This window comes from Mesorhizobium sp. WSM4813 (assembly GCF_055811555.1).
In genome coordinates this window covers 1-55,656 of the sequence record NZ_JBVVQU010000014.1, presented here as the reverse complement: position 1 = coordinate 55,656, position 55,656 = coordinate 1, and the positions used below count along the sequence as shown (strand labels likewise).

At 62.8% G+C, this 55,656-nt stretch carries 56 protein-coding genes and 1 other RNA gene (1 of these 57 only partly in view); 10 read left to right on the top strand and 47 right to left on the bottom strand.

Features of this window, described 5'->3' with window-relative positions:
• Positions 1-461: the start of a 2-hydroxyacid dehydrogenase gene (locus tag AC0L25_RS10460; protein WP_123146526.1), read on the bottom strand. 541 nt of this gene lie to the left of the window's left edge; the window shows 461 of its 1,002 coding nt (coding positions 1-461); its start codon is at positions 459-461; the stop codon falls past the left edge of the window.
• A gap of 157 nt (positions 462-618) precedes the next feature.
• On the opposite strand from AC0L25_RS10460, the gene AC0L25_RS10455 reads away from it, so the two are divergent.
• Positions 619-1,176: an SH3 domain-containing protein gene (locus AC0L25_RS10455; protein WP_352951387.1), complete on the top strand. Its 558-nt coding sequence runs from the start codon at positions 619-621 to the stop codon at positions 1,174-1,176.
• A 79-nt stretch (positions 1,177-1,255) separates the two neighbouring features.
• Here the strand turns inward: AC0L25_RS10455 and irrA are convergent, their stop codons facing one another.
• Positions 1,256-1,687, bottom strand: a complete 432-nt coding sequence (gene irrA / locus AC0L25_RS10450) for an iron response transcriptional regulator IrrA (RefSeq protein WP_006337949.1) — start codon at positions 1,685-1,687, stop codon at positions 1,256-1,258.
• Positions 1,688-1,929: 242 nt separating this feature from the next.
• Here irrA and fabA point away from each other — a divergent pair, with 242 nt between their 5' ends.
• The 3 genes from fabA to fabI all read left to right on the top strand — a co-directional run bounded on the left by fabA (position 1,930) and on the right by fabI (position 4,610).
• Positions 1,930-2,448 carry a 3-hydroxyacyl-[acyl-carrier-protein] dehydratase FabA gene (fabA, locus tag AC0L25_RS10445; protein WP_023802127.1) on the top strand — a complete coding sequence of 173 codons (519 nt, stop codon included), beginning with the start codon at positions 1,930-1,932 and terminating at the stop codon, positions 2,446-2,448.
• Between the two features lie 116 nt (positions 2,449-2,564).
• Entirely contained in the window at positions 2,565-3,785 is a 1,221-nt protein-coding gene (fabB, locus tag AC0L25_RS10440; RefSeq protein ID WP_473595405.1) for a beta-ketoacyl-ACP synthase I, read from the top strand.
• 12 nt (positions 3,786-3,797) lie between these two features.
• Positions 3,798-4,610, top strand: a complete 813-nt coding sequence (gene fabI / locus AC0L25_RS10435; RefSeq protein ID WP_473595404.1) for an enoyl-ACP reductase FabI — start codon at positions 3,798-3,800, stop codon at positions 4,608-4,610.
• A 28-nt stretch (positions 4,611-4,638) separates the two neighbouring features.
• Here the strand turns inward: fabI and AC0L25_RS10430 are convergent, their stop codons facing one another.
• The 11 genes from AC0L25_RS10430 to rimP all read right to left on the bottom strand — a co-directional run bounded on the left by AC0L25_RS10430 (position 4,639) and on the right by rimP (position 17,492).
• Positions 4,639-5,652, bottom strand: coding sequence for a class I SAM-dependent methyltransferase (locus tag AC0L25_RS10430; RefSeq protein ID WP_473595403.1), 1,014 nt, complete (start codon positions 5,650-5,652; stop codon positions 4,639-4,641).
• A 91-nt stretch (positions 5,653-5,743) separates the two neighbouring features.
• A complete protein-coding gene (gene pnp, locus AC0L25_RS10425; RefSeq protein WP_095517017.1) occupies positions 5,744-7,891 on the bottom strand; it encodes a polyribonucleotide nucleotidyltransferase in 2,148 nt (715 codons plus the stop codon).
• Positions 7,892-8,299: 408 nt separating this feature from the next.
• Positions 8,300-8,584 (bottom strand): 30S ribosomal protein S15, encoded by a 285-nt coding sequence (gene rpsO / locus AC0L25_RS10420; protein ID WP_407660271.1) that lies wholly within the window; start codon positions 8,582-8,584, stop codon positions 8,300-8,302.
• A gap of 166 nt (positions 8,585-8,750) precedes the next feature.
• Positions 8,751-9,845, bottom strand: a complete 1,095-nt coding sequence (gene corA, locus AC0L25_RS10415) for a magnesium/cobalt transporter CorA (RefSeq protein ID WP_473595402.1) — start codon at positions 9,843-9,845, stop codon at positions 8,751-8,753.
• A gap of 45 nt (positions 9,846-9,890) precedes the next feature.
• Positions 9,891-10,853: a tRNA pseudouridine(55) synthase TruB gene (gene truB / locus AC0L25_RS10410; protein WP_473595401.1), complete on the bottom strand. Its 963-nt coding sequence runs from the start codon at positions 10,851-10,853 to the stop codon at positions 9,891-9,893.
• Positions 10,853-11,290, bottom strand: a complete 438-nt coding sequence (gene rbfA / locus AC0L25_RS10405; RefSeq protein ID WP_473595400.1) for a 30S ribosome-binding factor RbfA — start codon at positions 11,288-11,290, stop codon at positions 10,853-10,855. Before rbfA ends, truB begins: the two co-directional genes overlap by 1 nt.
• A 96-nt stretch (positions 11,291-11,386) precedes the next feature.
• Positions 11,387-11,737, bottom strand: coding sequence for a hypothetical protein (locus tag AC0L25_RS10400; RefSeq protein WP_473595399.1), 351 nt, complete (start codon positions 11,735-11,737; stop codon positions 11,387-11,389).
• Positions 11,738-11,950: 213 nt separating this feature from the next.
• A complete protein-coding gene (infB, locus tag AC0L25_RS10395; protein ID WP_473595398.1) occupies positions 11,951-14,518 on the bottom strand; it encodes a translation initiation factor IF-2 in 2,568 nt (855 codons plus the stop codon).
• Positions 14,515-15,165, bottom strand: coding sequence for an RNA-binding protein (locus tag AC0L25_RS10390; protein WP_473595397.1), 651 nt, complete (start codon positions 15,163-15,165; stop codon positions 14,515-14,517). The genes infB and AC0L25_RS10390 overlap by 4 nt, the downstream gene beginning before the upstream one ends.
• A 38-nt stretch (positions 15,166-15,203) precedes the next feature.
• The gene (nusA, locus tag AC0L25_RS10385; RefSeq protein ID WP_352951398.1) at positions 15,204-16,799 is read right to left on the bottom strand and encodes a transcription termination factor NusA; all 1,596 of its coding nucleotides are present in this window, start codon (positions 16,797-16,799) and stop codon (positions 15,204-15,206) included.
• A 48-nt stretch (positions 16,800-16,847) separates the two neighbouring features.
• Entirely contained in the window at positions 16,848-17,492 is a 645-nt protein-coding gene (gene rimP / locus AC0L25_RS10380; protein ID WP_473595396.1) for a ribosome maturation factor RimP, read from the bottom strand.
• A gap of 299 nt (positions 17,493-17,791) precedes the next feature.
• Here rimP and AC0L25_RS10375 point away from each other — a divergent pair, with 299 nt between their 5' ends.
• On the top strand, positions 17,792-17,956 hold the full coding sequence (locus AC0L25_RS10375) for a hypothetical protein (protein ID WP_287318156.1): 165 nt from the start codon (positions 17,792-17,794) through the stop codon (positions 17,954-17,956).
• A 69-nt stretch (positions 17,957-18,025) separates the two neighbouring features.
• Here AC0L25_RS10375 and trmB read toward each other — a convergent pair whose 3' ends face one another.
• The 20 genes from trmB to AC0L25_RS10275 all read right to left on the bottom strand — a co-directional run bounded on the left by trmB (position 18,026) and on the right by AC0L25_RS10275 (position 36,911).
• Positions 18,026-18,727 (bottom strand): tRNA (guanine(46)-N(7))-methyltransferase TrmB, encoded by a 702-nt coding sequence (gene trmB / locus AC0L25_RS10370; protein WP_473595395.1) that lies wholly within the window; start codon positions 18,725-18,727, stop codon positions 18,026-18,028.
• 26 nt (positions 18,728-18,753) lie between these two features.
• Positions 18,754-20,043, bottom strand: coding sequence for a methionine adenosyltransferase (metK, locus tag AC0L25_RS10365; protein ID WP_473595394.1), 1,290 nt, complete (start codon positions 20,041-20,043; stop codon positions 18,754-18,756).
• Positions 20,044-20,119: 76 nt separating this feature from the next.
• The gene (locus AC0L25_RS10360) at positions 20,120-20,296 is read right to left on the bottom strand and encodes a hypothetical protein (protein WP_473595393.1); all 177 of its coding nucleotides are present in this window, start codon (positions 20,294-20,296) and stop codon (positions 20,120-20,122) included.
• A gap of 100 nt (positions 20,297-20,396) precedes the next feature.
• On the bottom strand, positions 20,397-20,816 hold the full coding sequence (locus AC0L25_RS10355) for a helix-turn-helix domain-containing protein (RefSeq protein ID WP_095493605.1): 420 nt from the start codon (positions 20,814-20,816) through the stop codon (positions 20,397-20,399).
• Between the two features lie 134 nt (positions 20,817-20,950).
• Complete coding sequence (gene lnt / locus AC0L25_RS10350) at positions 20,951-22,567, bottom strand: apolipoprotein N-acyltransferase (protein WP_473595392.1); 1,617 nt, start codon at positions 22,565-22,567, stop codon at positions 20,951-20,953.
• Positions 22,568-22,829: 262 nt separating this feature from the next.
• A complete protein-coding gene (locus AC0L25_RS10345) occupies positions 22,830-23,315 on the bottom strand; it encodes an alpha/beta fold hydrolase (RefSeq protein ID WP_473595458.1) in 486 nt (161 codons plus the stop codon).
• 74 nt (positions 23,316-23,389) lie between these two features.
• Positions 23,390-23,653, bottom strand: a complete 264-nt coding sequence (locus AC0L25_RS10340) for an alpha/beta fold hydrolase (protein ID WP_473595391.1) — start codon at positions 23,651-23,653, stop codon at positions 23,390-23,392.
• Positions 23,654-23,955: 302 nt separating this feature from the next.
• On the bottom strand, positions 23,956-25,029 hold the full coding sequence (locus AC0L25_RS10335; RefSeq protein ID WP_473595390.1) for a hemolysin family protein: 1,074 nt from the start codon (positions 25,027-25,029) through the stop codon (positions 23,956-23,958).
• Between the two features lie 27 nt (positions 25,030-25,056).
• Positions 25,057-25,563, bottom strand: a complete 507-nt coding sequence (gene ybeY, locus AC0L25_RS10330) for an rRNA maturation RNase YbeY (RefSeq protein WP_473595389.1) — start codon at positions 25,561-25,563, stop codon at positions 25,057-25,059.
• A 75-nt stretch (positions 25,564-25,638) separates the two neighbouring features.
• Positions 25,639-26,631, bottom strand: coding sequence for a PhoH family protein (locus AC0L25_RS10325; protein WP_473595457.1), 993 nt, complete (start codon positions 26,629-26,631; stop codon positions 25,639-25,641).
• 83 nt (positions 26,632-26,714) lie between these two features.
• Positions 26,715-28,124 carry a tRNA (N6-isopentenyl adenosine(37)-C2)-methylthiotransferase MiaB gene (miaB, locus tag AC0L25_RS10320; RefSeq protein WP_473595388.1) on the bottom strand — a complete coding sequence of 470 codons (1,410 nt, stop codon included), beginning with the start codon at positions 28,122-28,124 and terminating at the stop codon, positions 26,715-26,717.
• A gap of 62 nt (positions 28,125-28,186) precedes the next feature.
• Positions 28,187-28,987 (bottom strand): lyso-ornithine lipid O-acyltransferase, encoded by an 801-nt coding sequence (gene olsA / locus AC0L25_RS10315; RefSeq protein ID WP_473595387.1) that lies wholly within the window; start codon positions 28,985-28,987, stop codon positions 28,187-28,189.
• Positions 28,988-29,117: 130 nt separating this feature from the next.
• On the bottom strand, positions 29,118-29,612 hold the full coding sequence (rimI, locus tag AC0L25_RS10310) for a ribosomal protein S18-alanine N-acetyltransferase (RefSeq protein ID WP_473595386.1): 495 nt from the start codon (positions 29,610-29,612) through the stop codon (positions 29,118-29,120).
• Entirely contained in the window at positions 29,612-30,292 is a 681-nt protein-coding gene (tsaB, locus tag AC0L25_RS10305) for a tRNA (adenosine(37)-N6)-threonylcarbamoyltransferase complex dimerization subunit type 1 TsaB (protein ID WP_473595385.1), read from the bottom strand. The genes rimI and tsaB overlap by 1 nt, the downstream gene beginning before the upstream one ends.
• 184 nt (positions 30,293-30,476) lie before the next feature.
• The gene (locus AC0L25_RS10300) at positions 30,477-31,583 is read right to left on the bottom strand and encodes a DUF1513 domain-containing protein (RefSeq protein ID WP_473595384.1); all 1,107 of its coding nucleotides are present in this window, start codon (positions 31,581-31,583) and stop codon (positions 30,477-30,479) included.
• Positions 31,584-32,028: 445 nt separating this feature from the next.
• The gene (locus AC0L25_RS10295) at positions 32,029-33,108 is read right to left on the bottom strand and encodes an imelysin family protein (RefSeq protein WP_473595383.1); all 1,080 of its coding nucleotides are present in this window, start codon (positions 33,106-33,108) and stop codon (positions 32,029-32,031) included.
• The gene (locus tag AC0L25_RS10290) at positions 33,108-34,715 is read right to left on the bottom strand and encodes a di-heme oxidoreductase family protein (RefSeq protein ID WP_473595382.1); all 1,608 of its coding nucleotides are present in this window, start codon (positions 34,713-34,715) and stop codon (positions 33,108-33,110) included. Before AC0L25_RS10290 ends, AC0L25_RS10295 begins: the two co-directional genes overlap by 1 nt.
• A 12-nt stretch (positions 34,716-34,727) precedes the next feature.
• The gene (gene bfr, locus AC0L25_RS10285; RefSeq protein ID WP_023802097.1) at positions 34,728-35,213 is read right to left on the bottom strand and encodes a bacterioferritin; all 486 of its coding nucleotides are present in this window, start codon (positions 35,211-35,213) and stop codon (positions 34,728-34,730) included.
• The gene (locus AC0L25_RS10280) at positions 35,179-35,490 is read right to left on the bottom strand and encodes a (2Fe-2S)-binding protein (protein ID WP_065005901.1); all 312 of its coding nucleotides are present in this window, start codon (positions 35,488-35,490) and stop codon (positions 35,179-35,181) included. Before AC0L25_RS10280 ends, bfr begins: the two co-directional genes overlap by 35 nt.
• A gap of 131 nt (positions 35,491-35,621) precedes the next feature.
• Positions 35,622-36,911, bottom strand: a complete 1,290-nt coding sequence (locus AC0L25_RS10275; protein WP_473595456.1) for an imelysin family protein — start codon at positions 36,909-36,911, stop codon at positions 35,622-35,624.
• Between the two features lie 453 nt (positions 36,912-37,364).
• Here AC0L25_RS10275 and AC0L25_RS10270 point away from each other — a divergent pair, with 453 nt between their 5' ends.
• Positions 37,365-38,618: an NAD(P)/FAD-dependent oxidoreductase gene (locus AC0L25_RS10270; protein WP_473595381.1), complete on the top strand. Its 1,254-nt coding sequence runs from the start codon at positions 37,365-37,367 to the stop codon at positions 38,616-38,618.
• 172 nt (positions 38,619-38,790) lie between these two features.
• Here AC0L25_RS10270 and AC0L25_RS10265 read toward each other — a convergent pair whose 3' ends face one another.
• The 6 genes from AC0L25_RS10265 to AC0L25_RS10240 form a co-directional block, all read right to left on the bottom strand.
• On the bottom strand, positions 38,791-40,068 hold the full coding sequence (locus tag AC0L25_RS10265) for a 4-aminobutyrate--2-oxoglutarate transaminase (RefSeq protein ID WP_473595380.1): 1,278 nt from the start codon (positions 40,066-40,068) through the stop codon (positions 38,791-38,793).
• Positions 40,069-40,401: 333 nt separating this feature from the next.
• Positions 40,402-41,151 carry an ABC transporter ATP-binding protein gene (locus tag AC0L25_RS10260; protein WP_473595379.1) on the bottom strand — a complete coding sequence of 250 codons (750 nt, stop codon included), beginning with the start codon at positions 41,149-41,151 and terminating at the stop codon, positions 40,402-40,404.
• Entirely contained in the window at positions 41,148-41,996 is an 849-nt protein-coding gene (locus tag AC0L25_RS10255; RefSeq protein ID WP_473595378.1) for an ABC transporter ATP-binding protein, read from the bottom strand. The genes AC0L25_RS10260 and AC0L25_RS10255 overlap by 4 nt, the downstream gene beginning before the upstream one ends.
• Positions 41,997-42,006: 10 nt before the next feature.
• Positions 42,007-42,927: a nickel transporter permease gene (gene nikC / locus AC0L25_RS10250; protein WP_473595377.1), complete on the bottom strand. Its 921-nt coding sequence runs from the start codon at positions 42,925-42,927 to the stop codon at positions 42,007-42,009.
• Positions 42,924-43,991 (bottom strand): ABC transporter permease, encoded by a 1,068-nt coding sequence (locus AC0L25_RS10245; RefSeq protein WP_473595376.1) that lies wholly within the window; start codon positions 43,989-43,991, stop codon positions 42,924-42,926. The genes nikC and AC0L25_RS10245 overlap by 4 nt, the downstream gene beginning before the upstream one ends.
• A gap of 18 nt (positions 43,992-44,009) precedes the next feature.
• Positions 44,010-45,653, bottom strand: a complete 1,644-nt coding sequence (locus tag AC0L25_RS10240; protein ID WP_473595375.1) for an ABC transporter substrate-binding protein — start codon at positions 45,651-45,653, stop codon at positions 44,010-44,012.
• Positions 45,654-45,747: 94 nt separating this feature from the next.
• Between AC0L25_RS10240 and AC0L25_RS10235 the strand changes: the two genes are divergently transcribed.
• Positions 45,748-45,894, top strand: coding sequence for a hypothetical protein (locus AC0L25_RS10235; protein WP_473595374.1), 147 nt, complete (start codon positions 45,748-45,750; stop codon positions 45,892-45,894).
• Here AC0L25_RS10235 and AC0L25_RS10230 read toward each other — a convergent pair.
• The 6 genes from AC0L25_RS10230 to ffs all read right to left on the bottom strand — a co-directional run bounded on the left by AC0L25_RS10230 (position 45,878) and on the right by ffs (position 51,811).
• Positions 45,878-47,152, bottom strand: a complete 1,275-nt coding sequence (locus AC0L25_RS10230) for a lytic murein transglycosylase (RefSeq protein WP_473595373.1) — start codon at positions 47,150-47,152, stop codon at positions 45,878-45,880. The genes AC0L25_RS10235 and AC0L25_RS10230 overlap by 17 nt on opposite strands.
• Before the next feature lie 176 nt (positions 47,153-47,328).
• Positions 47,329-47,934, bottom strand: a complete 606-nt coding sequence (gene recR / locus AC0L25_RS10225) for a recombination mediator RecR (RefSeq protein WP_473595372.1) — start codon at positions 47,932-47,934, stop codon at positions 47,329-47,331.
• 273 nt (positions 47,935-48,207) lie between these two features.
• Complete coding sequence (locus AC0L25_RS10220; RefSeq protein ID WP_473595371.1) at positions 48,208-49,116, bottom strand: cell wall hydrolase; 909 nt, start codon at positions 49,114-49,116, stop codon at positions 48,208-48,210.
• Positions 49,117-49,378: 262 nt separating this feature from the next.
• On the bottom strand, positions 49,379-49,702 hold the full coding sequence (locus AC0L25_RS10215) for a YbaB/EbfC family nucleoid-associated protein (RefSeq protein WP_473595455.1): 324 nt from the start codon (positions 49,700-49,702) through the stop codon (positions 49,379-49,381).
• 83 nt (positions 49,703-49,785) lie between these two features.
• Positions 49,786-51,609 carry a DNA polymerase III subunit gamma/tau gene (locus AC0L25_RS10210; RefSeq protein ID WP_473595370.1) on the bottom strand — a complete coding sequence of 608 codons (1,824 nt, stop codon included), beginning with the start codon at positions 51,607-51,609 and terminating at the stop codon, positions 49,786-49,788.
• Between the two features lie 105 nt (positions 51,610-51,714).
• Positions 51,715-51,811: signal recognition particle sRNA small type (gene ffs / locus AC0L25_RS10205), an RNA gene on the bottom strand.
• A gap of 249 nt (positions 51,812-52,060) precedes the next feature.
• Between ffs and AC0L25_RS10200 the strand changes: the two genes are divergently transcribed.
• The 3 genes from AC0L25_RS10200 to AC0L25_RS10190 are packed head-to-tail and all read left to right on the top strand — an operon-like array spanning position 52,061 to position 53,769.
• Positions 52,061-52,480, top strand: a complete 420-nt coding sequence (locus AC0L25_RS10200; RefSeq protein WP_473595369.1) for an HIT domain-containing protein — start codon at positions 52,061-52,063, stop codon at positions 52,478-52,480.
• A 34-nt stretch (positions 52,481-52,514) separates the two neighbouring features.
• Positions 52,515-53,456, top strand: a complete 942-nt coding sequence (gene nudC, locus AC0L25_RS10195) for an NAD(+) diphosphatase (protein ID WP_473595368.1) — start codon at positions 52,515-52,517, stop codon at positions 53,454-53,456.
• Positions 53,457-53,475: 19 nt separating this feature from the next.
• Positions 53,476-53,769 (top strand): Dabb family protein, encoded by a 294-nt coding sequence (locus AC0L25_RS10190; protein ID WP_473595367.1) that lies wholly within the window; start codon positions 53,476-53,478, stop codon positions 53,767-53,769.
• Positions 53,770-53,824: 55 nt separating this feature from the next.
• Here the strand turns inward: AC0L25_RS10190 and AC0L25_RS10185 are convergent, their stop codons facing one another.
• Positions 53,825-54,466: a glutathione S-transferase family protein gene (locus AC0L25_RS10185; RefSeq protein WP_473595454.1), complete on the bottom strand. Its 642-nt coding sequence runs from the start codon at positions 54,464-54,466 to the stop codon at positions 53,825-53,827.
• Positions 54,467-54,613: 147 nt separating this feature from the next.
• Complete coding sequence (locus AC0L25_RS10180; RefSeq protein ID WP_473595366.1) at positions 54,614-55,414, bottom strand: alpha/beta hydrolase; 801 nt, start codon at positions 55,412-55,414, stop codon at positions 54,614-54,616.
• Between the last annotated feature and the right edge of the window lie 242 nt (positions 55,415-55,656).

Here is a 55,656-nt window from a genome sequence, read left to right as displayed (position 1 = left end):
CGTTTGCCCCAGATACGCCGGCCGAGCATCCAGGTCGGCGACCAGCCGGCCCATTTCTTGTCGCCGGTCAGCACATTGGCGCCTTCCGCCAGCCGCCGCGGCACCGCCAGCATCAGCGCCATGGTCATGTCGGCCGTATCTTCGGTCAGCACGTTCGGCGTGTTGGTGACGGTAATGCCCTTCTTCGCAGCTGCTGACACGTCGATCTTGTCGACGCCGTTGCCGAAATTGGCGATCAGCTTGAGGTTGTCGCCAGCCTGAGCGATCAGCGCCGCGTCGATTTGATCGGTTATGGTCGGCACCAGCACGTCGGCTTCCTTGACCGCGGCGACCAGTTCTGGCTGCGTCATCGGCCTGTCTTCGACATTCAGCCGGGCGTCGAACAGCTCACGCATGCGGGTCTCGACCGGGTCGGGCAGCTTGCGCGTGATGACGACGAGGGGCCTTTTTCTGCCTACCATTGTTTCCTCGAACCCGACCTCGTTGAGACCTCTTTAACCAAGACAGGCGAAACTGCAGGCCGGTCGCGGTGCCAGTTCATCATGTAACAAGAGGTTCCGCCGAAGACAAAGAAAAAGGGGCGCCAAGGCCGATGAGCCGGCGCCGAAAGGAATGAAAGTGTCTGGTTTCGCGTCGCTCCGCCTGGCCCTCAGCGCAGCATTTCTCGGCGCTCTCCTTCATTCCCCGCATGTGGCGGCACAGAATGCGGCAGCACCCGCCCAGAGCGCAACGCTCGGCCCGAGCGGCCTGCCGCTGCCGCGTTTCGTCAGCCTGAAAGCGGGCCGCGTCAACTCCCGCGTCGGACCAGGCGTCAACTATTCCGTCGACTGGATGTATATGAAGCCCGGCCTGCCGATGGAGATCATCCAGGAATTCGACACCTGGCGTCGTGTGCGCGATGCCGACGGGTCGGAAGGCTGGATCAACCAGTCGCTGCTTTCAGGCCGCCGCACGGCGATCGTAGCTCCCTGGCAGCGGGGCAAAGATGCCCGAGTCAACCTTCTCGACGACCCGGAAAAGGATGCCAGCATCGTCGCGATCATCGAGCCGGGCGCCATGGGCACGATCAAGTCCTGTGACGGCCAGTGGTGCGAAATGACCTTCAACGGCCACACCGGCTGGCTCGCCCAGTCGCTCGTCTGGGGCGCCTATCCGGGCGAACGGGTCAAGAACTGACCTCTTTTTGTCGGTTGGGGATCATGGTCTAGAGGCCGATACTGGCGAGACGGTATCTCGCGGCCTCATAAAGCGCCGATCAATCGCAGCGTTTGGGGCGCAGCCTCACCACGATATCGACATTGGCGATCTCCATGCCTTCCGGCGGCTCCGGCAGGTTGGAAACCGTGACAGGACCGCTGGCGATATCGAAGATCCTGTTTTCGCCTTCAATGTAGAAATGATGGTGATCGGAGGTGTTGGTGTCGAAGTAGGTCTTCGACCCCTCGACGGCCAGGATGCGCAGAAGGCCCGCCTGAGTAAATTGATGAAGGGCGTTGTAGACGGTGGCAAGCGAAACCGGCACGCCGGCGGCGATCGCCTCCTCGTGCAACTCCTCGGCCGACAGATGGCGGTCGCCTTTGGCGAAAAGCAGATCGGCCAACGCAATGCGCTGACGCGTCGGCCTCAGGCCAGCTTCGCGAACCCGCTTGTCCACAGCGACATTTTCCTTCCGGCAGCCCAGATCCATCTATCCGTCCAAGCTCAAAGTTTTGCCTCAAGACATGCCCAGAATGCCAAAAACCGAACATTGAGCGAAACTGGACACCCCCCGACATATATTCTGTCGGCCGAATACGATCAATAGCGCGCATTGACCCAGGCAGACGGGCAGGTTAAGCGCAAACGCCGGTTTCCGGCCGGAAATAGATTGTGTTAGGAAACCAACGACAAGGGCGCGCTACCGCCCGGACGATTACGGGGACGAGATTGATGGCGGTTTCGAAATCCAGCTACGATTACGAGGAACTGCTTGCCTGCGCCCGCGGCGAGCTGTTCGGACCTGGAAACGCCCAGCTCCCCTATCCGCCGATGCTGATGTTCGACCGCATCACCGAAATCAGCGAGACGGGGGGTGCCTTCGACAAGGGCTTCATCCGCGCGGAATTCGACATCAAGCCGGACCTGTGGTTTTTCGCCTGCCACTTCATCGGCAACCCGATCATGCCGGGGTGCCTGGGCCTCGACGCCATGTGGCAATTGACGGGATTCTACCTCGGCTGGCTCGGCGAGCCGGGCAAGGGCATGGCGCTGTCGACCGGCGAAGTGAAATTCAAAGGCATGGTGACGCCGTCGGTCAAGAAGGTGGAATATGGCGTGGACTTCAAGCGCGTGATGCGCGGCCGGCTGGTGCTCGGTATCGCCGATGGCTGGCTGAAGGCGGATGGCGAACCCATATACGCAGCAACGGATCTCAAGGTGGGTCTGTCCAAGCAATCGGCAGCCGCCTGATCGGCGCCTCCACAGCGCCGCGAGTCCACGGCACGCGCAAAGGAAGCTGTAGAACTTAATTTGCGCATGATCCTTGTCCGACAGGTTTCGGACTCATGCGCCGGAAGGAGTTGCGAATGAGACGGGTCGTAGTGACAGGCCTCGGCATCGTGTCGTCGATCGGCAACAATGCCAATGAGGTGCAGGCCTCGCTCCACGATGCCAGGTCCGGCATCAGCTTTTCCGATTCCTTCGCCGAACACGGCTTTCGCTGCCAGGTCTGGGGAGCGCCGACACTCGATCCCTCCGCGCTGATCGATCGTCGCGCCATGCGCTTCCTGTCGCAAGGTGCGGCCTGGAACCATGTCGCCATGGACCAGGCTATCGTGGACGCCGGGCTTGGCGAGAACGACATCACCAATGAGCGCACCGGTATCGTCATGGGATCGGGCGGACCATCGACCCGAACCATCGTCGAAGCCGCCGAAACCACGCTCAAGAACGGCAGCCCCAAGCGCATCGGCCCGTTCGCCGTGCCGAAGGCGATGTCGTCGACCGCTTCGGCGACACTCGCCACCTGGTTCAAGATCCACGGCGTCAACTATTCGATCTCTTCGGCCTGCTCGACCTCGGCGCATTGCATCGGCAATGGCTACGAACTGATCCAGTGGGGCAAGCAGGACATGGTCTTCGCCGGCGGCCATGAGGATCTCGACTGGACGATGTCGGATCTGTTCGACGCGATGGGCGCCATGTCCTCCAAGTTCAACGACCGGGCATCGGCCGCCTCGCGCGCCTATGACGTCGATCGCGACGGCTTCGTCATTGCCGGCGGCGCCGGCGTGCTGGTCCTGGAAGAGCTCGAGCACGCCAAGGCGCGCGGCGCAAAGATCTACGCCGAGGTCGTCGGCTATGGCGCGACCTCCGACGGCTACGACATGGTGGCGCCCTCGGGCGAAGGCGCGGTGCGCTGCATGCGGCAGGCTTTGGCGACGGTCTCTTCGCCGGTCGATTACATCAACACGCATGGCACCTCGACGCCGGTCGGCGACTCGAGGGAAATGGGCGCAATCCGCGAGGTGTTCGGCGACAAGATGCCTTTCATCACCTCGACGAAATCACTGACCGGCCATTCGCTGGGTGCGGCCGGGGTGCAGGAATCGATCTACTCGATCCTGATGATGCAAGGCGGCTTCATCGGCGAAAGCGCCCACATCGAGCAGCTCGATCCGGAATTCGAGGGCATGCCGATCGTGCGAGAGCGCATCGACAACGCCAGGATCGACACCGTTTTGTCCAATTCGTTCGGTTTCGGCGGCACCAACGCAACGCTGATTTTCCAGCGCTATTCCGCATAAGGATTGCCGACCATGGACGGATTGATGAAGGGCAAGCGCGGGCTTGTCATGGGTGTCGCCAACGACCATTCGATCGCTTGGGGCATCGCCCGGAAACTGTCCGAGCATGGGGCAGAACTCGCCTTCACCTATCAGGGCGAAGCCTTCGGGCGCCGGGTCAAGCCGCTCGCCGACAAGCTCGGTTCCTCGCTGGTTGTGCCTTGCGATGTCGAGGACAGCGCATCGGTTGCCGCTACCTTTGAGACCTTAGGCGAGGCCTGGGGCGGGCTGGACTTCGTCGTCCATGCCATAGGCTTTTCCGACAAGAACGAGCTGAAGGGCCTTTACGCCGACACCAGCCGTGACAATTTCGTCCGCACCATGGTCATCTCCTGCTACTCCTTCACCGAGGTCGCCCGTCATGCCGCCGCGCTGATGAAGGGCAGCGGCTCGATGATCACGCTGACCTATGCCGGTTCCGTCCGCGTCATGCCGAACTACAACGTCATGGGCGTCGCCAAGGCCGGGCTGGAAGCCAGCGTCCGCTATCTCGCCAACGACTACGGCCCGCGCGGCATCAGGGTGAACGGAATATCGGCCGGACCGGTGCGGACATTGGCGGGCGCCGGGATTTCCGACGCACGCCACATGTTTTCCTACCAGCAGCGCAACTCGCCGCTGCGCCGTACAGTGACCATCGACGAAGTCGGTGGCTCCGCGCTCTACCTCCTGTCCGACCTTTCGTCGGGCGTCACCGGCGAAATCCACTATGTCGATTCTGGCTACCATATCGTCTCCATGCCGACGCTGGATGAGTTGAAGCGGACCGACAACGGGCGAGATTAATTCGGCCCTTGGTCTGGTGAACTCCGCGTCAGCGGCGCGCTGCGAGAATCTTGAACATCCCGTCGCGGGCGATCTCGGCGTGGCTGGAGAAGGCGGCCGCCAGCACCGGCTCGTAGGGAAGCTGACGGTTCGCCACCATGAACAGCCGCCCACCCGGCTTCAGCGCCTTTGCCGCCGCGCGGATCATGCCGGCACCGATCTCCGGCTCGGCCGCTCGACTGCGATGGAAGGGCGGGTTCATGACGATGGCGTCATAGCGGCGCTCGACCGGCTCACTCAACAGATCGATCCAGAAGAAATTGGGCTCCGCCGCTGTATTGCCGATATTGCCTTTCGCCGCCTCCAGCGCATCGAACTCGGCCTCGTAGAGATCGAGCGCCGATATGCCAGGTGAGCGGGCGGCGACCTCGGCCGCCACATAGCCCCAGCCGGCGCAGAAATCGGCAACGCTGCCACGCAGGTCGGGAGGCAGGTTGTCCACCAGCAATTTCGAACCTCTATCGATCTTGTCGAAAGAGAACATGCCTGGCGCGGTGCGGAACAGGGTCTCGAGCAGAAGGGTTGGATTGGCGGCGCGAAGCGCTGCCGCGACCGCAGCGTCGGCCGGTCGACGGAACCAGAAGGCGATGCCGTGATGTTTCGGCAATTGGCCGTCGAGCGGCACAAGCTCGCCGATGCGCTTGCGCAGGCTGGCAATGCCATCGTCCTTGGCGCCGGCAACGATAATCGATCCGCCCGGCCTCACACACTCAATCGCCTCAGCGACGCGCAATTCGTTTCGCCCGCGATGACGGCCGGCAAGCACCAGTGCCACATCGAAACCTTCGCCCTCCAGGCGCGGCGTGACCGTGAAGCCCGACCCCTGCAGCGCACGAAAATGCGGGCGGAAGCCTTGCACCAGATGCAGTGCTGCATCGAAACCTTCGGGCAGGTGGAATCCCGGTTCAGCGCCGAGAAAGAGGACACGCTCGCCCTTATGCGGCAAGAAGACAGCTTCGGCCTCGAACGGGTGGAACAGTGTCTTCAGCGGCTCGGCGGACATTTTTCGATCTCGAAGTGCAGCTGGATTGCTTTGAAAATGAAAACGGGCGCCACCTGCCGGCGCGCCCGCTTCGATTGCATCGTCAGATCGCTCAGGCGGCGTCTTCTTCGCCTTCGGCTTTCTTGTCGCGGGCGATTTCCTTGCCCGTGGCCTGGTCGACGACCTTCATCGACAGGCGGACCTTGCCGCGCTCGTCGAAGCCCATCAGCTTGACCCAGACCTTGTCGCCTTCCTTGACGACGTCAGAGGTCTTAGCGACGCGATCATTGGCGAGTTGCGAGATGTGGACGAGGCCGTCACGCGGACCGAAGAAGTTGACGAAAGCGCCGAAGTCGGCGGTCTTGACGACCGTGCCCTCGTAGATCTCGCCGACTTCCGGCTCGGCGACGATGGTGTGGATCCACTTTTTCGCCGCCTCGATCTCCTTGGCGTTGGACGAAGCGATCTTGACCGTGCCGTCGTCCTCGATGTTGATCTTGGCGCCGGTCTTTTCGACGATCTCGCGGATGACCTTGCCGCCCGAGCCGATCACGTCGCGGATCTTGTCAGTCGGGATGTGCATGACCTCGATGCGCGGCGCGAATTCGCCGAGTTCGGAACGCGCGCCGGACAGCGCATGGCCCATTTCGCCGAGGATATGCTGGCGGCCATCCTTGGCCTGGTCCAGCGCGATCTTCATGATCTCCTCGGTGATGCCCTCGATCTTGATGTCCATCTGCAGCGAGGTGATGCCGTTGGCGGTGCCGGCGACCTTGAAGTCCATGTCGCCAAGATGGTCCTCGTCGCCAAGGATATCGGAGAGCACCGCGAAGCGCTCGCCTTCCTTGATCAGACCCATGGCAATGCCGGCGACCGGCTTGGCCAGCGGCACGCCGGCATCCATCAGCGCCAGCGAGGTGCCACACACGGTGGCCATCGACGACGAACCGTTGGACTCGGTGATCTCCGAGACGACGCGCAACGTGTAGGGGAACTGGTCTGATGTCGGCAGCATCGGGCGGATCGCGCGCCAGGCCAGCTTGCCGTGGCCGATCTCGCGGCGGCCGGGCGAACCCATGCGACCGGTTTCACCAACCGAATAGGGAGGGAAGTTGTAGTGAAGGAGGAACTTCTCCTTGTACATGCCGGTCAGCGAATCGACGTACTGCTCGTCCTCGCCGGTGCCGAGCGTGGCGACGACCAGCGCCTGGGTCTCGCCGCGGGTGAACAGCGCCGAGCCATGGGTACGCGGCAGGACGCCGACTTCGGAGACGATCTTGCGGACCGTCTTCAGATCGCGGCCGTCGATGCGCGAACCGGTGTCGAGGATGTTCCAGCGCACGACCTTGGCCTGGAGCTCCTTGAACACGGTGCCGATCTGCTCGGACGTGTATTTTGCTTCTTCGCCTTCTGCGGGCGCGAACGCAGCCTTGACCTTCGCCTTTACGGCGTCGACGGCGGCATAGCGCTTCTGTTTGTCGGTGATCTTGTAGGCGTCGCGAAGCTCGCCTTCGACGATCTTCAGCATCTCGGCTTCAAGCGCCGAATAGTCTGGCGCGGTGAAATCGCGCGGGTCCTTGGCGGCGACCTCGGCCAGCTTGATGATCGCGTCGATCACCGGCTGGAAGCCGCGATGGCCGAACATGACGGCGCCGAGCATCAGATCCTCGCCGAGCTCCTTGGCTTCGGACTCGACCATCAGCACGGCGTCGGAGGTGCCGGCGACGATCAGGTCAAGCTTGGATTCCTGCATCTCGTCGACATGCGGATTGAGCACATATTCGCCGTTGATGTAGCCGACGCGGGCGCCGCCGATCGGGCCCATGAAGGGGACGCCGGACAGCGTCAAGGCCGCCGAGGTGGCGACAATCGACAGGATGTCCGGATCGTTTTCGAGATCATGCTGGACGACGGTGACAACGATCTGCGTGTCATTCTTGTAACCGTCAGCGAAGAGCGGGCGGATCGGACGGTCGATGAGACGGGAGACCAGTGTTTCCTTTTCGCTCGGACGGCCTTCGCGCTTGAAATAGCCGCCCGGGATCTTGCCAGCGGCATAGGTCTTTTCCTGGTAGTTGACGGTCAGCGGGAAGAAATCGAGGCCGGGCTTCGGTTCCTTCATCGAAACAACGGTGGCGAGAACCTTGGTTTCGCCGTAGGTGGCGAGCACCGCGCCGTCAGCCTGGCGCGCGATCTTGCCGGTTTCGAGGATGAGCGGGCGGCCGCCCCATTCGATTTCCACTTTGTGGTGATTGAACATGTCTTGTCCTTCATATGCGGAAAGGGCCGCGCCGTTTCACCGTGCGCGAGTTCCCCTTTCCCTTGGCTTCGTTTCTCGGGCAGCCACGGGCAAGACAACGGGAAGCTCGGGTAAATCCGGCGCGGTGGCCGCGCGAGCGTCCTGCAATCCTGCCCCATGACCGTCCATGGGCGGTTTCGAATGGCCCTGTGCTATCTCGAAACCGGGTCTGGCCAATCGATCCGACTGGCCTTGCGCATGATCCCGAAAACCGCGGCCTTCGGAAAATGCCTTGCGCAAATTCAAAGTTTCAGAGCGTCCTATGTGCGCGTCCAAATCGATGCGCGGCGCTCTACTTCCTTCATTAGAGCAATGGACTGCTCCAATGCGCGACCGGCGGGCTCTCGAAAGAACCCGCCGGTCAATTCGTCAACGGCGCAGACCGAGCTTCTCGATCAGCGTCTGATAACGCGCGTCATCCTTGCGCTTGAGATAATCAAGCAGGCTGCGGCGCTGGGAGACGAGAGCAAGCAGACCACGGCGGGAATGGTTATCCTTCTTGTGGTCCTTGAAATGGTCGGTCAGGTTCTTGATGCGCTCGGAAAGGATGGCCACCTGGACTTCCGGAGACCCGGTATCGCCCTTGGCGGTTGCGAATTCACCCATCAATTCTTTTTTGCGCTCGGCAGTAATCGACATCGTGTTTTTCCTTATCTGTTTGAGGAAACGGGACGCCCTCGGCCGGGATGTCGTCCAGCAGGGGCCGGTACAAGCAACATGTCATTGCACGATGCTGCGGCGCATATAGTGCAATTCCCCAGAAAACACCAGCCCAATTCACAAGCCGGCTTTTTGCTGCACAAACGAAGATTCCCTTCGGCTAAAGCCACTTCTTCCATCTGAAGAAGGCGACAAGCCCGAGCGCGACAAGGGCCATGAACACGAGCGCTGCCGGATAGCCGTATTGGGCCTTCAGCTCCGGCATGTTCCATGGCGAGGTTTCGGGATCGAAGTTCATGCCCCACACGCCAGCGAGAAAGGTTAGCGGGATGAAGATCACCGAGACGATCGTCAGATAACTGATGACGTCGCTGGTGCGCGCCTGGCTCAGCGACAGATGCATCTCGATCAGACCGGTCAGCATGTCGCGCTGGGTCTCGACCAGTTCGATGAGCCGAAGCGAGTGATCGAGCGTGTCGTTCAGGAAAATCTTGGTCTCGGGCTTCACGTAGGACACGTCGTTGCGGATCAGCGTCGCCAGCGCATCGCGCATCGGCCAAAGTACCCCCTTCAGCACATTGGCGTCGCGCCGCAACTGGTGAAGCCGCCGCATCTGGTGTTTGTCCGCCGCGCGCAGCATCTGGTCCTCGATGCTGTCGACCAATTCGCCGGCAGTCTCGATCGGCGGGAAATAGCTGTCGACAATAGCGTCGATCAGCGCATAGGCGAGATAGTCGGCGCCGCGTGTGCGCAACCGGTTTGGCGCCGAGCTTTCGATGCGCTTGCGCACGGGATCGAACGGATCGCCTTCGCGCTCCTGGAAGGTGACGACGAAGTTCCTGCCGAAGAAGACCGCGATCTGCTCGTAACGATGCGCGGTGACGTCGTCGATCATCCTGACGACGACGAAGGCATGGTCCTCAAAGAAATCCACCTTCGGCCTCTGGCCGGTGTTGACGACGTCTTCCAGCGCCAACGGATGCAGGCTGAAAATCCGGCCGATCTCCTCGATCACCGGGATGTTGGCGAGACCGGTGCAATCGAGCCAAATGACCGGCCATGTGTGGCAATGAGCGTTGACGTCGTCGATGCTGGCATTTTCGATTGTCTCGAATTTGTCGGGCGACATCAGTGTCAGTCGCAGTTCGCTGCGCCGCGCCGCCGGGTCGGCGATCAGTGTGCCCGGTGATGCGCCGACCGGCGGCCGCCGTGCTGTCACCGGCGCCCGCTTCTTGATCGTCTCGGCCTTTGCCATGTGCCCCTCGGATGTTTAAGTCTCATCGAGATTAGACGACGGGACTCACCCGGCAAAGACCCGCTTCGGCTTGAACATGCCTTGCTCGATGGCGCCGATGGCGACCAGCTTGCCGCGCGCCGTAGCGCAGGCTTCCTCGGCTTCCACTGGCGCGTCGCGGCCACGGATGATGACCGGATTGCCGAGGCGGATTTTTGTTGCAGCGTCGTCGCTGATCGCGATCTGCGGCAGGCAGTCGAGCGCGGCTGAGGTGTCGACCAGAAGCGCGTCGATGGCGTCGAAATCGACCGGCACCATGTCCGCTGAATCCGAATCTTCATCGCCCTGTTCGCCGAAGCGGGCGGCTTCCAGCTCGGCGAGGGTGACAAAATCTTCCTGCGTGAACGGCTCGACCTCGATCCGGCGCAGTTCGGCGATGTGGCCGAAACAGCCGAGGTCGCGGCCCATGTCGCGGGCCAGCGAGCGCACATAGGTGCCCTTGCCGCATTCGACCTCGAAAATGGTGCGATCAGCACTGTGCTCGATCAGATCGAGACGGCCGATCTCGACTTCCCGCGCCGGGATGTCGACCGTCGCGCCGTCGCGGGCAAGGTCATAGGCGCGCTCGCCGGCAATCTTGATGGCCGAAAATTGCGGCGGCGTCTGCATGATGACGCCGGTGTATTTCGGCATCAGCAAAAGCACATCGGCTTCAGCCGGACGCTGGTCGGAGCTTTTCGTCACCGGCCCTTCGAGGTCATCGGTCGAACGCTCCTCACCCCAGGCAACAGTGAAGCGGTAGACCTTGGCGCCATCCTGGACATAGGGCACGGTCTTGGTCGCTTCGCCGAGCGCAATCGGCAACATGCCGGAAGCGAGCGGGTCGAGCGTGCCGGCGTGGCCGGCCTTTTCAGCCTGGAACAGCCATTTGATCTTGGAGACGGCTTCGGTCGAGCCCATACCGACGGGCTTGTCCAGCACCAGCCAGCCGGAGATCGGCCGGCCCTTCTTCTTGCCGCGACGCGCCACTATTTTTCGTCCTTGTCGTTGTCTTTATTCTGGTCGTCAGTCTGGGCATCTGTGCCGAGATCGCGCGCCACTTCGGGCGAGTGCAGCAATTCGTTGATCTTCTGGAAATTGTCGTAGCTGGTGTCGAGCCGGAAGCGGAATTCCGGCATGTACTTCATCTGCCGAAGCGCGCCGGAAACGCGGCCTCGCACGAATTTCGCATGCTTGTTGAGCGCCCCGACCACGGCATCGGCATCGCCAGCGCCGAGCGGCGAGACGAAGGCGGTGGCGATCTTCAGATCGGGCGACATGCGCACTTCCGAGACCGAGACCACCGTGTTCTCGATCAACGGATCGAGGATCTCGCCGCGCTGCAATATCTCGGACAGCGCATGGCGCACCTGTTCGCCGACGCGCAGCATGCGCTGGGATGGGCCAGCCGTTGATGGTCTAGGCATGGAAATCTCTTCTCTCAGTGCGGGTTCGAACCGCCTCAAACCGTTGACTTAGCGCCGTTGACCCGGCTTGGCTACCCCGAAGGAGCCTGGACCTCGCTAATGCAAGGTGCGTGGCACTGAATGCTCTGTCTCCTGGTCGGCCTGCAATGAGGCCATGAACGAAACGATCCTGTCGTACTCGGCTTTCAAATCGCTCTCGGACCCAAAGGCACTCATCGGAATAAACCAGCCACCCTCTTGCGTCACGAAACCGATGCCGAATTCGGTCAGTGTGACTTGGCTTACGGATTTCCACCCGATGTGGATCTCTGTGTCTGCGGCACGCTTTGAGATGCCGGTGGCGTCCACTCGGATCATGGTGGGTTCAGGCTCGAAATGAGCAACCTCGATTCGTCTCACCAGAATCGGACCGAGATTGGTCATGATGCCTGTGACAATTGTCATCATGCCCACAACTCCCACGACTCCAGCCAAAGCACCGAAACCGTCGAGGTAGTTTGTGGCAAGCATAAGCGGAACGCCAATGAGAAGGCAGTATGACAACCGTCTCAGGGCGCTGAGACGACTTTCGCTCCGCGCCCTTGAGTAGACCCCTGAAAAATCGGCAGGAGACAGAACAAAGCGGTACTCAAGGCTTCGTTCTTGCTCCATATGCCGACACTACAGCGTCCTGGTCACCATCTCGACGCGGAAGCACTCGATGACGTCGCCGACGCGCATGTCCTCGTAGTTCTGGAAGGCCATGCCGCACTCCTGGCCGCCCGGGACTTCCGCAACTTCGTCCTTGAAGCGCTTCAGTGTCTTCAGCGTACCTTCGTGGATGACGACGTTGTCGCGAATCAGGCGGACGCCGGCGCCGCGCTCGACCTTGCCTTCGGTGACACGGCAGCCGGCGATCTTGCCGACCTTGGTGATGTCGAAGATCTCGAGGATCTCGGCATTGCCGATGAAGGTCTCGCGACGCTCCGGCGAGAGCAGGCCGGAGAGCGCCGCCTTCACGTCATCCACGAGATTGTAGATGATGGAGTAATAGCGGATCTCGATGCCGGCCGCGGCCGCTGCCGCACGCGCCTGCACATTGGCGCGGACGTTGAAGCCGATGATCGCAGCCCCCGAGGTCTCCGCCAGCGACACGTCGCTTTCGGTGATACCGCCAGCCCCGGCGTGGACGATGCGCGCACGCACCTCGTCGGTGCCGAGCTTGTCAAGCGCCGCGTTGATCGCCTCGATCGAGCCCTGCACGTCACCCTTGATGACCAGCGGGAATTCCTTCAGCCCGCTCGTCTGCAGCTGCGACATCATCTGTTCGAGCGAGCCACGCTGGCCGGCATGCTTGGCCACCGCCTTCTCGCGCGCCAGACGCTGGCGGTATTCGGTGATCTCGCGGGCGCGGGCTTCATTGTTGACCACGGCGAAGCGGTCGCCGGCCTGCGGTGTTCCCTGCAGACCGAGCACCTCCACCGGCATCGCCGGCGGCGCTTCCTTGATCTGCCCACCGCGGTCGTTGACCAGCGCGCGCACCCGGCCCCATTCGTTGCCGGCAACGAGGATATCGCCGGGCATCAGCGTGCCGGTCTGGACCAGCACGGTAGCGACGGGACCGCGGCCCTTGTCGAGCTGGGCTTCGATGACGACGCCCTCGGCGGTGCGGTCCGGGTTGGCCTTCAGGTCGAGGATTTCGGCCTGCAGCAGGATCGCTTCGAGCAGCTTGTCGAGATTGGTGCCCTTGGTCGCCGACACTTCGACGTCCAGCACCTCACCGCCCATCGATTCGACGAAGACTTCGTGGCGCAGCAGCTCCGAGCGCACTTTCTGCGGGTCGGCGTCATGCTTGTCGATCTTGTTGATCGCGACGATGATCGGAACGCCAGCCGCCTTGGCATGGCTGATCGATTCGATCGTCTGCGGCATCACGCTGTCGTCGGCCGCCACCACGAGGATGGCGATGTCCGTCGCCTGCGCGCCACGGGCGCGCATCGCCGTGAAGGCGGCGTGGCCGGGCGTATCGATGAAGGTGATCTTGTGACCGTTCTTCTCGACCTGATAGGCGCCGATATGCTGGGTGATGCCGCCAGCCTCGCCTGACACGACATTGGCATTGCGGATGGCATCGAGCAGGGACGTCTTGCCGTGATCGACATGGCCCATGATCGTCACCACCGGCGGCCGCGATTCCAGATCTTCTGGGCGATCGGCGATGTTGAACAGGCCTTCCTCGATGTCGGACTCGGCGACGCGGCGAACCGTATGGCCGAATTCGGTGGCGACCAGCTCGGCCGTGTCGGCGTCGATGACGTCGCCCGGCTTCAGGATCTGACCCTGTTTCATGAAGAACTTGACCACATCGACGGCGCGCTCGGACATACGCTGCGCCAGTTCCTGGATGGTGATGGTTTCGGGCAGTATCACTTCGCGCATGACTTTCTCGCGCGGTTCATTATGCAGCGCGCGCTTGAATTTCTCCTGACGCCGACGCATCGACGACAGCGAACGCGCTCGCGCATCCTCATCGGAAAGTGCGGCATTCAGCGTCAGCTTGCCGCGGCGGCGATCTTCCTCGCCCTTGGTCGGCTTGGCCGGACGCGCCACTTCGGGCGTGACCGGACGGCGCACCGGGGCACCGGCGCCGGTCCGCTTCGGCTTGATGTCCTCGTCGTCGACTGTCGCCAGTTCGGCGGCCAGCGGCGCGCGGCGGCGCGCCTCTTCCTCGGCACGCCGGCGGGACTCGGCCTCGGCCTGCAGCCGGGCTTCTTCCTCGGCCTGGCGGCGCGCGGACTCCTCGCGCTCGCGACGGCGGCGCTCTTCATCCTCGGCGCGGCGCTTGGCCTCGTCGATGGCGCGCTGGCGATCCTCGACGTCGCGCACCTTCGAACCCTCAAGGGCCCGGCGGCGCGCCTCCATCTCATTGCGCGACAATTCGTTCAGCACCATGCCGCCGCGTTCGACAGGCGGCGGAGGCGGCGGCGCCTTGGGCGCTTCCTGCACAACAGGCGCCGCCGCGACCGGCGGCTTCGGCGTGAAGACGGACACAGGGGCAGCAGCCGGCTCCGGCTTGTCGCCGGGCAGCGAGAACTTGCGCTTCTTGGTCTCGACCACGACCGCCTTGGTGCGGCCATGCGAGAAGCTCTGGCGCACGGTGCCCTGTTCCATACCGGGGCGCTTCAGCGTCAAGGTCTTCTTCGGCGTAACACTCAACGTCTTGTCGTCGCCCGATTTCGTATCGCTCATTCCATATCCTCTGCGGCATCATCTTCGTCAGCAACGGCCGCAAGCATTGCCAGATCGTCCGGGGAACCGCCCCGATACCGGTCGAGCGCAACCATGCGCTTCTGGACCGCCCTACCCGCGTCTCCCGCGAGAACGGCAGCATGTATCACATTTGTACCCCCCAATGCCAAGCTCAACTCGGCCTCGGAGAAAAGTTTGTAGGCGTGGATGGCGGGGCCGCCGAGGTGGACGGTTGCCCGTCGCGCCTGGCTGATCTTGCGGACGCCGTCATCTGACGCTTCGGTCGCGTGCAACACGAAAAGCGCCAGCCCACCACGCACCGCGCTCTCGACCTTGGTGGCGCCGAGCGCGATCGCGCCTGCCTTGCGGGCAAGACCGAGCATGCCCAGAGCGTATCTGGAAAGCAGCCCGTCGACCATGCCGCCGAGATCGGTCGGCACGGTCACCTGCGCCTTGAAGGCGCGAGCGAACAGGTTTTTCGCTGCCGCCTTTTCGATATGTAAGCGGTCGGCGGTCACCCAGCAACCGCGGCCGGGCAGGCTTTTCTTGATATCCGGAACGACGGCCGAATCCGGACCGACGACGAAACGGATCAATTCATCCGGTTCGGCCTGTCTGCGCGTGACGATGCAAGTGCGATCGTTCATCTCGTCCAAGGGCGGGTTGTGTGCGATGCGGTTTCACCTCACGCACCGACGGCTTCGTCAGCCGTCACGTCTTCGGCTGCAAGCTCGTCTTCGGTGATCCAGCCGGCCTTGAGGCGGGCAGCCAGAACCATCTGCTCGGCATCGGCGCGCGACACGCCGTGACTGGCGAGCACGCCCGGGAACACCTTCGTCTCGCCGTCCTTGCGTTCCTTCCAGCCAGTCAGGTCATCGGCCGCATAGCCGGCGAAATCCTCGATCGTCTTCACGCCGTCTTCGCCGAGCGTCACCATCATGGCGGTGGTTACGCCAGGAATCTCACGCAGCTCGTCCTTGACGCCCAGCGCTTTGCGCTTCTCGTCATGCTCGGCTTCGATCTTCTCCAGATACTCGCGGGCGCGGGCCTGGATTTCCGAGGCGGTGTCCTCGTCGAAGCCGTCGATCGATGCGATCTCGTCGGCATCGACATAGGCGACTTCCTCGACGCTGGTGAAGCCTTCGGAGGCAAGCACCTGGCCGACCATCTCGTCGACGTTGAGCGCATCCATGAACAGAGCCGAGCGTTCGACGAACTCCTTCTGGCGGCGCTCGCTCTCTTCCTGCTCGGTCAAGATATCGATATCCCAGCCAGTGAGCTGCGAGGCGAGCCGGACGTTCTGGCCGCGGCGGCCGATGGCCAGCGACAGCTGGTCGTCCGGCACCACGACTTCGATGCGTTCGGCGTCCTCGTCGAGCACGACCTTGGCGACTTCCGCCGGCTGCAGCGCGTTGACGATGAAGGAAGCGGCCGAAGGCGACCACGGAATGATGTCGATCTTCTCGCCCTGCAATTCGCCGACCACCGCCTGAACGCGGCTGCCGCGCATGCCGACGCAGGCGCCGACCGGATCGATGGAACTGTCACGCGAGATGACGGCGATCTTGGCTCGCGAACCCGGATCGCGGGCGACCGACTTGATCTCGATGATGCCGTCGTAGATTTCCGGCACTTCCATAGTGAACAGCTTAGCCATGAACTGCGGATGGGTGCGCGACAGGAATATCTGCGGACCGCGCTGCTCGCGACGCACGTCATAGACATAGGCACGGACGCGATCGCCATATTTGTAGTTCTCGCGCGGGATCAGCTCGTCGCGGCGGATGATCGCCTCGCCGCGGCCGAGATCGACGATGACGTTGCCGTATTCGACGCGCTTGACGGTGCCGTTGACGATCTCGCCGATGCGGTCCTTGTACTCGTCATACTGGCGGTCACGCTCGGCCTCGCGCACCTTCTGCACGATAACCTGCTTGGCCGACTGGGCGGCGATGCGGCCGAAATCCATCGGCGGCAGCTGTTCGGCAATGAAGTCGCCGAGCTGGGCGTCGGGATTGCGCTCGCGCGCCGAGGAAATGGCGATCTGCGTCGCATAGTCGTCGACTTTCTCGACCACTTCCATCAGCCGCTGCAGCTTCATCTCGCCGGTATTCGGATTGATGTCGGCACGGATGTTGGTTTCCTGGCCATAGCGCGATCGCGCCGCCTTCTGGATCGCATCGGCCATGGCGGCGATGACGATCGACTTGTCGATCGACTTTTCACGCGCGACCGCGTCGGCGATCTGCAGCAGTTCAAGCCTGTTTGCGCTTACAACCATCTTTTTTCTCCTGAGCTTGTTGCCGAGACTTTGCGCCCGGCAGCCCAATCACATTTCCTGTTCGGTTTCATCTTCCGCGCCCGCCTCTGCGCCGTCTGGCGCGTCTTCGGGTTCGCCGCGGCGCTTCTTGGCTTCCTTGCGCGCCCTGTTGTCCTTCGACAGTGCGTCGCGGATAAGGTCGTCGGTCAGGATCAGCCGTGCTTCGGCAATCGCATCGTAAGGCACACGCACCGTCGGCTGTTCGCCATAAGCCGCCTTGTCGCGCTCGATCAGCACGCCGTCCGCGTCGCTCTCGGCGATCTTGCCCTTGAAGCGCTTGCGGTCGGCAACAAGGACCGAGGTTTCCATCTTCACCAGATGACCCGTCCAGGTCGCGAAATCCGACTTGCGGACCAGCGGCCGGTCGATTCCCGGCGACGACACTTCGAGATGATACGCCTTTTCGATCGGATCATCGACATCGAGCGCCGGCGACACTGCCCGGCTGACCTCTTCGCAATCCTCGACTGTCATGGTGCCGTCCTCGCGTTCGGCCATGATCTGCAGCGTCAGCCCGTTCTGGCCTGTCAGATGCACCCTGACTAGGCGAAAGCCGATGGCACGCAGCACCGGCTGCACGATCAGCGCGATGCGCGCATCGATGCCGCTTTCGCGGATGATGCGGTCGTCGCTGTCGGGTACCGTTGCAGTCATTCGATTCCTGTCGCTTCATTGGCGGTCGGAAGGTAATAAAAAAGAGCGGGACCGGGTGGACCCACTCTTCGCCATACCGACCAAGAATTTGAGGCTGATATAGACGATCGCGGCCGTTGTTTCAAGTCCGCATGCAGGGCTCATGCAGGGCTGGGGCGAAAAGGGCCCGAAGCGGCAGCGTTGCACAGGGCGCATGGCGGCCATGCGCCAACATCCCTGTGATATCAGACAACACGCGTCTATCTATGTTGCGCTGCACAAATTCAATCACCCATCGCAGCAGGCGAAAGGGCATAATCATGACCAACCGCAAGGTTTTCTCGGCCATCGGCGATTTCCTCACCGTGTTCGGCAGCGCCGTCGCTGCTTCGCACGCCGTCGAAGCCGGCCGCAAGCCGCGCGCGCACGATCTGCGCAATCTCGGCATGGATCCGGCCGCCTTCAACAAGATCGGTCGCTTCTAAGACCGGCGACGCAGGGCGAGGACATCTTTGGTCCTCGTCGACGGCAAAGCGCGCGTATGCGCAGCTTAACTATCTTCGAACGAAGGTGAGGTAGGCCGGTCGACGGCCTTCGCGAATGGCCTTCGCCTCGTAGCGCGTACCCGGCCAACCCTCATAAGGCCGCTGCCAGTCGGCTGCCTCTTCAGCCTGCCACGCAAACGCATCATGTGGCCGGCAATGCAGCAGCGTCCAGTTCACATAGCTATCGATATCGGAAGCAAAACGGAATTTTCCGCCTGACTTCAGGACGCGCGCGAAACGGTCGAGATTGACCGGACTGACGAAGCGTCGTTTCCAGTGTTTCTTCTTCGGCCAGGGATCGGGATAGAGCAGATCGATGCCGTCGAGAGAGGCTTGCGGGAGCCAGTCGAGCAGGCGCGTGGCGTCGTCGTCATAGACCCGAAGATTGGCAAGCGGCCGTTCCCTGACCGCCATCATCATCTTGGCCATGCCGTTGACGAAAGGCTCGACTCCGACAAAACCGGTCTCAGGAGCCGCCGTCGCCCGATGCAGCAGGTGCTCGCCGCCGCCGAAACCAATTTCGAGATGAACGGCGCGGACATCGGCTTCGAACAGGCTGCGCAATTCGGCCGGCGGTCCGGCCGTCAGATCGAGCCGGTAGATGCTGAAGCCGCTTTCCAGTGCCGCCGCGTGCTGCGGACGGATGGTCTTGCCGCGCCGGCGACCGAAAAATGCCTCGGTCGCACGGCTTGGCCGGACTTTCGGATCCATGTCTTTCGGATCAATGGACGCCGCGGCTAGGCCGCGACTGCTTCGGCGGGCGCTTCGGCGAGTGCATCCTTGAGCGCCTTGGCGAGGTCGGTCTTTTCCCAGGAGAAGGACCCGTCGCGGCCGGCCTTGCGGCCGAAATGGCCATAAGACGACGTCTTGGCGTAAATCGGCCTGTTCAGATCGAGGTGACGGCGGATGCCGGACGGCGACAGGTCCATCACGGTGCGCAGCGCCTGCTCGAGCTTTGCCTCATCGACCTTGCCGGTGCCGTGCAGGTCGACATAGACCGACAGCGGCTGGGCGACGCCAATGGCATAGGAAAGCTGAATGGTGCAGCGGTCGGCGAGCTTGGCCGCCACCACGTTCTTGGCGAGATAGCGTGCCGCATAGGCTGCGGAACGGTCGACCTTGGTGGTGTCCTTGCCGGAAAAAGCACCGCCGCCATGGGGCGCAGCACCGCCGTAAGTGTCGACGATGATCTTGCGCCCGGTCAGGCCGGCGTCGCCGTCGGGCCCGCCGATGACGAACTTGCCCGTTGGGTTGATGTACCAGTTGCAGCTGTCGGCGATCTTCAGCTCGCCCAGCGCCTCGCGGATATAGGGTTCGACGACGTTGCGGACCTTCTTCGAATCCCAACTGGCGTCGAGATGCTGGGTGGACAGCACGATTTGCGTCACTTCCGCGGCCTTGCCGTCGACATAGCGGACGGTGACCTGGCTCTTGGCGTCCGGCCCGAGCCGGCCGGCATCGCCGTTGCCCTCATGGCGCGCGGCGGCCAGTAATTCGAGGATCTTGTGGCTGTAGTAGATCGGCGCCGGCATTAGGTCCGGCGTCTCGCGGCAGGCATAGCCGAACATGATGCCCTGGTCGCCGGCCCCTTCCTCGCCTTGCCGGTCGGAGGCATTGTCGACGCCCTGGCCGATATCAGGCGACTGGCCGTGCAGCAGAACCTCGATCTTTGCCGTCTTCCAGTGGAAACCGGCCTGTTCATAGCCGATTTCGCGGATCGCCTTGCGGGCGGCCGACTTGAACTTCGCCGGATTGACGAGCGGATGACCGGCTGCATCCATCAGGATGTTGCCGGCCTTGTCCTTCTTGAGCAGGGTCTCGGGGACGCGCACCTCGCCGGCGATGACGACGCGATTCGTGGTGGCCAGCGTTTCGCAGGCGACGCGGACCTTCCAGGGGTCCATGCCGGTCTTTCTGGCCTCGCGATAGACCAGATCGACGATCTCGTCGGAGATACGGTCGCAGACCTTGTCGGGATGACCCTCGGCAACGGATTCCGAGGTGAATAGATAGTTTTGCCGCGTCACGGGTGTCCCCTCTTGAAAAAATATCGGCACGCTGCCGATTGGCGCGCCACGTGTTAGCTGTGCCGGGCGGCGCTCGTCAAGCGGTGCGGCCATTCTGGCATGAAAATCGCGCGTTATCTTGTATCACTGTGACCGGCGGCAGGATGCCGCAAGCGCGCTCAGCTCCAACACGTTGCTTAGCTTCAGCATGTTGATGAAAAAGACTTTGAGCATGGGTGTCGAGCAAAATCGATCCGCTCTCCGGCATGCCCATGGGATGTAAATTCCACGATGCGCGAGATCGCGAGAATTTGCCTGCCCCGCTATCACGGCGTCGCCATTTCCGGCTTACAGCGGCCAAATCAATCGGCCAATCAATCGACTTCGTCGGTGGAAAGGGCCTTCACAAGCTCGATGATCTTGCGGCGTATCTTCACGTCGGCGATCTTGACGAAGGCCCGGTTGAGTTGAAGACCTTCAGGACTGCCGCAGAATTCGACGGCAAAAGCCATTGATGCATCCTCGGCAAATCCGCGGTTGCCCACGGTCTCCTGGCCCGGCGCGTCCTCGAAAAAGAAAGCGACAGGAACGCCGAGTATCGAGGCGATTGCCTGCAAACGGCTGGCGCCAACGCGATTGGTCCCCTTTTCGTATTTCTGTATCTGCTGAAAGGTTATGCCGAGATTCTCGCCCAGCTTCTCCTGACTCATTCCCAACATATTGCGACGAAGCCTGATGCGACTTCCGACATGGATGTCGATAGGATTCGGCTTCTTCTTGTTTTCTTCTGCCATTTTTTCCTCGCCGAATTTTTCCGGCTTTTTGTGTTTTTCTGCCCAAACGAAGCCGGCCGCCAGTGCCCCAACACAACGTACCGACTTCGAGAAATTTCAGGCCGTTACAGTATGAGTTTCTAATGTGTCGACTGTCAATTCGCCCGTAGCCTTTGCCTTACATTGAATGTGAAAGCGGCCAGGGCAAACAGCAACAAGATCAGCAGCCCGTTAATGCGTCTTTGGCTGGAAGAAACGATGGCTTGATTGGAAATCGGCACATGGACATCAATAGCTCCGCGTGCGTCGATCGCCAGCGCGTCGAGGATGCGCCCGCGCGGATCGACGACAGCGGAGATGCCGTTATTGGCTGCGCGCAACAAGGGCACCCCGTTCTCCACGGCACGAATCTGCGCTTGCCTGAAATGCTGGTATGGACCCGGCGTATCACCGAACCACGCGTCGTTCGTGACATTCACAATAAGCTCGGCTGACGATGCGTCAACCGCCACCAGATCGGGAAAGATGACTTCATAGCAAATGAACGGAAGCACGCGGATACCGTCGGGCAGCGCGATCGGATGCCGCTCATTGCCCGCCGCGTAGGTTGTCGGCCCGGCGACGAGCTGTTTGAGCCCGAAGCGGCCAAGCAAGTCGGCAAAAGGCAGATATTCGCCAAAGGGCACCAGATGAACCTTGTCGACGGCATCGGCGATTTCACCCTTGTCATCGATCGCCACCACCGAATTGTAGTACCGCCTGTCGGCATCTGCCGCCGAGCCGCCCTCCTCCCGGACGACGCCGGCGATCAGCATCTGGCCCTCGCCAAGCATCTCCCCCAGCGCGGTCAGCGCATCGGGACGTTCGGCGAAAAAAAACGGCACGGAGGTTTCTGGCCACAGGATCAATTGCGGCTTGTCATGACCAGTCTCTGGGCCAGTCCCTGGGCCGGCCTCCGGCGCCTTGGCCGAAAGCCCCATCAGCGTAGCGAAGATCCGGTCGGGCACCGAAGCGTCCCATTTCTCGCTGAGGTCGACGGACGGCTGCACGATGCGGACGTGGAGGTGGCGCTCCGCCGGCTGCTCGGGAACAGCAAGCCTGATATAGCCGAAGCCGACATGGGCCACGACGAGAACGGCAAGCAGTGCAGCCCCCAGGCGGACATGCCGGCGCGCCGCAAGCAGGGCCGGCAATGCAAAGACGAAGACCGCCAGCGCGTTCATGCCGACCATGCCGGTCACCGACGCGCTCTGCATAAGCAAGGGCACCGGCATCGCCGCGTAGCCGACGGCATTCCAGGGAAAGCCGGTGAACAGAAAGTCGCGCAGCCATTCCGCCAGGCCAAAGCCGAAGGCAAGGGCAGCGACGCGGCCGATGTCGTTGCTCCACAGCAGCCGGGCAACCGCTGTCGCGAAGCCGTAGAAAAAGGCGAGCGCCAGCGGAATTCCGACCACTGCGAAGGGAAGCGCCCAGGCGAAACTGTCGGCCTCGACCAGAAGTGCCGAGCCGATCCACCACAGGCCGGCGAGAAAATAGCCGAAGCCGAACCACCAGCCGATGGCGAAGGCCGGCCGCAAACGCCGGAACCAGCCATCGGAAACTTCGCCGGTCGCGCCGTCAAGGAGCCAGACCAGCAGCGGAAACGAAATAAAACAGACGGCGAAGAAATCATAAGGCGCTTGGGCAAGAACCGCCAGCGCGCCGGCAAGAAACGCCACAAGCGCGCGACGCCAACCCCATAGCAGAATTATCCGACCGGCCAGGCGCTTCATCAATGCTTCCGAGTCGTGCGAATCACGGCAGAAGATTTATCAGGCCGCAGTCTGCGCTCCAAACGCTACCGCTTCAGCCAGCCTGCGGATTGAATTTCGGCGATCGACTCCTTGCGGACGTCCGACAATGGTCGTTTTTGGCTCACAGTCTGGATAGGTGAACGACGACTCAAGCTTCAACTCTCTAAGGTCTGCTGGATAGGTGGGGCGACTGACGCCGGCAAGAACAATTGTCGCACAGGCATCGCGTGCCGGTATATCACTAGGATGCGCGTGATAGAAATGCGTTCAGCCGCTCCAGGACGAGATCCGGGGCTTCGAGCTGCGGTAGGTGACCGACGCCAGGCAGCGTTTCGAACGATGCCTGCGGGATCAGCGCATGAAGCGCTTCGCCTCGCTCCAGCGGGATCCATGGATCGTCCTTGCCCCAGATTATCTTTACCGGACACCGAATTTCCCCGAACGCCGGCTCGGCTTCGGCGGTATATTTTTCGTCGGCTTGCGCGAATTGCCGATAGAAGCTTCCTCGTCCTTCCTCGGCAAGCCACGGCTCGACAAGTTTTTCGAAATCTCCGGAATCGATGTCATTTGCGATCGCTCCTTTGATATATGCCTCCACGACCGCCCTGTGGATATGCGGCGGCAGGCCCAGAAAGGCATCCACATGGCGACCGACATGATCGAAGAACTCCGATCCCAAGGGCGCATGGCGACGACATTCATCAGGACATACCGCTCGAAGTCGCAGCCATGCAGCAAATGCGCCCGTAGCGTCGTCGCTCCGCCAAAATCATGGGCAACGACCATAGGCTGCTCAAGGTCTCAATGCGCAAGCATCTCAGCGAATACTTCTCCTTGCACATCGAGTGAGGTGCGCTGCTCCGCGGCTTTGGCGGATCGCCCGTATCCGGGCATATCGTACCAATGAACACGATACCGCCTTGCAAGGTCTGGAATAATCCGATGCCATGAGAATGAAGACCACGGCCAGCCGTGAGCCAGCACGAGCGCAGGCCCCCTGCCAAATCGACCCGCTGCCACAGCACCCGCAGACGTTTCCACGGTCTCATCGACTTTCCACGACATCAGATATTCTCCCAGAGCACCGGCCCCCCCACCCATTACTGAAACTCAGACGAGATGTTATCAGTGCCAGCCTTCGATCTGCAGATCGCCCAGCCGCACAGCCTCGTCGCGTGGAGCGGAGCGTCACCGAACCGCATCTCGGAATGGACCAGCCTGCCGTGAGCGTCGCTGACCACCATGCTCGGCTCGAAGCCGAAAGCCTTTTCAAGCCAGATCAATGCGGCGCGCGGATCCTTTAGAATATACCTTGAGTCCAAGGTGCTTGAACGGATCCTCGACCGTCATCGGGCGAGCGGCGTCTATCAAGCCTGCTCGGCGCGGACGGCGCGCCGGCGGCGCTCGCCCTTCTGGGTCTCCATGATGCGCACGCGCTTGACGCGGCGCGGATCGGCGTCGAGCACATGGAATTCGAAGCCAGGAATGGCCTGCACCACTTCGCCGCGGGCCGGAACCCGGCCAAGCGTGTTGAAGATCATGCCGCCGATCGTGTCGACATATTCGCCATGCTCGCCGGCGGCGAAATCCTCGCCGATCATCTTGGCGACATCGTCGATCTCGGCCTTGCCGTCGACGACGAACACGCCCTCGCCGGTCTGGGTGATCATCGGCTCGTCCTCGTCATGCTCGTCCTCGATGTCGCCGACCACCATCTCGACGATATCCTCGAGCGAGACCAGACCGTCGGTGCCGCCATATTCGTCGATGACCAGCGCCATCTGGGTACGCATCGCCTGCATCCGCCCCATGAGATCGGAGGCGAGCATCGACGGCGGCACGAAAAGCACCGGGCGGATCAGGGTCAGGTCGCCTATGGTGCGCGTGAGATCGACCTTGGCGAGATCGAGAAGCGTGGCGGCGGCGGTTTTCCTGGTCGTCCTGCCCTTTCTGACGCGGGCGATCTTGGTGATGTGCGCAAGCACGTCGCGGATGTGGACCATGCCGCGCGGGTCGTCGAGCGTCTCCGAATAGACCGGCATGCGGGAATGGCCGGACTGCTCGAACAGCCCCAGAAGATCGCCCAGGTTCGTCGTGATCTCGACCGCCTCGATGTCGGCGCGCGGCACCATGACGTCCTCGACGCGCACCTCGCGCAAGCGCAGGATGTTGTTGAGCATGGCCCGTTCGCCGGGCGAAAAGGCGCCGGCATCGCTCGCCGTTTCGGCAAGCGCGTCGGCGATCTCCTCGCGCAGGCTGGTGCCGTTGCGTTGCCTGAACAGGCCGAGCACGCGATCGAACAGGGAAGGACCGGCAGGCGATGGCTCGCTGGCGAAGCTACCGGTCGTGGTACTCGGACTAGAGCCCTCTTCCGTCTGTTCGGATGGCTTGGTTGCACTGCCGGCGTCTGGGCGGGCGGCAGTCTCAGGTTTGTCGTTCATCGTCGTCCGGTCATTTGATCTTTTTAGTTACGCGTAGGGATCGGGAATGGCAAGCCTCGCAAGTGCTGCGCGTTCAACGGCTTCCATTTCCTCGGCCTCGGCGTCGGTCTCGTGATCGTAGCCCAGCAAATGCAGCAGGCCGTGGATGACGAGATGGATGATATGGTTCTCGACAGGTTTGTCTTCCAGTGCGGCTTCCCGCGCGACCGTCTCGGCGGCTAGCACGATGTCGCCCATCATGGGCGGCAGCGGATCCCCCTTGGCAAGCGGAAAAGCCGGGAAAGACAGGACGTTGGTCGGTTTGTCCTTGCCGCGCCAACCCGCATTGAGACTGCGGATATGGGCATCGTCAGAAAAAACGATGCTGAGTTCGGAACGGCCGGCTACGCCGATTTCGGCAAACGCAGCGGCAACGGCGCGATCGACTAGCCGCGTCAGCGCAGCCTCTTCCGGCCAGTCGCCCGCTTCGACCGCTATATCGATGTCGACGGGAACCGAAAGATCCCCGCCTACAGACTTTTTGTCCTCAGCCATGCGGCCGCATCATCGTGTTTCTTGTTTAAGCATCGGATTGTCCCAAAACCGGTTCCCACTTTTGGGTCCGATGCTCTAGCTTTCGGCGCCCAGGCCTCTCGCCAGCTTGCCGTCGCGGTCGTAAGCCTTGACGATCTCGGCGACCAGCGGATGCCTGACGACGTCGCCTTCGTTGAAGCGCACCGTCACCATGCCGGTGACGCCGTCGAGGATCCTAAGCGCCTCGACCAGACCGGATTTGGTGTTTTGCGGCAGATCGATCTGGGTCGGATCGCCGGTGACGATCATGCGAGAATTCTCGCCGAGACGGGTCAGGAACATCTTCATCTGCATCGGCGTGGTGTTCTGCGCCTCATCGAGGATGACGGCGGCGTGCGCCAGCGTGCGGCCGCGCATGAAAGCCAGCGGCGCGATCTCGATCACCTCGGCGGCAATCGCCCGCTCGACCTTGTCGGCCGGCATCATCTCGTAAAGCGCGTCGTAGAGCGGCCGCAGATAGGGATCGACCTTCTCCTTCATATCGCCGGGCAGGAAGCCAAGCCGCTCGCCGGCCTCGACGGCCGGCCGCGACAGCACGATGCGCTCGACCATGCCACGTTCGAGCAGCATCGCCGCATGCGCCACCGCCAGGAAGGTTTTTCCCGTGCCAGCCGGGCCGATGCCGAAGACGAGTTCGGACCGCTCCAGCGCGCGCATATAGGCGTCTTGGTTGAGCGAACGGGCATAGATCGTCTTCTTGCGCGTCGATATCTGGGCGGCGGACACCTTGCCCTTGCGCTCCAGCGTCGGCAGCGTCAGCTGGTCGTCGGCGGCGATCGCCATGCGAACGGCGCCGTCGACGTCCGACTGGCCGATGTCAGCGCCTTTCTGGAGAATGCCGTAGAGGTTATCCAGGGCGCGGCGCGCCTGCTCGGCGGCCGAGGCAGAGCCCTTGATGGTCAGTTGGTTGCCTCGCGAGCGGATATCGACGCCAAGCTTCTGCTCAAGCCTGGCCAGATTCTCGTCGAACTGGCCATAAAGGGCGCTGGCAAGCTTGTTGTTGTCGAAAGTCAGAACGATGTGCGCCATATCCGAAGCCCCCGAAGGTAGGTTCTGGGGCAGGTTCTTCACTTCCGCAGCGCTCAACCGTCTCTCCTCATCTGCCGAGACCTTCAGGCCAATTCGGCGAACAGGCTGTTGTAACCCGTCTTCGTGATTCGTACCTGGATAATCTCACCGATTTCGCCGGACTTTTCATCAACAATAACCGGCTGCAGCCACGGCGAGCGGCCGACCTTCTGGCCGGCTTGGCGGCCCGGCTTCTCGATCAGCGTGTCGATGATGCTGCCGACCAGGCTCGCGCCGAAATCCTGCTGCTGCTTCAGCAGCAGCGCCTGCAGTCGCTGCAGGCGCTCGTCCTTGAGGGCTTCCGGCACATGATCGGCCATCTCGGCGCCCGGCGTGCCGGGGCGCGGCGAATATTTGAACGAGAACGCCGAGGCATAGTTCACCCGGCGGACAAGGTCCATCGTCGCCTCGAAATCCGCATCCGTCTCGCCGGGAAAGCCGACAATGAAGTCGCCCGAAAGCGCGATATCGCTCCGTGCGGCGCGGATACGGTCGAGCAGCGTCAGATAGTCCCTTGCCGTATGCCTGCGGTTCATTGCCTTGAGTATGCGGTCGGAGCCGGATTGCACAGGCAAATGCAGATAGGGCATCAGCGCCGGCAAGTCACGATGAGCGGCGATCAATTCGTCGTCCATGTCGCGCGGATGGCTGGTGGTGTAGCGCAACCGCGCCAGCCCGGGAATCTCGGCCAGCCGGAACAGCAGGCGGCCAAGACCCCATTCCTCGCCGTTTTCACCTTCGCCATGCCAGGCATTGACGTTCTGGCCAAGCAGCGTCACCTCGCGCACGCCGGCTTGCGCCAGCCGCTCGGCCTCGGCGACGATCTGCGCCACCGACCGCGACACTTCCGAGCCTCGGGTATAGGGCACGACGCAGAAGGTGCAGAACTTGTCGCAGCCCTCCTGAACGGTCAGGAACGCGGTGACGCCGCGCCTGATGATCTCGGCGCTTTTCGGCTGCGGCAGATGCTCGAACTTGTCCTCGATGGCGTAGTCGGTCTCGACGATCTTTTCGCCGCCGCGCACCCGTGCCAGCACGTCGGGCAGCCGGTGATAGGTCTGCGGGCCGATGACGAGATCGACCGCCGGCGAGCGGCGGATGATCTCGGAGCCCTCGGCCTGCGCCACGCAGCCGGCGACACCGACCAGCATCTCGCGGCCGGCCCGAGCCCGTTCGGCCTTTATCTCACGAATGCGGCCGAGTTCGGAATAGACCTTCTCGGCCGCCTTCTCGCGGATATGGCAGGTGTTGAGCAGCACCAGATCGGCTTCGCCGATGGTATCCGTCGCCACATAGCCGTCAGCGGCCAGCGCGTCGGTCATGCGCTGCGAATCGTAGACATTCATCTGGCAGCCATAGGTCTTGACGAAGACCTTCCTGCTCGCGGCAGGCGACGCGACCGCAGTTTCGGCCGCAGTATCGATGTCGTCCCGTTCTATCGTATTCAATTCCATCCGGCGGCTTCTAACGCCTTTTGGTGACAAAAAACAGACGATTCTGGCCGGAGCTTTCCGGCTTACCGGCTCGGGCGCGGATCGGCGAGCGCCGCTTGCGCCATATCGCGCACCTGACTTTCCATCAGCCTTGCCGTTTCCTTGCGGTTGGAGCCCTTGGAAAACGCGACCGGCTCGCCGAAATGCACTTCGACATCGAGCCCGCCCTCTGCCATCAGAACCTTGAGATGCGGCATCAAATCCTCGTCACCGATCCAGGCGGCAATCGGCCGGTGCCTGCGGCCGAGCGGCACGCCATGCAGGCGCGTATAGACGATCGCCACCGGCTGGATGAAGACCTTTTCGGCCGCCCCTTCCGAAATCGCCATCGAGGCGGCGCCGAACAGTGTGCTCTTGAACGGCAGGATCATGTTGCCATCGCTGGTCGAACCTTCGGCAAACAGCACCATGGCGTCGCCCTTGGCCATGCGGCTGGCGATCTCGCTCGCCTGGTCGCCCGACGAGCGCTTGCGCTCGCGCTCGATGAAGACGGTGCGCTGCAGCTTCGACAACATGCCGATCAATGGCCAGCCGGCCATATCGGCCCGGGCGATGAACTTCACATCGACCATCGACCCCAGCACCATGATGTCGGTCCAGGAGATGTGGTTCGATGCGATCAATAGAGGACGCTGGCTGGACAGGGACCCCTTGACATGGATACGCATGCCCAGCGCCCGGATGATGAGCCGGTGCCAGATCTTCAGGATGAAAGTCTCGCGCCAGAGCCCGGACTTCATCGACAGGATCTGCAACGGCACGAGGATCAACGATCCTACGACAACCAGGCCCAGTGCCAGGAAAATCCTGATTTTTCCGATCATCCGCTCTTTGGCCCTGTCCTACTTGTGGCTAGAGCGACGCGTCCAATTGGACGCACAAAGTGCGCTCTAGCATCTTGAATCTGCGCATCGTGCTTTCCGAAAATCGGTTCCGATTTTCGGGGCCGAAGCGCTAGCGAAGATCGCGGCGCATGACAAGCGCTCCGGTCGGGCCGTGCTCCGGCGATCTGTAATAGTTGGCGCGTTTGCCGACCTCGCGGAATCCCAGCCGCCGGTAGAGCGCGATCGCGGCGACGTTGGTCTCGTCGACCTCGAGGAAAAGCGCCTCGGCGCGTTGTGCATGCAGTTCGCGCAGCACCGCGTCCATCAATTGCCAGCCAAGGCCCTGGCGCCGATGGGAGCGCGCCACCGCGACGGTCAGGATCTCGCCTTCGCCGGCAGCAAGCCGCGCCAGCACGAAGCCGACCGGCGGCTTGGCACCCTGTCCGGTCTCACGCGCGGCATAGCCGAACACCGTGTCCTGCTCGAGCAATGCGGCGAATTCGTCGTCGGTCCACGGCCGCATGAAATCCTCGCGATGCAGCACCGACATGGCCGCGCTGTCGGCGATCGTCAGCGGCTCGAGCGCAAAGTCCCTGCGGCGCGGCTGGAGGAAAGGAATGCGCATCAGTTTTTTTGCCTTGATAGAATAAACCCGGCCTGGGGCTTGGCGTCCGCCCCGCGCAGATAGAGCGGTTTCGGCTTTTCGCCTTCACCCGTTTTACCGGCACCTTGGGCGGCATAAACGGCGATGTCGGCCGTGGCACTTGTCGGGCCGATGTCGAAGGCGCGCCCAGCCGACACGGCGATTTGCGTGGCGGCTGTGCCGGCCAGAACCGGAGAACTGTCCGCCGCGATAGTGGCGGCTTGCGAAAGCGTGGTCACGGCCGGACCATAGCGCAGAACCGACACTTCGTCGTAAAGCGCGGCGTGGATCTCCTCGCGGCCGGCGTCAAGCGCGGCCAGCACGGCGCGGCGGGGAAACGTCGCTCTCGCTTGCGCCGCCAGCGCTTCCAGCGTCGTCACCCCGATTGCCGGGATTTTCAGCGCCAGCGCCAGGCCTCGCGCCGCCGAGACGCCGACGCGCAGTCCGGTGAAGGAGCCCGGGCCGGTGGAGACGGCGATGGCGCCGAGGCCGGCATAGTCGGTCCCGCCGGCCTTCAACGCCCCCTCGATAACGGCCATCAAATGCTCGGCATGGCCTTTGCCTAGATCGAGCACCGAGCGGCCGAGCTCCTTCCCGGCCGCCGTATCGTAGACACAGGCGGCGCAGAGATTGGCGGCACAGTCGATGGCAAGCAACTTCATGAGACGGCCGGTTGGAGCACCCGCTTGGGCACAGGGATTCGAAAAACAATTTCCCTGTGCCTGCCATGGCTCATCCCCGCAAGGGGATAATGCACAAATCGTTTGGCGGCTTCGCTTCGCCCTCTCGCCTGAAGGCGGCAACTTCTAACGGACGTAGCCGGTAGGGAACCGGTGCCGGAAGCACTTATCCGACCTGCTCGATGCGCAGCATGTGATTGTCCCAGACATAGTCCGGTTCGGACCGTGTCGCGCCGCCCGCTTCGAGGATTTCGCCAGTGCCGGTCGTTGCCAGGAAGCTCGTCCCGTCGGGCGCCACGCCGCAGACCTCGGCCAATGCATTGGTGGCGACGATCCGGCCGCTGGCCGCATCGATCACCGCAAGCGAGTTGCCTTCCGGCGAGGACACCGCGACGGTGCCTGCGGCGGGGTTGGCGGCGACCGAGCCGATATAGTTCCTGAAGCCGGAGAGCACGTCTTGCGGCATGTCAAGCAGGTGCAATTCCTTGCCGCGCGCGGCGCGGCCGACCAGCAGCGGACGATCGCTGCAAGGCCCCCTGTACTGGCAGCCGAACCAGACCGTGCCGGATTTATCGGTATCCATATGACGGATCGAAAGCTGGTGCAGCGCCGCCGGCAATTCGTGCTTTTCGACGAGGTCGCCGGTGATGCGGTCGACCAGAACATAGGATGGCTTCATCGTCGCGATGTTGAGCTCGGCACGGCCGTAATCCGGATGCGTCTCGATGCCGCCATTGGCGACGGCAATCGTCCTGCCGTCGCCGAGCAGCAGAAGCTCGTGCGGGCCCATGCCATAGGTCGGGAACTCGCCGATGCGCTTGAATTTCGCACGCGCGTCATAGACGCCGACCACGCCTGCGGCATTGTCGAAATCGTTCTCGGTGGCGTAGAGCAGCGCACCGGCGGCCGAAAACACACCGTGGCCGAAGAAATGCCGTCCACTGACGCTGGCAATGGTCAGCGGCATGTCGCGGCCTGTGTGGTCGAAGACCACCGCGAAGGTGCCGGGCTGCCTGGCAAAGACCACGGAGCGCTTCGACACCGGATCGAAGGTGACGTCGTGACCGCGGCCGGGCAGGTCGATAGCATGCAGGACCATGCCGGCCTCGGACAGGATCGCCGCGCCATAGCTGCCGTCGCGCTTGACGAAAGCGGTGGCGAAGACGGCGTCGGCGGCGAGCGTCTTCGCCCATGCGGACGGCGCCATCGCCGCAGCAAAGCCAACGCCTGCGGCCCTGAGGAAATCACGACGATCGATAAAAGGAGTTTTCAACAGACGGTCCTCTCGGACACGGTCTCATTCCTCGACACGGTGATTTTGACAGATCGGACGGCTTCTTGGCGCCCAGCATCCATCGATCGTTTGAATGGATCATCCCAGGCGTTCGGGATTGGCCGAAGCCTCCCCAACTTCGTCATCCTTGGGCGGAGCAGGAGCGAAGCTCCGTCGCGGAGACCCAAGGATCCATGCCGTAATCTCAGCCGAAGAGTACGGCGGAGCAGAATTCTGCACCTAAGCAACGTTCTGAGGTCACGGCTTGGATCCTGGGGTCTGCGCCGCGTCGCTGCGCTCCTTGCTCCGCCCCAGGATGACGAAGCGATGGGCGTTTCGGCCAATCTCCAAAGTGTGCGATCCGTCAACGCAAGCGCGTCCGGCCTGTCAAAACTTCCTCGCCGAGTAACTCGCCCCAAAAGTCGACGCCGTTTCGAGATCATGCTCAATCCCCATCGAGCGACGAGAAACCGGCGGTCAGGCCGAATTCGGCGGTCAGCCTGGTGCCGAACAGGGTCGACAGGCTGGATGTCACCAGCAAGAAGTGGTCGAGCTTCTGGCGCAGCGCCGGATCGGCGAGTGCCTTATCGATCGGACCTCTGATGGCCGTGGCGTCGGCAGCGCCGTTGACGAGCTGAATGTGGATCGATTCCGCCATCCAGCGCGCGTCGGGCGACAGCGCGTCGCCAAGCTGCGAGGCCTGGAACAGCGCGTCCATGCCTGCAAGATTTCCGGTCAGCGAACGCGCGGTGTTTTGTGAGCGCCAGTAGATCGCCTGTTTCGGCTTGTCGGCCTGCGGACTACTGCCCAGAAAGCCTTTCAGGCGCACGTCACGGACCATTTCCAGTTCGTTGATGAAGACGCCGACCAGTTCGGTGACCGCTTCGGTGCCGTCGCGGTAGAGCGCGTTTTGCGGCCCCGGATTGGCCCAAAGCGCGGCAAAACCGTCAGGCTTGTTCCAGGCCTCTCTGACCTCGGCAGCAATCGTTTTGATGTTGCCGGCGACGGCCGCGCCGTAAGCGCAACGATAGGGATCGTCCTTGCCGGCGAGCCGCTCGGCGCCATCGCCGTAGAGCACGAATTCGAGCGCGCCGAGCCCTTGCATGGCGACGCTCTTTGTCGCCAGCTGGGCCGGATCGGCGGCGGTCTGATCTTTACTGGCCAGCACCGCCTGCACCTGCCTCAGGCCGATGCTCTTGCGGTCCGGCCAGAACAGCATGCGCTCCAGCCGGTTGTTCTCGGTTATCGGTCCGGTGCGGATGATTTCGACGACCGACCAGGCATCCACGATGCCGGAGAATTCGGCGCGCGCCGCATCGAGATGGTCCTGCGAGGGGGCGTCGCAAAGCGTGCGCAATGCCTTGATCAGGCTGTCAGCATGGTCATGCAGGCGGGCATAGGCTGGGCGGACAAAGCCGTCGATCGCCCGCTGGATCACGTCGGAAGCCTTCACCGCGGCGGACGCCGGCAATGCGCCAGCGAGGACCAGCGGGAGAACCAGGACAAGCGCAAGACGGTTCGACATCACAACGACTCCAGGAATTTGACCAATGCGTCGCGATCGGCCGCATCGGCGGCGGCAAAGCGGTCGCGCGCCTTCTCCCCCTCGCCGCCATGCCACAGTATCGCCTCGCTCAGGGTGCGCGCCCGCCCGTCGTGCAGGAAGAAGCTGTTGCCGTTGACGGTCTGGGTAAGACCGATGCCCCACAGCGGCGGCGTGCGCCATTCGCTGCCGGTAGCCTCGCCCACCGCTTGCCCGTCGGCGAGACCCGGTCCCATGTCATGCAGCAGAAAATCAGAATAGGGCCAGATCAACTGGAAGGCCTGCGCCTTGTTTGGCGTGTCGCGACGGGTGACGAATTTCGGCGTATGGCAGGAAATGCAGCCCATGTCGTAGAACAGCTTCTTGCCGGCCAGCACATCGGGCCTGTCGAGATCGCGCCGCGCCGGCACGGCCAGGTTTTGCGAATAGAAGGTGACGAGATCCACGACCGGCGGCGGCGCCTCAACCGGGCCAAGGCGCTCCTGGACGCCGTTCGGCATGGCAAGACATGCCTTTTCGGCCCCGCTGCAATCGCCCCAGTGGTTCGGCACTTCCGGCGTCGAAATGCCGATGTCGCCGGCGAATGCGTCCGCCGCTTGCTGTCGGATCGATGGCGTCTGCGCCTTCCAGCCGAAGCGGCCGAGCGTCAGTTCGCCGCTCTGGCCGTCGCGCACGACGTTGGGCTTGCCGGAAATGCCGTCACTGTTGCGATCGTCCGGATCGGCATGGGCGAGAATGTCCGCCGGGGCGATCTGCTCGACCAGGCCGAGGCCGATCATCGGCGGTGTCAAGCGCGGCGAAAGCGTGGTCTGCGGATCGAGCGGCCCGTTGGCAAGGTCGTCAACCGAATAGCTCGGCTTGCGCAGCGAAATCACGGTGCCGTCCGACAGCGTGACTTTCTGCTCCTGGTAGTCGACACGCATCCTGCCTTCGCCCAGAAGGCCCGGAACGGCCAATTCCTGCAACTGCGAGCCGTAGACCGGATCGGGGAAGTTGAGCACCTTGCGGGCGGCCAGGGCTGCTTTCTCCTCCTCGGTGTTCGCCAGCCGCGCCAGCCGCAGGAACATCGAGGTGGTACCGCTGTCGGCTTCCGGCGGACGACCGCGACCGTCCTTCAGATGGCAATTCTGGCACGCCCGCTCGTTGAACAGCGGACCAAGCCCATCCGATGCCTGCGTCGATGAGGGCGACGATACCCAGTTCTTGCGAAAAAGGGCATTGCCGAGCTTGAAGGTGCCTTCTTCCTCGAAAGTGATATTGGCGGAAGATTGCGAGAAAGCGTCCTTGTTGGCATCTTTCCGTGACGTGCCGGCGCCGCCCTGCATCGGCTCGAACTGCTCAGGCTTGGAAAAATCCCTGGTCGGCCTGGTGATGGCGATGACGCGCGCCAGATCCTTCGGCGTCAGATCGGTACGGCCAGTGGCGAGGCCCGCTGGTTCGGACGCGCCGGCCAGCGCCGAGGCCGTAAGTGCGATCAATACGGCAAGCGAAAGCCCGCGAAGGCAGCTGTATCGCGGGTTTTGCTGGGACGGCAGGCCGCAATCCTCGGCCCGCCGCAAGCGGCGCAAGAAATCTAAGGGGCGCCGCATTCCCGCATGTCCCTAATCCGCCTCGTCGGCCGATGCCGCGTTGAGCTGGCCATATTTTTCCTCGCCGATCGAGGCGAGCAGGTCGAGTTGCGTCTCGAGGAAATCGATGTGACCTTCCTCGTCGGACAGCAAATCCTCGAACAGCTTCATCGTCACGTAGTCGCCTGCTTCGTCACAAATCTCACGCGACCGCTTGTATGCGGTGCGCGCGTCATATTCGCCGGCAAGATCGGATTCGAGCACTTCCTTGACATTCTGGCCGATGCGCAGCGGCGCTACCGACTGCAGGTTCGGATGGCCTTCAAGGAAGATGATGCGGGCCACGAGCCGGTCGGCATGGTGCATCTCCTCGATCGATTCCGCGCGTTCCTTCTTCGCCAGCTTGGCGTAGCCCCAGTCTTCCAGCAGCCGGAAATGCACCCAGTACTGATTGACCGCTCCAAGTTCCAGAAATAGAGCCTCGTTAAGCCGCTCTATGATCTGCTGTTCGCCTTTCATGGGTTCTGCTCCCGTATTGGACGCGCAGGCCTCTGACGCGATCCAGGTGTGAAACGACATCCACGCCGCTCGCCTCCGAGCGGGCGTGGTAATTTTCGGTTACCCGAATGATCGTTTCGACCACATTTGGGAAGCAGCCGCAACAGCGACCACGCTTCTGCATGGCATGGTAGATCTTCGCCGGCACGATAAGCTGCCAGGGATCCTGATCCAGCAGCCCGACGATCGTCTGCTCAATCTCCTTCTCGGTGATGATGTTGCAATGGCAGATCAGCATTATTTGCTCTGTATGGCTGACGGCGCGTGCTCGGCACCGTGTGGCTTATTTTCTCAATCGACCCGAAACGGTTTCCACTTTTCTTTTACGCGGACCGTTGGTTCGGGATCATGCTCCGGGCTCCGGACGCCCTACTGAAACACTTTGTCTGGCGCATCGAGACTGTCCGAGCCCTCGAAGGCGATGGCATTGAGTTTCAGGGTGCCGACGGCGCGTTCGATCGACTTTGTCTGGTCGACCAGCGCATCGATCGCCGCCTGGACGGTGGCGTTGCCTTCCGTGTTGCCTTCGCCGATCTGCTGGTCATAGGCCTCGCCGCCAAGCGCCCGCGCCTTGATGGCTTCCATCTTGGCAACGGTGACATCGAGCTTGTCCGACAGTTCCTTGTCGATCGCCGGATCGGCCTCCTTGACCATGTTTGATACCGAAGGACCTTCGACGACGGTGCCGTCGAGGCGCGTGTAGCTGCCCTGATAGGCGGCGCGAATGCCGACGGCATCGTAGAGATGGGAATCGTAGGTGTTGTCGGAGAAGCAGTCATGCTCCTCTTCAGGATCGTGCAGCAGCAGGCCGAGCTTCATGCGCTCGCCGGCGAGTTCGCCATAGGACAGCGAGCCCATGCCGGTGAGGATGGTCGAGATGCCTGTCTTCGGCTCGCCATCGACAAGGTTCTTGCGGGCGGCGCCGCCATCCTTCCACTCGTTGACCATGTCCTGCAGATCGGAAACCAGAAGGTCGCTGGCCGACTTCAGGTACTGCGCGCGACGATCGCAATTGCCGCCGGTGCAGTTGGCGAGATCGTAGTCCGTATAGGGCCGTTCGCCGGCGCCCGGGCCGGTGCCGTGCAGGTCCTGGCCCCACAGCAGGAATTCGATGGCGTGATAGCCGGTCGCCACATTGGCCTCGATGCCGCCGGCCTCCTGCAGCGTGCCGGAGAGGAACTCCGGAGTAAGATTGGTGGCGTCGATCGTCTTGCCGTCGATCTCGATCGACTTGTTGGCGATCACATTGGCGGTGTAGAGCACATTCGCGTCCGACTCGGTGCCGTAGCCGGCGGCGACATAATCGATCAGGCCTTCGTCCAGCGGCCAGGCATTCACCTTGCCTTCCCAGTCGTCGACGATGGCGTTGCCGAAGCGGTAGACTTCGGTCTGCTGATAGGGAACACGCGACGCCTTCCAGGCCGCGCGGGCGGCAGTCAGCGTTTCCACCGAAGGCTTGGCGAGCAGCGCGTCGACGGCCTTGTCGAGCGCCTGCGCCGTGGTCAGCGAATCCTCATATTTGGCGAGCGCAATATCGGAATAGGTCTTGATGACCGCCTCGGCATCGGTTTCCGCCTTGGCCGGCAGCACGAATATCGCTGCCGTCAATGCCGCGGTGGCGCCGATCGCGGCGAGCCTGCCATATCGTGCCGTGATCATCGCTCTCATGATTGTCATCTCCTCGGAATTCAGTGAAAGGCCGGCGCCAAAGGCGCGTGGGCAGGCAATCGGCGCCAAGGCAGGTCCATGCCATTGGGCGAGAAACTGGCCGCGGCATAGCGCGGTTTGCAGAAAAAAGACATCGAAATGCCTCCAATCGAAAGGGTTCAAGGCCCAGACATCAAAGGGAGCGCTTGACGCGCAAGCTTCCATAAAGCGATGAAGGCGCCGGAAGTCAATCAATTTCAAAGAGAAAAGCCAATCGAAACAACAGTTTAGAATTATTCTAAACTGCAAGTGTCAACTTTAGCCGCATTTTGCAGTGTCGTCGTTAAACAGCACTATTGACGGACCGCCATTCCGGGTGCGACCCGCAAGGGCGGTCTTGCGGCGGCGTCAGACAATCGCCACTTGGCCAGACGTCCTAGACTTGGATGAGGAATTGGGGCTGCGATGAAAAACGGTGTGGTCATTGTCGGTGCGGGTCATGCGGGCGTGCAAGCGGCCGCCAGCCTGCGCGAGGACGGTTACGACGGACCCGTGATCCTCGTCAGCGACGAGAACGAACTGCCCTACCACAAGCCGCCGCTGTCGAAGACCTTCATAAAGGAGCAAGAGGCCAAACCGCAGCCGCTGCGCGGCGAGGCCTTCTATACCGGCAGCGCGATCGATTACCGGCCGGGCATCAGGGTCGACCGCATCGATGCCGGAGGCCGCAGGCTCGAGATATCAGGTGGCGGCGTGCTGCCTTTCGATCGGCTCATTCTGGCGACCGGTTCGCGGCCGCGCATCCTGCCGCCGCCCGGTTCGGAGCTTTCAGGCGTGGTGTCGCTGCGCTCGCTCGCCGATGCGCGGCTGATCCGCGAATTGAACACGCAGAGCGAGGATGTCGTCATCCTTGGCGGCGGCTTCATCGGAATGGAAATCGCCGCGACGCTCACCGCGGCCGGCCGCAAGATCACCGTGGTCGAGGCGGTCGACCGGCTGCTTGGCCGGGCGGTGGCGCCGGTCATCGCGCGCCATGTACGGCAGCGGCTGGAAGCGACCGGTGTGCGCATCCTCACCGGCACCACGATTGCGCGGCTCGAAGGCGAGAACGGCCGTGTCTCGGCGGCAATCACCGCATCCGGCGAGCGGCTACCGGCGCAGATGGTCATCATCGGCATCGGCGTGGTGCCGAACGTCGAGCTGGCGCAAGCCGCAGGTATCACTGTCGCCAACGGCATCCGCGTCGACCAGCAGATGCGCACATCTGTGCCCGAAATCCTCGCCATCGGCGATGCCGCCTCCTACCGACACTGGCTCACCGGCAGCGATGTGCGGCTGGAATCGGTGCAGAATGCAACCGACCAGGCGCGTCTTGCCGCGCGCACCATCCTCGGCCATGCGGACGCCTTTGCGGCGGTGCCATGGTTCTGGTCCGATATCGGCGACATGAAGCTGCAGATGGTCGGCCTGACTTCGGGCGGCGACAGCCATGTCGTGCTCGGCGACGTCAACGAGAACAGATTCTCCATCTACCACTATGCTGGAAATCGGCTGCTCGGCATCGAATCGGTCAACCGGCCGGGCGACCATATGCTTGGCCGCAAGATGCTCGGCGCCGGCTTCTCGCCGACGCCGCAGACGGTTGCGACGGGGCCGGACGGATTGAAGGCAGCGCTCGCCGCCCTCCAGCAGGAAGAGCCTGTCCGCGCCGCTGAATAGGGAGCCGCGCCAATTGTCGATGCCGACGCTGCCCCTCATCGCCCTGCCGGGCACTTCTCCCCGTCAAGGACGGGGAGAAGAGGCTTAGCCGCAACGCTGGCGACCCCTCTCCCCGTTTTACACGGGGAGAGGGTAAGGGTGAGGGGCAGCGCAAACGCCCGGGAATATCCGCTCAGGCGGCGCGAACGTCGCGGATCGAGCTTTCCAGGATGTCGAGCGCTTCGTTCATGACGCCGTCCTGGATGGTGATCGGCGCGAGGAAGCGGATGACATTGCCATAGACGCCGCAGGTGAGCAGGATCAGGCCCTTGTCGAGCGCCTTCAGCCGGACCGCATTGGCGATCTCGGCCGACGGCAAGCCCTTCTTCACGTCGTTGAACTCGACCGCGTTCATGAAACCGGGGCCTCTGATATCGACGATCTCCGGGGTGTCGTCGCGGATCGATTGCAGCCGCTGCTTCAGCCTGTTGCCCAGTGTGTTGGCGCGGTCGCAGAGCTTTTCCTCGTCGATCACGTCGAGCACGGCGTGCGCCGCGGCAACGCCGATCGGGCTGCCGCCATAGGTGCCGCCGAGCCCGCCGGGATTGGGTGCATCCATGATCTCGGCGCGGCCGGTGACCGCCGACAGCGGAAAGCCGCCGGCCAGGCTCTTGGCCATGGTGGTGATATCGGGCGCCACTTCATGGTGGTCCATGGCGAACATCTTTCCGGTGCGAGCAAAGCCGGTCTGCACCTCGTCGGCGATCAACAGCATGCCGTGCTGGTCGCAGATCTTGCGCAGCCCCGTCATGAATTCGCGCGGCGCCTCGTAGAAGCCGCCCTCGCCCTGCACCGGCTCGACGATGATGGCCGCGACGCGGGCCGGATCGACATCGGCCTTGAACAGCCGGTCGAGCGCGGCCAGCGAATCGGCGACCGAGATCCCGTGCAGCGCCACCGGGAACGGCGCGTGGAAGACATCGGCCGGCATGGCGCCGAAGCCGACCTTATAGGGCACGACCTTGCCGGTCAGCGCCATGCCCATGAAGGTGCGGCCATGGAAGCCGCCGGCAAAGGCGATGACCGCCGGCCGGCCGGTGGCGTTGCGGGCGATCTTGACGGCGTTCTCCACCGCCTCGGCGCCGGTGGTGACGAAAATGGTCTTCTTGTCGAACTTGCCGGGCAGCATGCCGTTCAGCCGTTCGGCCAGCCTGACATAGCTCTCATACGGCACCACCTGGTGACAGGTGTGGGTGAAGCGGTCGAGCTGCGCCTTGACCGCCTCGATCACCTTCGGGTGACGATGGCCGGTGTTGACGACGGCGATGCCGGAGGAGAAGTCGATGTAGCGGCGGCCTTCGACATCCCAGATTTCCGAGTTTTCGGCGCGGTCGGCATAAATCTGCGTGGTCATGCCGACACCGCGCGAGATCGACTGGTTCTTGCGTTCGGAAATGGCTGAGTTCTTCATGATGTCCCTTACCGGGCCGGCGCCCGTTCTCGTTTGGTGTATGCTCGCAAGTCTTCTTGCCTTATTTCATACATTCCTCAAGTTGGCACTAGCGCCGGATCGTTGGGCCTGCCGCCGTTAACGTCGCGTTCCTTTGCGCCCCCCTCTGGCCTGCCGGCCATCTCCCCCACGGGTGGGGAGATTGGCTGTCATTAATCGCTTCGCCAATCTCCAACGTCGCCGAAGGGAAGCCGTCGACGAAGCTGCCGATCTCCCTCCTTGTGGGGGAGATGGCCGGCAGGCCAGAGGGGGGGCGCGAAGGAACGCGATGCGGGGGAATTGAAAGCAAGCCGCTCACGCAGTCCGCACAAACCCGTCGCTGGCCCGCAAAAGATTGCGTGTATAATCCCTGGTCACACGGCGCTCGACGAGATCACCCGCGGTGAGGTGCTCGACCGCCTCGCCGTTCTGCATCACCATCAGCCGCTCGCACATATGGGTGATGATGGCGAGGTCGTGGCTGACCATCAGGAAGGTTAGCTTGCGCCGCCGCCGGATCTCTTCCAGCAGGTTGAGCACCTCCGCCTGCACGGAAGCGTCGAGCGCCGAGGTCGGCTCGTCGAGCAGCAGGATCGACGGTTCGAGGATCAGGGCGCGAGCGATCGCTACACGCTGGCGCTGGCCGCCCGACAATTGATGCGAATAACGGAAGCGGAAGCCGGTACCGAGCCCGACCTCGTCCAGCGCCCGCTGGATGCGCTTCTCGCCATCGGCAAAGCCGTGGATGGCGAGCGGCTCCTGCAGCAGGCGGTCGACGGTCTGGCGCGGATGCAGCGAGCCATAGGGGTCCTGGAAGACCATCTGCACCTCGCGATAAAAAGCCTTGTCGCGGCGCGCGCCGAGCGCTTTGCCGTTGACGGTGATGCTGCCCGACGCGATCGGCGCGAGCCCGGCGATCGCCCTCAGCAGCGTCGATTTGCCGGAGCCGGATTCGCCGACCAGGCCGAAGGATTCGCCCGATTGCACCTTGAGGCTGACACCCTTCAGCGCGCGAAAACGGTCGAAGATCACTTCCAGCCTGTCGACGGAAAGTGCCGCCGTCATGCCGCCCACTCCGGCTTGCGGTCGAGCACCGGCAGCGGGTGACGGTCGGCGCCGATCTTGGGCATGCAGTTGAGCAGGCCGCGCGTATAGGGATGCTGGGCGCGGCCGAGTTCCGAGGCCGCCAGCTGCTCGACGACCTTGCCGGCATACATGACGATCACCCGGTCGCAGAAGGAGGAAACCAGGCGCAGATCGTGCGAGATGAAGATCAGCCCCATGCCGCGCTCGCTGACCAGCCTGTCGAGGATGCCTAGCACGTCGAGTTGCACGGTGACGTCGAGCGCCGAGGTCGGCTCGTCGGCGATCATCATCTCCGGCCCGGCGATCAGCATCATGGCGATCATGGCGCGCTGGCCCATGCCGCCCGAAACCTCGTGCGGATGCAGGTCGAAGACACGGGCGGGATCGCGGATCTGCACCGCCTCCAGCATGGCGAGCGCGCGGTCGCGCGCTTCGGCCTTGCCGACCTTCTCATGCGTGCGCAGCGTCTCGACGATCTGGCGGCCGATGCTCATCACCGGATCGAGCGAGTATTTCGGATCCTGCAAGATCATGGCGATACGTTTTCCCCGCAACGCGCGGCGGTCGCGGGGTGAGGCGGCGAGCAGATCGATGCCGTCAAAGGCGAGTTTCCTGGCGGTGACCTCGGCCTGCGGCGGGGTCAGGCCCATGATGGCGCGGCCGGTCTGCGACTTGCCGGAACCGCTCTCGCCGACGATGCCGAGCCGTTCGCGGCCGAGCGAGAAGGAGACGCCGCGCACCGCCTCGATCCGGCCGGTGCGCGTTGGAAAGGTGACACGCAGATCGTCGACCTCCAGAAGCGTGCTCGTTCGGTCGCCGCTCATTGGTCGCCACTCATTGGTCGCCGCTCCGGGGGTCGAGCGCGTCGCGCAGGCCGTCGCCGAGCAGGTTGAAGCCGAGGCTGACGAAGAGGATAGCAAAGCCCGGTGCACCGGCCACCCACCATTGGTCGAGCACGAAGCGGCGGCCCGACGCGATCATCGCGCCCCATTCCGGCAGCGGCGGCTGTGCGCCGAGGCCGAGGAAGCCGAGACCGGCGGCGGTCAGAATGATGCCGGCCATGTCGAGCGTCACCCTGACGATCAGTGAGGAGATGCAGAGCGGCATGATGTGGCGAAGCACGATGCGGAACGGCGAGGCGCCCATCAATTGCACCGCCTTGATGTAGTCCGAATTGCGCACGGTGAGCGTTTCGGCGCGCGCGATGCGGGCATAGGGCGGCCAGGAGGTGACGGCGATGGCGAGCACCGCATTTTCGATGCCGGGGCCGAGTGCCGCGACAAAGGCCAGCGCCAGGATCAGCTTCGGGAACGCCAGAAAGATGTCGGTGATGCGCATCAGGATCGCATCGATCCAGCCGCCGGCATAGCCGGCGACGGTGCCGACCAGGAGGCCGATAGGGGCGGCGATGACAGCGACGAGGATAACGACGTAAAGCGTCCATCGCGAGCCGAAGATGACGCGCGAAAGGATGTCGCGGCCGAGGTCGTCGGTGCCGAACCAATGCTCGGCACTTGGCGCCAGCAGGCGCGAGCCCTTGAGGTCGCCGAATGTTGGCGAATAGGGCGCCAGCACATCGGCAAGGGCGGCGACCACCAGCAAAGCGATGATGATGAGCAGACCGAGAAACGCCAGCCGGTTGGCGGAAAAGCGTCGCCACGCCACGTAGGCGCGGCCAAGCCTTGCCTGCATGCGCGACGCCGGCCGCTCGCTGAGCAGCCAGTCGCGACGGCTATGGATCGCCTCAGCGGTCATCGTACTTTGGTCCTTGGGTCGAGCACCCGGTAGAGCAGGTCCGACAGCAGATTGATGCCGATGAAGACCGAGCCGATGACGATGGTGCCGCCGAGCACGGCGTTCATATCGGCGTTCTGCAGGGAATTGGTGATGTAGAGGCCGATGCCCGGCCATGAAAACACGGTCTCGGTCAGCACCGAGCCTTCGAGCAGCCCGGCATAGGAAAGCGCAATCACGGTGACCATCGGCACCGCCGCGTTGCGCAGCGCGTGGCCCCAGATGATGCGTGTTTCCGACAGGCCCTTGGCGCGCGCCGCGACGATATATTCCTGGGCAAGCTCGTTCAGCATGAACGATCGCGTCATCCGGCTGATGTAGGCGAGCGAGAAATAGCCAAGCAGCGAGGCCGGCAGGATGATGTGGCGAAAGGCATCGCGAAACACATCCCACTGTCGCTGCCACAGCGCATCCAACAGATAAAAGCCGGTGATCGGCGTGAAGGTGTATTCATAGACGATGTCGAGGCGGCCGGGAAAAGCCACCCATTGCAGCTTGGCATAGAACAGCACGAGCGCCAGCAGTCCCAGCCAGAAGATCGGCACGGAGTAGCCGACCAGGCCGATGATGCGCACGATCTGGTCGATGATGCTGCCGCGCTTGACGGCGGCCAGCACGCCAAGCGGCACACCAAGGAATGCACCGATCAGAGTTCCCAGCGTCGCCAGCTCGATCGTCGCCGGAAAGGCGCGGCGAATGTCGGTCATGACAGGATTGGTGGTCAGCACCGAGGTGCCGAAATTGCCGTTCAGGGCATTTTTCACATAGATATAGAACTGCTCGATCAATGGCAGGTCGAGACCCATCTCGCGGCGCGTGCGCTCGACGACATTGGCCGGCGCCCGGTCGCCGAGCACCGCCAGCACCGGGTCGATCGGGATCACCCGGCCGATGAAGAAGGTCACCGCGAGAAGACCGAGATAGGTGGTTATCGCGATGACCAGGAAACGGGCGATCGACGACGCGACAGCGACAGCACGGGCGCTGCCGCGCCCTGCCGCCACTTCGCTTTCAACGATGCTCATGCGGCGAGTCCGCCGGCATCACTCCTTGGAGATCTGGCCGACGAAGTTGGTGTCGAAGCTCGGGCCGAGCGCAAAGCCCTTGAGGTTCTTGCGCAGGCCTGCCACTTCCAGCTGCTGGTGAACGATGATGAAAGGACTGGTTTCGAGAATCTTCCTCTGCAGATCCTGGTACATTGCGGCGCGCTTGGCCGGATCCTTCTCGAGCAGCGCCGCTTCCGTCTGCTTGGTCAATTCCGGAATGTCCCAGGCGTTGCGCCAGGCCAGGGTCTTGGTCTTGCCTTCATCCGAATTGTCGGGGTTGCTGGCGAAGGTCTGGGCGTTGGAGTTCGGATCGAAATAATCCTGGCCCCACTGGCCGATATAGATGTCGTGGTTGCGGGCGCGGTATTTGGTCAGCGTCTGCTTGCCGTCGCCGGGAATGATCTCCAGCTTGACGCCGGCCTGGCCGAGCGTCTGCTGGAACGATTCCGCCATGCCGGTCACCGGCTGGGTGTTGCGTACGTCCATGGTGACGCTGAAGCCGTCGGCCAAGCCGGCCTTGGCGAGCAGTTCCTTGGCCTTGGCGAGGTCGAATTTGAACGGATTTTCGTCCAGCTCGCCGAGAACGCCCTTCGGCAGGAAGGTCTGGTGGATCTCGCCGATGCCCTTGAGGATCGTCGAGCTCAGGGCATCATAGTCGACAAGATATTTGAAGGCCTGGCGAACCTCGGGCTTGGCGAGGTTCGGGTTCTTCTGATTAAGGCTGATGTAAAAGACCGTGCCCTTCGGCGCGCTGGTGGTGGTGAGCTCGGCGTTCTTGGCGATGGCGTCGAGGTCGTTCGGCTCGAGGTTGCGGGCAACATCGATGTCGCCGGCCTCCAGCGCCAGGCGCTGGCCCGAACTTTCCTTCATGTTGCGGTAGATGACGCGGGCAAGCTTGGCCTTTTCGCCGTGATAATTGTCGTTGCGCTCCATGACGACGACCTCGTTGGCCCGCCATTCTCGCAGCTTGAAGGCGCCGGAGCCGGCATAGCCGGTCTTCAGCCAGGCGTTGCCGAAGTCATTGTCGTATTTGTAGTCGGCACTCGGCGTGACCGCAGCGACATGTTCCTTGACCAGCTTGGCGTCGACGACCGAGGCGACGGTTGCCGACAGGCAGTTCAGGACGAAGCTCGGCGCATAGGCCTTGTCGACGGTGAACTGGAACGTCGAGTCATCGATGGCCTTGGCCTTCTCAGTGACGTTGTCGCCATTGATGCCGAACTGCCCGATGATGAAGGCAGGGCTCTTGTCCAGCTTGATGGCACGCTCGAACGAGTAGGCGACGTCCGCAGCCGTGATCGGATTGCCCGAGGCGAATTTCAGGCCGGGCTTGAGCTTGAAGGTGTAGGTCAGGCCGTCGTCGGAGACAGTCCAGCTTTCGGCAAGATCGCCCTTGACCTTGGACGTATCGCTGAGATCGAGGCGAACAAGAAGATCGTAGGTGTTGCCGGTGACCTCGGCGGTCGACAGCTCGAACGCTTCGCCCGGATCCATCGAGATGATGTCGTCGATCGCGAAACCCTCGACCAGCGTGTCGGCGGGCGTGACCGCAAAGGCAGGTGCGCCGGCCAAAAGCAGCGCGGACATGGCTGCGCCCGCGAGCAAGAAGCGGGAGCGTAGAGCAAACTTTTCCATCATCATTTTTAACTGTTCCCTGTTTTTGTTGACCTGAGTTCCCGGCTCAGGGTTTTGGCATTTACTTGCCAAATCGAACGGTGACACTGAACCGGTCGTCTTGATGATTTTTATCCAGTTCCGCCTCACCATATCCGGCGGTTTCAAGCGCGGCAACGAGCATTTGCAAAGCTGTTTATTGGACCAGGATCAGCCGGCCGCCACCGCCGAAAGCGACACCCGCAGTGCAGCTATTTCAACGCTGTGACCAGGTCGGCGTCGGGAAAACAGGTGGCGGCGCGACCATTCCCGGCCTGCCACTTGCCGATCGAGCGGCGCGTCTTGAAACCGGGCAGACCGTCGGCGCTGCCGACATCGTAGCCCTTAGCCTCCAGCGCCCGCTGCAAGCCGGCGATATCAGACCTGTGGAGCCCGCCGACCGCACCCCAGCGCCCCGAAAAATTGCTGTCGCCATTCGCGATGCGGTCAGCGCCGTGACCGATGAACAGGGCGTAGAGATCGCTGGTGTTGTATTGCTTCAGCACGTAGAAATTGGGCGTGACGATGAAGGCCGGACCGCTGCGGCCGGCCGGCATCAAAAGAAAGCCTTCGGCCTTCAGCTCGCGCGCCGGAAACGGTCTTGCCGCGACGCGTTTGATGCCCATGTCAGCCCACTCGGAAATCCTCTTGCCCTGGTCCGGACCTTCGAGCGAGCAGGAGACCGCTTCCGACACCGTCACCTCGAAGCCCCAGCCGCGGCCTTTAATCCAGCCATAGTGGACGAGATAGTTGGCGATCGAGGCCAGCGTGTCCGGCACCGAGTTCCAGATGTCGACCCGACCGTCGCCATCGAAATCGACGGCATGGTTCAGGAACGAAGTCGGCATGAATTGCGGCTGGCCGAGCGCGCCTGCCCAGGACGACTTCATCGCGCCGACCGGGGCCAGCCCACGCTCGACGATCTCGAGTGCCGCCATAAGCTCGGTGCGGAAGAAATCCTTCCTGGTCGCCATGAACGCCTTGGTGGCCAGAACTTCGAACGCATCGTAAGGCATTTTTGCCGCGCCAAAGCCGCTCTCGCGACCCCAGATCGCCAGCAGCACCTCGCCCGGCACGCCGTAGCGCTTCTCGATCGCGGCGATGGTCCTGGCATTGGCCGCCTTGCGCGTGCGGCCACCAGCGGTGACAGCGCGGACCGTCTTTTCGGCGAAATAGGCGCCGGGTGAACCGAACTCCGCCTGATGCTGCTTTTGCGGCGTCTTCGCCTTTTTGCCCGGCATCACCAGGTCGGGCAGTTTCAGGTTCGGCTTGACGCCATCGAAGGCGGCGTCGAAGGTTTTTCTGGAGATGCCTTTGGCGCTGACCTCGGGCCAGAGGTCGCCTTGCAGCCAGGCGTGGAACTGGTCGTCGATTTTTGCGGCTGAGGCGGGGCTGGCGAGGAGGAGGGCGACTAGGGCTGCAATGAAAAACGCAGCCAATCTGCAAAGTCCGCGTTCTGTGGCGCCCCCCTCTGTCCTGCCGGACATCTCCCCCACTTGGGGGGAGATTGGCAGCCGCACTGACCGCGCCTTCTCTTCAACGCTGGAGATAAGCGAAGCCTTCGATGACAGCCGATCTCCCCCCTTGTGGGGGAGATGTCCGGCAGGACAGAGGGGGGCGCCACGGAACGCAATCATCTCAAGAATACCTCCCCCCAACAGCCTCAAAACGCCGTCCGCGAGCGTAGCGCCGCGGCCAGCGTGCCTTCGTCGAGATAGTCGAGTTCGCCGCCGACCGGCACCCCATGGGCCAGCCGCGTTACTTTGATGTCGAAGCCGGACAATTGATCGGTGAGATAGTGCGCGGTGGTCTGTCCCTCGACCGTGGCGTTGACGGCAAGGATCACCTCCTTGACCTCGCCGCCGGCGACACGGTCGACCAGCGAGTGGATGTTGAGCTGCTCTGGGCCGATGCCGTCGAGCGGCGACAGCGAGCCGCCGAGCACGTGGTAGCGGACATTCATGGCAGCCGCCCGCTCCAGCGCCCACAGGTCGGCCACGTCCTCGACGACGATCAGCGTGCCGGCGTCGCGGCGTGGATCGGTGCAGATCATGCAGGGGTCGGATGTATCGACATTGCCGCAGGTCGAGCAGATGCGCACCTTGTCGACCGCTTCGCTCATGGCGGCTGCGAGCGGCGACAGCAACTGCTCCTTCTTCTTGATGAGGTGAAGCGCTGCTCGCCTGGCCGAGCGGGGCCCGAGCCCCGGCACCTTGGCCAGAAGCTGGATCAGGCGTTCGATCTCGGGGCCGGCGATTCGCTTCGACATCTCATCGGTTTATGATTTTTCAACGGGTTTTGGAACACTTCTGCGGCGCGGCTGCTGCGAAACAATCGCTCAGGTTTGCGCTGCCCCTCATTGCCCTGCCGGGCATTTCTCCCCGTATAGTGACGGGGAGAAAGGACGCCTTCGCAAAGACTTCGCCAATCTCAAGCGTGCAGGAAAAGTGCCAAGGTTGCGGCCAGCCTCTTCTCCCCGTTCCACGGGAGAAGATGCCGGCAGGCAGATGAGGGGCGGCGCCGGCGTCGACTGTCGATCGCCTCAGTATGCTTCCAGCGGTCGGCCCTGGCCGGCGATCATCGCACCGATGGCGTCGGTGTTCTCGGGTGTCGATTCAAACGACATCGTCGGCTCGGCCGGCGCCGCCGGGAATGACGTGACAGGTTGCGCACCGGCGGTGCCGCCGAAACGGGCCGCGTCCGGCTCCTGCATCGCCACAAGCGTCGCCTTCTCCGGCGTCGTCTTCTCCAGAGTAGCCTTTGCCGGTTGCGATGCGACCGCGGTCACATAGGTTGCCTTTGTGGGCGTTAAGTCGGCGAATTTTGCCTTGGCGACCGGCGCCGCGGAGGCCACGAGCGTCACTGGTGCGGCGCGCGCCGACGTCCGCGGCGTGGCCTGTGCCACGGCGACCGTCGGCTCGTCCGGCAACGGTTTCCAGTTCCGGCCACGTTTTTCGTAGAAGGCGTTGCCGCCGGCAACCATGGTGTAGTGCATGTTCTTGTAGGGGAAACGCAGGCCGGCGGTGTGAAAGAACATCGTGTTCTTCAGCTTGGCCTTGCGCTCGCCCCTGAGCACCGCCTCGGCGGCTTCCTCGACATCGGGCATCGCCTTCGAATTCATCCGCCGTGTCATCACGCCCGGCGCGAACTGGCCGCGCTCGCCGACCACCTGGCAGATGGTGTTGCCATGCTTGCCGGAGCGCAGCCGGTTCATCACCACCGTGCCGACGGCAATCATGCCGTCACGGCTCGACCGGTTGGATTCGAAGAACATCGCGCGCTGGAGGCACTCCTTGTCCTTCGCTGTGTGACTGTAGGGCCGGGACCTGACGGCATCGGCCAGGCTGGCCACGGACAGGCCGTGCGAGGTGGTCTGACTGCAGGCGGTCAAAAACAGCGGAGAGGTGATGACGCCGACCAACAACGGCGTCTTCCATCGGGTCGCGATCAAAAATATCCCCTCATTCTGTCGCCAGCCCGCCCCTGGGTTGCGGCAAGAATGAGACACTTTCAGGCAAAAAGATGGCAAAAGCGTTATTAAGTGTGCGGAGTTGCCGAATGGACACACCGGCGGAGCAAGCGACCGCCGGATCGCGGCATGGCACTCCATGGCCACTGTAACGGCATGGATCCTAAAATTTGAGGGTCTCCGCAGGAGGCTTCCCAAGGCTGGAGCGATGGGCCCGCTCGACCGGCATAGCTATCAACACACCTTAGAACGGCAGCTTCATTCCCGGCGGTATCGGCAGTCCCGCGGTCAGTGCCTGGGTCTTTTCTTGCATCATCTGCTCGACCTTGGCCCTGGCGTCATTGTGGGCGGCGAGGAGCAGATCCTCCAGAATCTCGACCTCGTCCTCCTTGAACAACGACGGGTCGATCTTGAGCGACTTCATCTCGAATTTGCCGGTCAGCGTCACGCCGACCAGGCCGCCGCCGGCCTGCCCGGTGGCTTCGAGCGTGGCGATCTCGTCCTGCATGGCCTGGAACTTGGCCTGCATTTCCTTCGCTTTGCCCATCAGGCCGAGAAGATCTTTCATCGCGTGGTCCTCTACGATTGATCTGGTTTCTTGTTTAAGCATGATCTTCTCCGAAAACCGGTTCCCACTTTTCGGGATCATGCTTAGGTTTCGTCTTCGTCTGTGGCCGGCTCGATCGGAACCTCGGCCTCCACCGCATCGGCTTCAGGTGCGTCGGGAATGCGCACGTCGATGATCTTGGCGCCGGGAAAACGCGCCAGGATGGCGGCGACGGTCGGGTCGCTCTTGGCGTCGAGGAGGGCGTTTTCGCGTTTGGTCGATTCCATCTCGGCCAGCGTCTGGCCGCCCTCTTCCTTTGACAGCGAGACCAGCCAGCTGCGGCCGGTCCAGGCGCGCAATTTGGCGGTCAGATCGTTGAGCAGCATCTTCGGCGCGTCATCGGTCAGGCTGACGTCGATGCGGCCCGGCTCGATGCGCACCAGGCGCACGCAGCGCTTCACCAGCACCTTGAAGGCCATGTCGCGCTGGGCGTCGGCAAGGGCGACGATATCGGCCAGCGACTTCACCGGCACCGGCGGCGCATCCGCGACCGGCTCCGGCGCCGGAACGAAGGCTGCAGGCATCGGTTCGGGTTCGACCAACCGCATGGTCTGCGCGCCGCCATTGACCGTCGGCATCCGCGTCTGCGCCACGGCGCCGGCAACGCTAGGATTTGCTGGGCCGGGATTTGCGGCGACAGAACTTGCTGGCGCACCATTCGAGCGCGGCGCGCCATTGGGCACCGATGCTCCGCCCTCCAGCGATTTCAGCGCCTCATCAAGTGTCGGCAGGTCGGCGGCATGAGCCAGCCGGATCAGCACCATTTCGGCGGCACTGACCGGCCGGTTAGCGGACTGCACCTCGGGAATGCCTTTCAACAGCATCTGCCAGGTCCGCGACAGCACTCTGACCGACAGCGCCTTGGCGAAATCGGCGCCGCGCCGGCGCTCGTCCTCCGACAGCGACGCGTCATCGACGGCCGTCGGCACGAAGCGCAGCCGGGTGACGAGATGGTTGAACTCGGCAAGGTCGGTCAGCACCGCGGCCGGATCGGCGCCGGTGTCATACTGGTTGCGGAATTCGGCCAAGGCCGCCGCCACGTCACCCTTCATCACATGTTCGAACAAGTCGACGATGCGGGCACGGTCGGCGAGCCCGAGCATGGCGCGCACCGCTTCGGCGCTGACCGCGCCACTGCCATGGGCGATCGCCTGGTCGAGAATGGACAGCGAATCGCGCGCCGAGCCTTCGGCCGCGCGGGCGATCATCGCCAGCGCGTCGTCATCGACCGCAATGCCTTCCCTGGCGGCGATCGAGGAGAGATGCGCGACCAGCGTGCCGGCATCGATACGCCGGAGATCGAAGCGCTGGCAGCGCGACAAAACGGTGATCGGAACTTTTCTGATTTCGGTGGTGGCGAAGATGAATTTGACGTGCGGCGGCGGCTCTTCCAGCGTCTTCAGCAGGCCGTTGAACGCCTGCGTCGAGAGCATGTGCACTTCGTCGATGATATAGACCTTGTAGCGCGCCGAGACCGGCGCGTAGCGCACGCGCTCGATGATGTCTCTGATATCGTCGATGCCGGTATGCGAGGCGGCGTCCATCTCGATGACGTCGACATGGCGGCCTTCCATGATCGCCTGGCAATGCTCGCCCAGCACGGCAAGGTCGACCGAAGGCTGGTCGACGGCGGCCGTCTTGTAGTTGAGCGCCCGCGCCAGAATCCGCGCCGTCGTCGTCTTGCCGACACCACGCACGCCGGTCAGCATCCACGCCTGGGCGATGCGGCCGGTGGCGAAGGCGTTGGTGAGGGTTCGGACCATCGGCTCCTGGCCGATCAGTTCGGAAAAATTCGCAGGACGGTATTTGCGCGCCAGAACGCGATAGGCGGCGGCCTTTTCCGTTCCCGAATTTCCGGCTTCGCTCATTCGCCCGTAAAGCTCCAAGGGCCGCGCCTACAGGCGGCCGATTCCTGCGCATAGTTTCGCCCGCAGGGCTTGGCGCCGTCAATGTCGCGGGAGAAAGGCGAAGAGGTGGGAGGCTGGAACAATGACCCGTTCCGGGCTCGTTAGGGCTGCTTCCTTCCGGACCTGACCCGGTTGGCGAGTGGACCGTCCACCACCAACCTCCCGCTTTCCATATCGGCAATTCGGCGATGAAATGCAAGGGCGCAGGATCAATCAGCCGGGAGTGGCATCGAAAGCTTAAACAAAAAACCCGCCTCGGGGCGGGTCATTGGCGCAAATCAGCACCATGCCGAAACCATTAGCATAACTGCCGTCACAAAGCAACGATTCGCTTGCCGCCTCTTGCGGGCCACCGGCAGCCGCTCTAGCGTTCAAAAGTCTAAAAAACACGACAAAAGTGAAGGAAACGCCGATGTCGCCGGGCCTCGAGGCTGGATTCACGCTGGATGCTCGTCTGGAGGCGGACAGCGAGCAGTTGATGTGGCTCGGCCTGTGCGAGTTGCGGGTGATGAACGACCGCCGCTGGCCGTGGCTGCTCCTGGTGCCGCAGCGGTCGGGCGTGGAGGAAATCCACGATTTGACGCCGCTCGACCAGACGATGCTGACCTTCGAAACCAACATGGTGGCGCAGGCGCTGAAAAGTGTGAGCGGCTGCACCAAGATCAACACCGGCGCACTCGGCAACATCGTTCGTCAGTTGCATGTCCACGTCATCGCCCGCTCGGAAGGCGATCCCGGCTGGCCGGGCCCGGTGTGGGGGCACGGCATGCGCGAACCCTATCAGCGCTCGGACCTGCGCCGATTTGCGCAACAGATAAAGGCGGCGCTATAAGCCTGTCCCGTGTCCATCCTGAAGTTGAGTCTCCATGAGCTTCCGCCTGTTTGACGCGCCCTTGCGCGAGCCGAGCCAGTTCGTCGGCTTCGCCGGCAACATGATCGACCGGCAATCGGAAAACCGCGCCGACGATTCCGTCGAAAAGGCACTCGCCGATCCCTCAGCCAGGCTTTTGCTGATGCATGGCGGGCGGCTCTATCTGAAGCTTAGGGATGGCGGCTTCGATCCCTGGTTCGGCGCCGAGGAAAGCCAGCCACTGCAGGCGTCGCTCGACCATGGCGTCCTGCTCGGTTTTTCCGACAGCGCTCCGGTGCTCGCCGTGCCGGCCGGGCTCGATCCCGAACACCTGCCCGAAACCATCAAGGCCATCGACTATCGCTCGGTCTATATGCAGGGGCTGATCGACGAGGCGGCGGCCGGCGCGATGGCGCAAGGCGCTGCATTGCTCGCCTGGCATGCGAGCCACCGCTTCTGCAGCAAATGCGGCGCTGAAGCCGAAATGCGGGCCGGCGGCTACAAGCGGCTTTGCCCGGCCTGCGCCACTGAGCATTTTCCGCGCACCGACCCGGTTGCGATCATGCTGACGGCGACGCGCGAAAAATGCCTGCTCGGCCGCGGCCGGCATTTCGCGCCCGGCATGTACTCGGCGCTTGCCGGCTTCATCGAACCCGGCGAGACGATCGAGGCGGCGGTGCGCCGTGAAACGCTGGAGGAAGCCGGCATCAGGCTTGGCCGCGTTGTCTACCATGCCAGCCAGCCCTGGCCGTTTCCCTATTCGCTGATGATCGGCTGCTTCGGCGAACCGCTCAACGACGACATTCAGGCCGACCTCAGCGAGTTGGAAGACTGCCGCTGGTTCTTTCGCGACGAAGTGCTCTTGATGCTGGCCCGCGAGCATCCGGGCGGCCTGGTCACGCCGCCGAAGGGAGCGATCGCCTACAACCTCATCCGCGCCTGGGCAGACAGCGCGTAAAACTCATAGGGGGAGCAAAATGATCCGTCACACAGTGGTGTTCAGGCTGAGGCACAAGGACAGCTCAGTCGAGGAGGCAAAATTCCTCGCTGGTGCGAAGATATTGGCGGCGATACCGGGCGTCGAGAAATTCGAGCAGTTGCGGCAGGTCAGCCCGAAGAACGACTTTCGCTTCGGCTTCTCGATGGAGTTCGCCGACCAGGCCGCCTATTCCGGCTATAACGACCATCCTGATCATGTCGCCTTCGTCCGCGACCGCTGGATCCCGGAGGTCGAGGCGTTTCTCGAGATCGACTACGCGCCGCTGAGCTAAGTTCAATCGTTCCGAACGAGCAAGTTCGACCGAGACCACCCCATCAGCCGGTCGGCTACATGCCGGTGAAAACTGCCAATTGAGCGGCAAAAGCACGCTTGTAGGCGGGCCGGGCTTCGCCGCGGGCGACATAGGCGGAGAGGTTCGGATATTCGTCCAGCATACCTGATGTTTTTAACCTGAGCAGCACCGCCACCATCATCAGGTCGCCCGCGCTGAACGCACCATCGAGCCAGTCGGCATCGCCGAGGCGACCGGAAAGTTCGCCCAGCCGGTCACGGATGCGATCCTCGACCATAGGCAGGCGCTGTTCGTGCCAAGGTTTGTCTCGCTCCAGGAGCACGGCGGTTTGGCGCTCAAGGATCGGCGGCTCCACGGTGTTTAGCGCGGCAAACATCCATGAGATTGCGCGCGCCCTGGCATTCGCATCGTCTGGCAGCAGGCCCGCATGGCGCTCGGCGATATGGAACACGATCGCCCCCGATTCGAACAGGGCGAGATCGCCTTCCTCATAGGTCGGAATCTGCCCGAAAGGATGAAGCGCGAGATGCGCAGGTGCTTTCATCTCGCTGAACGAAACAAGACGAACCTGGTAAGGCTGGCCCACTTCTTCAAGCGCCCAGCGAACGCGCATATCACGCGCCAGCCCCCTGCCGCGATCGGGCGACCGTTCAAAGGCGGTGATGGTGGGGGTCATCGGCAGGCTCCAGGTGATTGCATGACGCCGTCGTGCGTCACGGAGTTGATTGAGATCAGTTTCCTCACCTCGCCAGTCTCCTTTCTTCGCTTGTGGCAAGCAAAGGACGAATGTCGCGCCGGGATTCCGACATCTGGGAACTGCTTGTCAATCACGCGTGACTGCCGCAACGGAGGCGCGTAGCGCTCCGGCGAAGTGGGGATGGCCATAGAGGTCGTTGTGGCCCGCCGCTATGGCGATGTGGCTGCGCAGGTCACGCGCAGCCTCGCGCAGAAGTGCCGAACGTGCCGCAGGAACGATGGTGTCGTTCTCGGCGACTATGACGGCCGTGGGCACATCGAGGTCGCGCAGAGATTCCGCAGCCTCCATCCGGTGCCGCAGCAAGAGGCGCACCGGCAGCCAGGCATAGTGGTGAGCGGCGAGTTCCCTCAGCGAGTCGAAGGGGGTGACCATGACGATGCCGCGCAAGGGCCGGGCCGTCGCCAGATCGACCGCAACCGCAGCGCCGATGCTGAGGCCGATGGCGACTATGCCGGCTTTGGCATCGGTGGCCAGGTGGTCATAGGCGCGTCGGGCGTCCTCGAACAGGGCGGCGGCCGACGGGCTTCCGCTGCTCGGCGCGTATCCGCGGTAGTGCAGCGCAGCGACCTCATGTTCTGGGAAGAGCTGGTGCAGCATGAGGGCAAGTGCGTCGGCATTCCAGGCATTGCCGGCGAATCCCAGCAGGAGCGGGCGCGGCTCGGCCGTCTGCCTTGCCGGCAGGCGTACCAGAACGACGCGCTCGCCATCCTCCGTCGTCAGCTCGACATGGCGGACCCCGGCCGGCAGATCGGGTCCGAACGCCGCAAGGCCGGCCGGAAAGATCAGCCAGGACTGAAGCACATACACGACGGCGACAAAAACCGCATACAATCCAGCGACCGCGAGCGTCAGTTTCAGGAGCCACATCGCAGGAATGTCGCCCGGCGCCCGTCACCTGGCAAGGCGCTTACGTCAGGACGCTGCGGGGCTAAAAGCACGGTTCCGGTACGACGCCGATTGTCGAACTCGGCGCTGCCCCTCATCTGCCTGCCGGCATCTTCTCCCCGTATAGTGACGGGGAGAAGGGTCCATTGTCCGAACCGGATAGATAGGTAACAGAATGGACCGATTGCATGGGTGACAGTTTTCTTGTCCGCCGGGAGGACCGG

What these genes read in the sequence shown, in the direction of transcription:
- irrA (WP_006337949.1), bottom strand. Translation starts at nt 1,687, where the DNA reads ATGGATCTGGGCTGCCGGAAGGAAAATGTCGCTGTGGACAAGCGGGTT.
- fabA (WP_023802127.1), top strand. Translation starts at nt 1,930, where the DNA reads ATGGCGGTTTCGAAATCCAGCTACGATTACGAGGAACTGCTTGCCTGC.
- fabB (WP_473595405.1), top strand. Translation starts at nt 2,565, where the DNA reads ATGAGACGGGTCGTAGTGACAGGCCTCGGCATCGTGTCGTCGATCGGC.
- fabI (WP_473595404.1), top strand. Translation starts at nt 3,798, where the DNA reads ATGGACGGATTGATGAAGGGCAAGCGCGGGCTTGTCATGGGTGTCGCC.
- AC0L25_RS10430 (WP_473595403.1), bottom strand. Translation starts at nt 5,652, where the DNA reads ATGTCCGCCGAGCCGCTGAAGACACTGTTCCACCCGTTCGAGGCCGAA.
- pnp (WP_095517017.1), bottom strand. Translation starts at nt 7,891, where the DNA reads ATGTTCAATCACCACAAAGTGGAAATCGAATGGGGCGGCCGCCCGCTC.
- corA (WP_473595402.1), bottom strand. Translation starts at nt 9,845, where the DNA reads ATGGCAAAGGCCGAGACGATCAAGAAGCGGGCGCCGGTGACAGCACGG.
- rbfA (WP_473595400.1), bottom strand. Translation starts at nt 11,290, where the DNA reads ATGCCTAGACCATCAACGGCTGGCCCATCCCAGCGCATGCTGCGCGTC.
- AC0L25_RS10400 (WP_473595399.1), bottom strand. Translation starts at nt 11,737, where the DNA reads ATGATGACAATTGTCACAGGCATCATGACCAATCTCGGTCCGATTCTG.
- infB (WP_473595398.1), bottom strand. Translation starts at nt 14,518, where the DNA reads ATGAGCGATACGAAATCGGGCGACGACAAGACGTTGAGTGTTACGCCG.
- AC0L25_RS10390 (WP_473595397.1), bottom strand. Translation starts at nt 15,165, where the DNA reads ATGAACGATCGCACTTGCATCGTCACGCGCAGACAGGCCGAACCGGAT.
- nusA (WP_352951398.1), bottom strand. Translation starts at nt 16,799, where the DNA reads ATGGTTGTAAGCGCAAACAGGCTTGAACTGCTGCAGATCGCCGACGCG.
- rimP (WP_473595396.1), bottom strand. Translation starts at nt 17,492, where the DNA reads ATGACTGCAACGGTACCCGACAGCGACGACCGCATCATCCGCGAAAGC.
- AC0L25_RS10375 (WP_287318156.1), top strand. Translation starts at nt 17,792, where the DNA reads ATGACCAACCGCAAGGTTTTCTCGGCCATCGGCGATTTCCTCACCGTG.
- trmB (WP_473595395.1), bottom strand. Translation starts at nt 18,727, where the DNA reads ATGGATCCGAAAGTCCGGCCAAGCCGTGCGACCGAGGCATTTTTCGGT.
- AC0L25_RS10360 (WP_473595393.1), bottom strand. Translation starts at nt 20,296, where the DNA reads ATGGGCATGCCGGAGAGCGGATCGATTTTGCTCGACACCCATGCTCAA.
- AC0L25_RS10355 (WP_095493605.1), bottom strand. Translation starts at nt 20,816, where the DNA reads ATGGCAGAAGAAAACAAGAAGAAGCCGAATCCTATCGACATCCATGTC.
- lnt (WP_473595392.1), bottom strand. Translation starts at nt 22,567, where the DNA reads ATGAAGCGCCTGGCCGGTCGGATAATTCTGCTATGGGGTTGGCGTCGC.
- AC0L25_RS10340 (WP_473595391.1), bottom strand. Translation starts at nt 23,653, where the DNA reads ATGTCGTGGAAAGTCGATGAGACCGTGGAAACGTCTGCGGGTGCTGTG.
- AC0L25_RS10335 (WP_473595390.1), bottom strand. Translation starts at nt 25,029, where the DNA reads ATGAACGACAAACCTGAGACTGCCGCCCGCCCAGACGCCGGCAGTGCA.
- ybeY (WP_473595389.1), bottom strand. Translation starts at nt 25,563, where the DNA reads ATGGCTGAGGACAAAAAGTCTGTAGGCGGGGATCTTTCGGTTCCCGTC.
- AC0L25_RS10325 (WP_473595457.1), bottom strand. Translation starts at nt 26,631, where the DNA reads ATGGCGCACATCGTTCTGACTTTCGACAACAACAAGCTTGCCAGCGCC.
- miaB (WP_473595388.1), bottom strand. Translation starts at nt 28,124, where the DNA reads ATGGAATTGAATACGATAGAACGGGACGACATCGATACTGCGGCCGAA.
- olsA (WP_473595387.1), bottom strand. Translation starts at nt 28,987, where the DNA reads ATGATCGGAAAAATCAGGATTTTCCTGGCACTGGGCCTGGTTGTCGTA.
- rimI (WP_473595386.1), bottom strand. Translation starts at nt 29,612, where the DNA reads ATGCGCATTCCTTTCCTCCAGCCGCGCCGCAGGGACTTTGCGCTCGAG.
- tsaB (WP_473595385.1), bottom strand. Translation starts at nt 30,292, where the DNA reads ATGAAGTTGCTTGCCATCGACTGTGCCGCCAATCTCTGCGCCGCCTGT.
- AC0L25_RS10295 (WP_473595383.1), bottom strand. Translation starts at nt 33,108, where the DNA reads ATGTCGAACCGTCTTGCGCTTGTCCTGGTTCTCCCGCTGGTCCTCGCT.
- AC0L25_RS10290 (WP_473595382.1), bottom strand. Translation starts at nt 34,715, where the DNA reads ATGCGGCGCCCCTTAGATTTCTTGCGCCGCTTGCGGCGGGCCGAGGAT.
- bfr (WP_023802097.1), bottom strand. Translation starts at nt 35,213, where the DNA reads ATGAAAGGCGAACAGCAGATCATAGAGCGGCTTAACGAGGCTCTATTT.
- AC0L25_RS10280 (WP_065005901.1), bottom strand. Translation starts at nt 35,490, where the DNA reads ATGCTGATCTGCCATTGCAACATCATCACCGAGAAGGAGATTGAGCAG.
- AC0L25_RS10275 (WP_473595456.1), bottom strand. Translation starts at nt 36,911, where the DNA reads ATGATCACGGCACGATATGGCAGGCTCGCCGCGATCGGCGCCACCGCG.
- AC0L25_RS10270 (WP_473595381.1), top strand. Translation starts at nt 37,365, where the DNA reads ATGAAAAACGGTGTGGTCATTGTCGGTGCGGGTCATGCGGGCGTGCAA.
- AC0L25_RS10265 (WP_473595380.1), bottom strand. Translation starts at nt 40,068, where the DNA reads ATGAAGAACTCAGCCATTTCCGAACGCAAGAACCAGTCGATCTCGCGC.
- AC0L25_RS10260 (WP_473595379.1), bottom strand. Translation starts at nt 41,151, where the DNA reads ATGACGGCGGCACTTTCCGTCGACAGGCTGGAAGTGATCTTCGACCGT.
- AC0L25_RS10255 (WP_473595378.1), bottom strand. Translation starts at nt 41,996, where the DNA reads ATGAGCGGCGACCGAACGAGCACGCTTCTGGAGGTCGACGATCTGCGT.
- nikC (WP_473595377.1), bottom strand. Translation starts at nt 42,927, where the DNA reads ATGACCGCTGAGGCGATCCATAGCCGTCGCGACTGGCTGCTCAGCGAG.
- AC0L25_RS10245 (WP_473595376.1), bottom strand. Translation starts at nt 43,991, where the DNA reads ATGAGCATCGTTGAAAGCGAAGTGGCGGCAGGGCGCGGCAGCGCCCGT.
- AC0L25_RS10240 (WP_473595375.1), bottom strand. Translation starts at nt 45,653, where the DNA reads ATGATGATGGAAAAGTTTGCTCTACGCTCCCGCTTCTTGCTCGCGGGC.
- AC0L25_RS10230 (WP_473595373.1), bottom strand. Translation starts at nt 47,152, where the DNA reads ATGTCCGGCAGGACAGAGGGGGGCGCCACAGAACGCGGACTTTGCAGA.
- recR (WP_473595372.1), bottom strand. Translation starts at nt 47,934, where the DNA reads ATGTCGAAGCGAATCGCCGGCCCCGAGATCGAACGCCTGATCCAGCTT.
- AC0L25_RS10215 (WP_473595455.1), bottom strand. Translation starts at nt 49,702, where the DNA reads ATGAAAGATCTTCTCGGCCTGATGGGCAAAGCGAAGGAAATGCAGGCC.
- AC0L25_RS10210 (WP_473595370.1), bottom strand. Translation starts at nt 51,609, where the DNA reads ATGAGCGAAGCCGGAAATTCGGGAACGGAAAAGGCCGCCGCCTATCGC.
- AC0L25_RS10200 (WP_473595369.1), top strand. Translation starts at nt 52,061, where the DNA reads ATGTCGCCGGGCCTCGAGGCTGGATTCACGCTGGATGCTCGTCTGGAG.
- nudC (WP_473595368.1), top strand. Translation starts at nt 52,515, where the DNA reads ATGAGCTTCCGCCTGTTTGACGCGCCCTTGCGCGAGCCGAGCCAGTTC.
- AC0L25_RS10190 (WP_473595367.1), top strand. Translation starts at nt 53,476, where the DNA reads ATGATCCGTCACACAGTGGTGTTCAGGCTGAGGCACAAGGACAGCTCA.
- AC0L25_RS10185 (WP_473595454.1), bottom strand. Translation starts at nt 54,466, where the DNA reads ATGACCCCCACCATCACCGCCTTTGAACGGTCGCCCGATCGCGGCAGG.
- AC0L25_RS10180 (WP_473595366.1), bottom strand. Translation starts at nt 55,414, where the DNA reads ATGTGGCTCCTGAAACTGACGCTCGCGGTCGCTGGATTGTATGCGGTT.